Annotated in this window: 46 protein-coding genes (1 of these 46 cut by a window edge); 6 read left to right on the forward strand and 40 right to left on the reverse strand. The window is 38.1% G+C overall.

What is annotated here, in order from left to right:
- Together ACY3XC_RS12460 and ACY3XC_RS12465 are read right to left on the reverse strand one after the other, a co-directional pair.
- On the reverse strand, window positions 1-215 hold the beginning of the coding sequence (locus ACY3XC_RS12460) for an aldolase catalytic domain-containing protein (RefSeq protein WP_179157585.1). Its footprint begins 745 nt before the window's first position; 215 of the gene's 960 nt are visible here — the first part of the coding sequence; its start codon is at window positions 213-215; its stop codon lies off the left edge, out of view.
- Between the two features lie 195 nt (window positions 216-410).
- Entirely contained in the window at window positions 411-1,628 is a 1,218-nt protein-coding gene (locus ACY3XC_RS12465; RefSeq protein ID WP_464868817.1) for an MFS transporter, read from the reverse strand.
- 388 nt (window positions 1,629-2,016) lie between these two features.
- Here ACY3XC_RS12465 and ACY3XC_RS12470 point away from each other — a divergent pair, with 388 nt between their 5' ends.
- A complete protein-coding gene (locus ACY3XC_RS12470) occupies window positions 2,017-2,928 on the forward strand; it encodes an AEC family transporter (RefSeq protein ID WP_464868818.1) in 912 nt (303 codons plus the stop codon).
- Between the two features lie 101 nt (window positions 2,929-3,029).
- On the opposite strand, the gene ACY3XC_RS12475 is transcribed toward ACY3XC_RS12470, so the two are convergent.
- The 6 genes from ACY3XC_RS12475 to ACY3XC_RS12500 all read right to left on the reverse strand — a co-directional run bounded on the left by ACY3XC_RS12475 (window position 3,030) and on the right by ACY3XC_RS12500 (window position 9,290).
- Window positions 3,030-3,539, reverse strand: a complete 510-nt coding sequence (locus ACY3XC_RS12475) for a hemerythrin domain-containing protein (RefSeq protein ID WP_464868819.1) — start codon at window positions 3,537-3,539, stop codon at window positions 3,030-3,032.
- A 123-nt stretch (window positions 3,540-3,662) separates the two neighbouring features.
- Window positions 3,663-4,298: a DNA-3-methyladenine glycosylase gene (locus ACY3XC_RS12480; protein ID WP_464868820.1), complete on the reverse strand. Its 636-nt coding sequence runs from the start codon at window positions 4,296-4,298 to the stop codon at window positions 3,663-3,665.
- A gap of 149 nt (window positions 4,299-4,447) precedes the next feature.
- Entirely contained in the window at window positions 4,448-6,070 is a 1,623-nt protein-coding gene (locus ACY3XC_RS12485) for a M20/M25/M40 family metallo-hydrolase (RefSeq protein WP_464868875.1), read from the reverse strand.
- Between the two features lie 130 nt (window positions 6,071-6,200).
- Complete coding sequence (locus ACY3XC_RS12490; RefSeq protein ID WP_464868821.1) at window positions 6,201-7,610, reverse strand: amino acid permease; 1,410 nt, start codon at window positions 7,608-7,610, stop codon at window positions 6,201-6,203.
- A 46-nt stretch (window positions 7,611-7,656) separates the two neighbouring features.
- Window positions 7,657-8,418 (reverse strand): dimethylarginine dimethylaminohydrolase family protein, encoded by a 762-nt coding sequence (locus ACY3XC_RS12495; RefSeq protein ID WP_464868822.1) that lies wholly within the window; start codon window positions 8,416-8,418, stop codon window positions 7,657-7,659.
- A gap of 17 nt (window positions 8,419-8,435) precedes the next feature.
- The gene (locus tag ACY3XC_RS12500; RefSeq protein ID WP_464868876.1) at window positions 8,436-9,290 is read right to left on the reverse strand and encodes a dimethylarginine dimethylaminohydrolase family protein; all 855 of its coding nucleotides are present in this window, start codon (window positions 9,288-9,290) and stop codon (window positions 8,436-8,438) included.
- A 183-nt stretch (window positions 9,291-9,473) separates the two neighbouring features.
- Between ACY3XC_RS12500 and ACY3XC_RS12505 the strand changes: the two genes are divergently transcribed.
- Window positions 9,474-10,235: an IclR family transcriptional regulator gene (locus ACY3XC_RS12505; protein WP_464868823.1), complete on the forward strand. Its 762-nt coding sequence runs from the start codon at window positions 9,474-9,476 to the stop codon at window positions 10,233-10,235.
- A 115-nt stretch (window positions 10,236-10,350) separates the two neighbouring features.
- Here the strand turns inward: ACY3XC_RS12505 and ACY3XC_RS12510 are convergent, their stop codons facing one another.
- From ACY3XC_RS12510 to ACY3XC_RS12520, 3 genes are read right to left on the reverse strand one after another with little or no spacing between them, the layout of a single operon-like run.
- The gene (locus ACY3XC_RS12510) at window positions 10,351-10,533 is read right to left on the reverse strand and encodes a 4-oxalocrotonate tautomerase (protein WP_307196077.1); all 183 of its coding nucleotides are present in this window, start codon (window positions 10,531-10,533) and stop codon (window positions 10,351-10,353) included.
- Between the two features lie 24 nt (window positions 10,534-10,557).
- Window positions 10,558-11,340: a 2-keto-4-pentenoate hydratase gene (locus ACY3XC_RS12515; protein ID WP_464868824.1), complete on the reverse strand. Its 783-nt coding sequence runs from the start codon at window positions 11,338-11,340 to the stop codon at window positions 10,558-10,560.
- A gap of 18 nt (window positions 11,341-11,358) precedes the next feature.
- Complete coding sequence (locus tag ACY3XC_RS12520; protein ID WP_464868825.1) at window positions 11,359-12,135, reverse strand: 2-keto-4-pentenoate hydratase; 777 nt, start codon at window positions 12,133-12,135, stop codon at window positions 11,359-11,361.
- A 555-nt stretch (window positions 12,136-12,690) separates the two neighbouring features.
- On the opposite strand from ACY3XC_RS12520, the gene ACY3XC_RS12525 reads away from it, so the two are divergent.
- The gene (locus ACY3XC_RS12525) at window positions 12,691-14,040 is read left to right on the forward strand and encodes an MFS transporter (RefSeq protein WP_464868826.1); all 1,350 of its coding nucleotides are present in this window, start codon (window positions 12,691-12,693) and stop codon (window positions 14,038-14,040) included.
- An 83-nt stretch (window positions 14,041-14,123) separates the two neighbouring features.
- On the opposite strand, the gene ACY3XC_RS12530 is transcribed toward ACY3XC_RS12525, so the two are convergent.
- From ACY3XC_RS12530 to ACY3XC_RS12620, 19 genes are all read right to left on the reverse strand, one after another.
- The gene (locus ACY3XC_RS12530) at window positions 14,124-15,047 is read right to left on the reverse strand and encodes an AEC family transporter (protein ID WP_464868827.1); all 924 of its coding nucleotides are present in this window, start codon (window positions 15,045-15,047) and stop codon (window positions 14,124-14,126) included.
- 75 nt (window positions 15,048-15,122) lie between these two features.
- A complete protein-coding gene (locus tag ACY3XC_RS12535) occupies window positions 15,123-15,269 on the reverse strand; it encodes a hypothetical protein (RefSeq protein WP_192652592.1) in 147 nt (48 codons plus the stop codon).
- Window positions 15,270-15,291: 22 nt separating this feature from the next.
- The gene (locus ACY3XC_RS12540; RefSeq protein ID WP_464868828.1) at window positions 15,292-16,692 is read right to left on the reverse strand and encodes a CitMHS family transporter; all 1,401 of its coding nucleotides are present in this window, start codon (window positions 16,690-16,692) and stop codon (window positions 15,292-15,294) included.
- Window positions 16,693-17,064: 372 nt separating this feature from the next.
- Complete coding sequence (locus ACY3XC_RS12545) at window positions 17,065-17,757, reverse strand: response regulator (protein WP_464868829.1); 693 nt, start codon at window positions 17,755-17,757, stop codon at window positions 17,065-17,067.
- Entirely contained in the window at window positions 17,741-19,249 is a 1,509-nt protein-coding gene (locus ACY3XC_RS12550) for an ATP-binding protein (protein WP_464868830.1), read from the reverse strand. The genes ACY3XC_RS12545 and ACY3XC_RS12550 overlap by 17 nt, the downstream gene beginning before the upstream one ends.
- Window positions 19,250-19,364: 115 nt before the next feature.
- A complete protein-coding gene (locus tag ACY3XC_RS12555) occupies window positions 19,365-20,093 on the reverse strand; it encodes a response regulator (RefSeq protein WP_464868831.1) in 729 nt (242 codons plus the stop codon).
- Window positions 20,071-21,681: an ATP-binding protein gene (locus ACY3XC_RS12560; RefSeq protein ID WP_464868832.1), complete on the reverse strand. Its 1,611-nt coding sequence runs from the start codon at window positions 21,679-21,681 to the stop codon at window positions 20,071-20,073. Before ACY3XC_RS12560 ends, ACY3XC_RS12555 begins: the two co-directional genes overlap by 23 nt.
- 70 nt (window positions 21,682-21,751) lie before the next feature.
- The gene (locus tag ACY3XC_RS12565) at window positions 21,752-23,278 is read right to left on the reverse strand and encodes a tripartite tricarboxylate transporter permease (protein WP_464868833.1); all 1,527 of its coding nucleotides are present in this window, start codon (window positions 23,276-23,278) and stop codon (window positions 21,752-21,754) included.
- 24 nt (window positions 23,279-23,302) lie between these two features.
- Window positions 23,303-23,755: a tripartite tricarboxylate transporter TctB family protein gene (locus ACY3XC_RS12570; protein WP_464868834.1), complete on the reverse strand. Its 453-nt coding sequence runs from the start codon at window positions 23,753-23,755 to the stop codon at window positions 23,303-23,305.
- Window positions 23,756-23,841: 86 nt separating this feature from the next.
- Complete coding sequence (locus tag ACY3XC_RS12575) at window positions 23,842-24,873, reverse strand: Bug family tripartite tricarboxylate transporter substrate binding protein (RefSeq protein WP_464868835.1); 1,032 nt, start codon at window positions 24,871-24,873, stop codon at window positions 23,842-23,844.
- A 399-nt stretch (window positions 24,874-25,272) separates the two neighbouring features.
- Window positions 25,273-26,841, reverse strand: a complete 1,569-nt coding sequence (locus tag ACY3XC_RS12580) for a glycoside hydrolase family 43 protein (RefSeq protein WP_464868836.1) — start codon at window positions 26,839-26,841, stop codon at window positions 25,273-25,275.
- Window positions 26,798-27,259, reverse strand: a complete 462-nt coding sequence (locus ACY3XC_RS12585) for a hypothetical protein (RefSeq protein WP_464868837.1) — start codon at window positions 27,257-27,259, stop codon at window positions 26,798-26,800. The genes ACY3XC_RS12580 and ACY3XC_RS12585 overlap by 44 nt, the downstream gene beginning before the upstream one ends.
- 16 nt (window positions 27,260-27,275) lie before the next feature.
- A complete protein-coding gene (locus ACY3XC_RS12590; protein ID WP_464868838.1) occupies window positions 27,276-28,217 on the reverse strand; it encodes a pectinesterase family protein in 942 nt (313 codons plus the stop codon).
- On the reverse strand, window positions 28,187-29,083 hold the full coding sequence (locus ACY3XC_RS12595; protein WP_464868877.1) for a dienelactone hydrolase family protein: 897 nt from the start codon (window positions 29,081-29,083) through the stop codon (window positions 28,187-28,189). The genes ACY3XC_RS12590 and ACY3XC_RS12595 overlap by 31 nt, the downstream gene beginning before the upstream one ends.
- The gene (locus tag ACY3XC_RS12600) at window positions 29,083-30,417 is read right to left on the reverse strand and encodes a glycoside hydrolase family 28 protein (RefSeq protein WP_464868839.1); all 1,335 of its coding nucleotides are present in this window, start codon (window positions 30,415-30,417) and stop codon (window positions 29,083-29,085) included. The genes ACY3XC_RS12595 and ACY3XC_RS12600 overlap by 1 nt, the downstream gene beginning before the upstream one ends.
- 4 nt (window positions 30,418-30,421) lie before the next feature.
- The gene (locus tag ACY3XC_RS12605) at window positions 30,422-31,546 is read right to left on the reverse strand and encodes a glycoside hydrolase family 88/105 protein (protein ID WP_464868878.1); all 1,125 of its coding nucleotides are present in this window, start codon (window positions 31,544-31,546) and stop codon (window positions 30,422-30,424) included.
- A 95-nt stretch (window positions 31,547-31,641) separates the two neighbouring features.
- Window positions 31,642-33,171 carry an extracellular solute-binding protein gene (locus ACY3XC_RS12610; RefSeq protein WP_464868840.1) on the reverse strand — a complete coding sequence of 510 codons (1,530 nt, stop codon included), beginning with the start codon at window positions 33,169-33,171 and terminating at the stop codon, window positions 31,642-31,644.
- The gene (locus tag ACY3XC_RS12615; RefSeq protein WP_464868841.1) at window positions 33,116-33,802 is read right to left on the reverse strand and encodes a YesL family protein; all 687 of its coding nucleotides are present in this window, start codon (window positions 33,800-33,802) and stop codon (window positions 33,116-33,118) included. The genes ACY3XC_RS12610 and ACY3XC_RS12615 overlap by 56 nt, the downstream gene beginning before the upstream one ends.
- A 21-nt stretch (window positions 33,803-33,823) precedes the next feature.
- Window positions 33,824-34,681: an ABC transporter permease gene (locus tag ACY3XC_RS12620; RefSeq protein ID WP_464868879.1), complete on the reverse strand. Its 858-nt coding sequence runs from the start codon at window positions 34,679-34,681 to the stop codon at window positions 33,824-33,826.
- A gap of 445 nt (window positions 34,682-35,126) precedes the next feature.
- On the opposite strand from ACY3XC_RS12620, the gene ACY3XC_RS12625 reads away from it, so the two are divergent.
- Complete coding sequence (locus ACY3XC_RS12625) at window positions 35,127-36,011, forward strand: carbohydrate ABC transporter permease (RefSeq protein WP_464868842.1); 885 nt, start codon at window positions 35,127-35,129, stop codon at window positions 36,009-36,011.
- A 60-nt stretch (window positions 36,012-36,071) separates the two neighbouring features.
- On the opposite strand, the gene ACY3XC_RS12630 is transcribed toward ACY3XC_RS12625, so the two are convergent.
- Complete coding sequence (locus tag ACY3XC_RS12630) at window positions 36,072-38,297, reverse strand: helix-turn-helix transcriptional regulator (protein ID WP_464868843.1); 2,226 nt, start codon at window positions 38,295-38,297, stop codon at window positions 36,072-36,074.
- Window positions 38,298-38,625: 328 nt separating this feature from the next.
- Between ACY3XC_RS12630 and ACY3XC_RS12635 the strand changes: the two genes are divergently transcribed.
- Complete coding sequence (locus tag ACY3XC_RS12635) at window positions 38,626-39,309, forward strand: rhamnogalacturonan acetylesterase (protein WP_464868844.1); 684 nt, start codon at window positions 38,626-38,628, stop codon at window positions 39,307-39,309.
- Window positions 39,310-39,352: 43 nt separating this feature from the next.
- Window positions 39,353-41,116, forward strand: a complete 1,764-nt coding sequence (locus tag ACY3XC_RS12640; protein WP_464868845.1) for an ABC transporter ATP-binding protein — start codon at window positions 39,353-39,355, stop codon at window positions 41,114-41,116.
- Between the two features lie 156 nt (window positions 41,117-41,272).
- Here the strand turns inward: ACY3XC_RS12640 and ACY3XC_RS12645 are convergent, their stop codons facing one another.
- The 9 genes from ACY3XC_RS12645 to ACY3XC_RS12685 form a co-directional block, all read right to left on the reverse strand.
- Window positions 41,273-42,766, reverse strand: a complete 1,494-nt coding sequence (locus ACY3XC_RS12645; protein WP_464868846.1) for a UxaA family hydrolase — start codon at window positions 42,764-42,766, stop codon at window positions 41,273-41,275.
- 13 nt (window positions 42,767-42,779) lie between these two features.
- On the reverse strand, window positions 42,780-44,243 hold the full coding sequence (locus ACY3XC_RS12650) for a tagaturonate reductase (RefSeq protein ID WP_464868847.1): 1,464 nt from the start codon (window positions 44,241-44,243) through the stop codon (window positions 42,780-42,782).
- Between the two features lie 62 nt (window positions 44,244-44,305).
- Entirely contained in the window at window positions 44,306-45,304 is a 999-nt protein-coding gene (locus ACY3XC_RS12655) for a LacI family DNA-binding transcriptional regulator (RefSeq protein ID WP_179157549.1), read from the reverse strand.
- A 91-nt stretch (window positions 45,305-45,395) separates the two neighbouring features.
- On the reverse strand, window positions 45,396-46,826 hold the full coding sequence (gene uxaC, locus ACY3XC_RS12660; RefSeq protein ID WP_464868848.1) for a glucuronate isomerase: 1,431 nt from the start codon (window positions 46,824-46,826) through the stop codon (window positions 45,396-45,398).
- A 261-nt stretch (window positions 46,827-47,087) separates the two neighbouring features.
- Window positions 47,088-48,833 carry an alkaline phosphatase D family protein gene (locus ACY3XC_RS12665; protein WP_464868849.1) on the reverse strand — a complete coding sequence of 582 codons (1,746 nt, stop codon included), beginning with the start codon at window positions 48,831-48,833 and terminating at the stop codon, window positions 47,088-47,090.
- A gap of 381 nt (window positions 48,834-49,214) precedes the next feature.
- Window positions 49,215-53,678 (reverse strand): hypothetical protein, encoded by a 4,464-nt coding sequence (locus tag ACY3XC_RS12670; RefSeq protein WP_464868850.1) that lies wholly within the window; start codon window positions 53,676-53,678, stop codon window positions 49,215-49,217.
- On the reverse strand, window positions 53,656-54,405 hold the full coding sequence (locus ACY3XC_RS12675; protein WP_464868851.1) for a DUF6063 family protein: 750 nt from the start codon (window positions 54,403-54,405) through the stop codon (window positions 53,656-53,658). The genes ACY3XC_RS12670 and ACY3XC_RS12675 overlap by 23 nt, the downstream gene beginning before the upstream one ends.
- Window positions 54,402-55,913 (reverse strand): hypothetical protein, encoded by a 1,512-nt coding sequence (locus tag ACY3XC_RS12680; protein ID WP_256988930.1) that lies wholly within the window; start codon window positions 55,911-55,913, stop codon window positions 54,402-54,404. Before ACY3XC_RS12680 ends, ACY3XC_RS12675 begins: the two co-directional genes overlap by 4 nt.
- Window positions 55,904-56,977: a Wadjet anti-phage system protein JetD domain-containing protein gene (locus tag ACY3XC_RS12685; RefSeq protein WP_464868852.1), complete on the reverse strand. Its 1,074-nt coding sequence runs from the start codon at window positions 56,975-56,977 to the stop codon at window positions 55,904-55,906. The genes ACY3XC_RS12680 and ACY3XC_RS12685 overlap by 10 nt, the downstream gene beginning before the upstream one ends.
- Window positions 56,978-57,200: the final 223 nt, after the last annotated feature.

Here is a 57,200-nt window from a genome sequence, read left to right on the forward strand (position 1 = left end):
TCTTTCAAGAAGTTATCATCTAGAAATCTCCATGGATTTGGCTCAGTCGCATTGAGTAGTTTCGGGGAGTTTTTGTAACCAATCTCCATGTATTCAACACCAGCTGCACTTAAACCATTATATAAGTCTTGAACAAATTCGACACTGAAATCCCAATTGTTAACTAAGCCTCCATCTCGAATGGTGCAGTCTATTATCTTGTTACGATGTCCCATGATAGTAATTCCTCCTGTAATTCCTTTTTTGTCATTATTTGTAATTCATATGCTTTAAAGTACTAAAATTCTTACTGTGTTTATATCATGTTTCATTCGAACGAGTCAATGCTATTTTCCAAAAATTCATTTATTTTACAATAAAAAGCCATCCCCTCCTACATGAATGTTTGAGAGAATGACTTTTTATTTACCTTACACTGCTTCAGATAAAGGATTAATTCCTTCTTGTTCACCTTTTACTTTTCGCAAACTAACCATGGCTATAAAGGAGATACAATAGAGCAGTGCTAGGTACGTCATTGCTACCGTTACATTTGAGTGCTGCAGAATATACCCTACTAAAATAGGAGATAAGCCCCCTAAGGCCCTGCCAAAGTTAAAAATCGTATTGGTTGCTGTACTGCGAATTTCTACTGAATAATACTTACTAATTAATGCTCCATACCCTGCAAACATTCCATTCGAGAAGAATCCTACAATTGCACCGCCAATTAGTAGTCCTGTGCTGCCTGAAGCAAAGGAATATAAGAAGACAGCAACAGCGGAAGCAGCTAAGAAGATTCCATATGAGCGTTTCATCCCAAAGCGATCCATAAATTGTCCGAATGTTAACATACCGGCTATCATTCCTGCAGCGGTACTAATCGTCCAAAGCGCTGAGCTTGAAACGGATAGTCCTTGGGATTGTTGAAGCATAGATGGCAGCCAAATCATTAAACCATTATAACCAGCGATTTGTACGGTTGCCATTATTGCTAATGCGACAGTCGTTACGGCAATTCTAGGAGTAGCAAACAATTGCTTCAGTTTTCCTTGCTTCTGAACGAGTTGCTTTTTCTTTTGTGATTCCACCCATACCGGTGATTCGTCTAGTTTCTTTCGAACGATAAAGGCAAAAATGACCGGTGCCAATCCAACGAAGAACAACCCTCTCCATCCCCATGAAGGAAGGATCATCGCACTAAGAAGAGCGGCAAGGATAACACCATATTGAGCGCCGACACTGACGTAGGAGGAAGCACGCCCTTGTTTATTCTTTGGCCATGCCTCAGCGACAAGGGCCATACCAATACCGTATTCTCCACCAGCACCTAAACCTGCAATAAACCTAAATAAATATACTTGTTCAATATTTTGTGCGAGCCCGGTTAACGCAGTTCCGACGGCAAATAATAGAATTGTATAGGTGAAAATTCTAACTCTCCCAAATTTATCTGCTAAAATACCGAAAATGACTCCCCCAGCAAGCATTCCTAAATTAGTAATGGAAGAAATAAGTCCACCTGCTGCCATATCGATATGAAACTCCGCAATGATCATCGACATCGCAAAGGAGATAAACATAATATCCATGCCCTCTAATGTTAAACCTGCTACTGAAGCGACTACTGTTTTTTTACGATAATCCATTCTTGTTGTTCTCCTTTCAAGCCTCACAGGACTCAGATTAAAAGATAATAGTCAAAAATAAAATGCCCTTCCATCCAAAGGACAAAAAGGCATTCATAGACATAATAAATTATGTATGAAGTTTGATTCGCCTTTTTGGACTCTCTGGACCAGATTAAAGGGATTTAATTTCACCTTATAGTATCATGTTAATAAGAATGTGACAATATTTTAAAATAATAAAACATTAAATACCTTATTAAAAACACGCACAGGTGCAAATTACTTTGCGGGTAAATAAGCATAAATTGCATTATAATGTTTGAAAATATGGTTTAATTAGAATTAAACTTTTATATTCAATTTTTTTATACAGATTAGAAACATCTTAGAGGAGCGTAATTTAAATATGAATCAGGAATTTCTTTATATTATTATCATCATTGCATTGGGCTATCTATTAAAACGAATAAATATACTACAAGAAAAAGATGGAGAAGTGATTTCAAAAATTATTTTTAAAATTACCCTTCCTGCCTTAGTTCTTGTAACTTTCGATTCTGTAAAGATAGAAACTTCTTTAATGTTGTTACCAGTAATTGTCCTCGTGTACGGAATCATCACAGCTTTACTAGGCTTATTCGTTTTTAAAAATGAAGAAAGAGAACTTAAAGGTTCACTTATGATGCTATCATCCGGATTTAATGTCGGCCTATTTGCATTTCCATTAGTCTATGCAATTTGGGGTATGGATGGATTAACCTATTTTAGTATGTTCGATGTTGGTGCATCCTTCGTTGTCTTTGGAATTGCGTATATTTTAGGAAGTTATTTCTCTGAAGAAGGTCTTCGTCTTAACCCACTAGAAATTCTAAAAAAGCTGGGCAGGTCCATTCCTTTAATGACTTATATAATTGCAAGTGTTTTAAATTTTAGCCATATCCAATTACCTGATATGTTTATTAATGTTGCAAGTAAAATCTCAGGAGCAAATATACCGTTATCATTATTACTACTAGGACTCTTTTTAAATTTTAAGTTTGACAAACAGTTTATTAAGCCAATGGTGAAATTCTTAGCTTTCCGGTATGGTTTGGGTCTTACCGTTGGATTAGTCTTATACTTTATCCTTCCATACGATATCATGCTTCGATCTACTATTCTAATTGGACTATTATTGCCTGTTGCTGCATCTGCCTTAACATTTGCGGTAGAATTCAAATATAGCACCAACAGCACCCGTTTCATTGCCACTATGTCAAATATAACGATTATAATAAGTATTGTTATTTTATATATTTTTGCAAACTTTATTTTATAAAATTTGGAATTAAAAACAAACCACCTAAGTGTACTTTTAAAAAGAATATTTAGGTGGTTTGTTTCTTTCCAATAAACATATACTTTTGGCCAGGATTCTCTCTAGCATCCCTGAAAGAGTCTTTTAAGTTCCTCTTTTTCGTCAGCCGATAGTAACTTCTCTGCTACTGGAAACAACACTTTTTCTTCCTTTGCAAAGTGTTGTGTTAAGGTAGCATAAGCTTGGACGGCGTATACTGAAATCCATTGAGCTGCATTTTCATCAATGGATGATCCTGCCTGATCAGCCTCAGTTAGAAAATCCTGCAGATGCCCTTCTGCCTTCTCATGTTCTTGTTCCATTACCTTAATTGTTCTGTCATTCTCTCCTAGGCGGCGAGCCATCATAGGGAACAACCCTTCATCCTCTCGTTTTGAATGCGCCTTCAGCTCTTTAGCAAAAGCTGATACCAATTCATGCAATTTCGCAAACAATTGAACCACAGCAAGACCAGAATCAGATTCTATCTCTTCCGTGATCTCATAGAAATGATTCATATCTTGCCTGAGCGACACATGCTCATCCATTAATTGCTGCAATGGAGCACTTAATACAACGTTCGAATTTCCCACCGTTTAGCACCCTCTTCCAACCATACCATTCATCTAAAAATTCCTATTTTTAATGGTTACGGTCGTATCTATTCACTCTTATTAAATAATAGCGCAACAGTGTCGATAATTTTGTGATGATCATCACGGTTTCAAATTGATTTGGTATTCGAACTTTTGATGCCTCGAAACGAATTGATTATTCGTAACCCAGAATCGCCAAGGGTAATCCCTTGCTTCACCAGTTTTCTCAATTCCAATCCTTTTTCCGACTGATATGCTTTCAGGATAAAAACCTTTAGCTAAATATAAGGGTGGATGTGTGAGTGAGCAGCCATAGTCCTCCATTGTTATGCCTAATGCCTTTGTCAGTTTTCCAGGGCCGTTTGTCAGATTTTTTAATTCTTCAATCCCTCTCCTGGTTTTCATAAAATCGATACCGTACCGAGGTTCCAGTGCTCGGACCAAAATAGCTTCAGGTTTTTCTTCACCACCGCTGACCACGTTGAAAAGGCAGTGTGTATGCATGAGATATGTATAGGCGAGGCCGGAATGATGAAACATGATTTCTGTTCTTGCTGTCCTTCTGTTGTTATAGCTATGCGCTGCCTTATCACCAGGACCTATGTATGCCTCTGTTTCTACAATATACCCGGCAGCGATGCCCTGGTGTGTCTCTTTAACAAGGAGGCATCCGAGCAGCGCCTTTGCCAGTTCTAAGGTAGGCTTTTCATAAAATTGACGGGGTAATGGAACGATTTCATTAGGCAATTCTTCCATAATAGATGCCTCCATAATAATTACTTTCTTCTTGTTTTACCCATATTACTGAAAATTAAAAATGCGTATCGTGGGAAATTCTCACGAAGAAAAATAACTAGAAATTGTTTAAAGGCACCATCCTATATGGAAGGTGCCTCTTTTTTATATCAATTATGGGATTGACACATGCTTAAGGTCATCATTTTAATCATGCCCTCGACTAAGGTCGGCACTTCCTCGAATGCGCTTTTAATGTGCAGTCGCTCTGTCCGTTTATGGGCATCTTTACCAAACGGACCAACATTTAAGACAGGAGCACGAAGGTTGGACATTTCATCAAAAGGGATACTGTAACTGCTTCCCCAGACAGGCGTGTTTGCTTTAAAGGCAGTCCAACCTTCCCCTTCATCCTGGTAATTAACATAGCTTAAATCACTGATTCCATTGAAATAATGAACCTGTTTTACCGGTAAATTAAACTCTTCCTGCCCTTTTCCCCTAATATATTGGATACATTTCTTAACAAGCTCATCATCTGAAGAATTAACCGCTGGATAATAGGGAGGTGCATATAGTAAGACAATGGCCGGTGCAAGCTCCTGACATTCTATCATCAGACTGTCAGCAATCCGCAACGATTTTTCACGGTCATCCCAGTTTGTATTTGCCTGAACCTCAGCCTTTATCTCCTCTACAAAATTGGCTCCGAATTTACGGATTGCATGAGTTTGTAAATCCTCATATCGCAAAACACGGACTTCGCCAACCGGCTTCACAGACTGCTTCCTACAAACCTCTTTATACGCCTGATTGCATGCCGCAGCTGCCTCTATGGCAACTTTTTCAAATATCTCCATGATTTCTTCAGCATTCCGTTTCATTAAAAACACGTTGTACATTGCTGCAGAACGATAGGGCGTTTGAGTTGAATATTCAAGCCGTAAATCTTTTTGCTGCAGAGTAACAGGCAGGGGTGTGGTTTCTCCCTTCACTTCCTCCTGAAGACTTACATTCCATTCCATCCGCTGGGTCAGAAATGATGCAATATATGGAGCAGTAATGCCGCTAAGCGGTTCGCCCACATGTGTTTCTTTTCCATAAAAAAGCGCGGATGGCATAATTTTTCCTATCGATCCGGAATAAACATAAAAACTTCTGTCACCAGGTTCCTGAGTAAAAACCGGCTCTCCGTTAAGAAACAGTTTATAGCTGAGATCATGATGTTCTTTTAATTCCAGCAGTTTCGTAACAGCAGCCCGCATTCCAGATGAATTTACCTCTTCATCAGGAACGGTCAGCAGGAGAAGATTAATCGGCCATTTCTCAACCGTTGCTTTTTCCAATAATTTCATATGCATCGCGAGCCCCATCTTCATGTCCATAGTGCCCCGTCCAAACAAATATTCACCAGATTTGAGATCACTTTGTGCATCGCCATGCAGCTCGTCAATTCTATTAAAAAGTAATTTGGTCAATTCTTCCGGCTGATAAGCAAATTCCTCCAGGTCCCCATATTCTTCAGTGTTAACTGTGTCAAAATGACTAATTAAAACAATCGTTTCCTCTGAATCTCCCTTATATAAGCCTGTTAAGAACCGGCGCCCCAAATCAGCATCATGCAGACCCAAATGACTGGGATTCTCCTGAAAATATCGCAATTCCTGAAGTTTCGCTTGAACCTTACGGGGAAACTCCCGCTCCCCCTCCGTTAACGTCATACTTCTCCAACTCACCAGTTCACACAATAAACCCCGCAGCCTATCCGGTGTACCCCACCTAAGATGCTCCATCATTCCATTACCCCTTTACATTCCAGAGTGTCCGCCTGAGATGGACACTGTCCACGAGCGGTGCCTGTCACCATATTATTGCCTCCATATTATTACCACCAAATTATTGCCACCATTTTCTTCATTGTCTTTATCCTTTTATTTCAGTTTCTGCGTTTGCTTTGGTTTGTTTGTTTTTGATGTAGTAGAATATATAGCATGTTGCTAGGAATCCTAGTCCGATGAGGAGCCCTATTAGCTGTGTAGGGTCAAATGCCAGGAATATTAGGATTGAGACGCAGAATACGATACAAACGATCGGGATTAATGGGTAAAAAGGTACTTTGTATTCCAGGTCCTCTAATTTTCCTCCCCTTCGAAGGTACTTACGTCGGAACATTAACTGCGACAGGGCAATACCAATCCAAGAAATGGTTACGGATATTCCGGCAACTGACATCAAGAGAACGAAAACTGTATCTGCGGCAATAAAACTTGTCAGAAGTGATAGCAGCGAGAAAACCATCGTAAAAACTAGAGCTGTAAATGGAACCTTCCGTTTTGAAAGTTTCCCGAACCTTTTTGGTGCCATTCCCTCATGAGCCATGGCCCACAAAAGACGGGTGGAAGCATAAATACATGAGTTCCCTACCGATAATATCGCTGTCAGGATAACAAAATTCATGATATCTGGTGCATATGGAATTCCAGCCAAGTCCATTAACGTTACGAATGGGCTTTCGAGTAAACCGAGTTCCTCGGCTGGAAAAATTGCTGATAAGATAATAATAGAGGCCAAATAAAAGACAATAATTCTAAATAACACATTACGAATTGCACGAGGGATATTTTTAGAAGGCTCTTCGCTCTCTCCGGCAGCAATCCCAATTAATTCAGAACCTTGATAAGAAAAAATAACATTCATCATCGTTACAAAGAGAATGGCGATTCCGGCTGGGAATAGACCAGAGGGAGCTAGATTGTCTAATAATGGTGCTGGTCTGTCTGCAAGAGGAATAACTCCAAAAATGGCTCCGGCACCTATAATGATAAAAAAGATAACAGCTACTACCTTAATACCGGCAAACCAGTATTCTGCTTCGGCAAAACCTTTTGTTGTTAAGGCATTAAGTCCGAATAACAACAGGATAAAGACTGCACACCATATCCAGATTGAAACATCTGGAAACCACCTTTGCATTAGGATTCCGGCGGCGGTAAACTCTACACCCGCCGTAGTGGCTGACCCGATAAAGTACATCCATCCCAATGAAAATCCGGCAGAAGGACTAATGAATTTACTTGCATATGTCTGAAAAGAACCAGTTACAGGCATATGGACGGCAAGTTCTCCAAGGCAGACCATGACAAGATACAAAATAATCCCGCCAAACAAATACCCGACTAGTGCACCGCCTGCCCCCGATTGATTTATCGTATAACCGGCATTTAAAAACAATCCCGTTCCAATTACTCCCCCTAATGAAAGCATAAATAAATGCCTGCGCTTCATGGAACGGTTTAATTGATTTTCCTGACTTACCTGATTAACGGTTTCCATTCCCTCTCCCACCCTTCTTAAAATAGCTTTACCCCTCTTTATTTAATTAAAATCGCAGTGACAAGCAGCTTAATCCACCGTCCTGTTTACGGAATTCTGACATATCGAGTTCAATGGTCTGATAGCCTGCTTCGTTAATTTTTTGTTTGGTCACAGGATACCCTGCAGGAATGATGACATAATCATTCACACGAATACAATTGGCTGCGTACTCCTCTTCTGAGGGAACAACGATTTTTTGATAGCGGTTAAAGTCTGGATGATTGATGAATTCGCCTGCGACCACAATCGTTTGGTTTCCTAAATAGGTAATCCCTGTTTTTAAATGAAAGAATTTATCCAGTTCAACAATGATGCCCTTGTAACCTTCTAATTCTAGAATTAGTTTTAATTGCATGGCACCATCATGGTTGGTTCTCGCAGAAATACCGATATAAAAATGATCCTCTATCTGGAGTACATCTCCCCCATCTAGTGTTCCTGGAGATTTAATATAGTAAATATTTTCATAGAAAGTCTTAATGATAGGTTCCATCTCATGAATTTCCCCATTTCTAGACAGTGCCCCAGGATTAGAGATGACGGCAAACTTTGGAGTCAATACCGCTGTGTCTTCCACAAAAGTTGAATCCGGAAACTCTTTATTACTAGGAAGAATGGTTACTTCTGTTCCACATTTATTTAACGCCTCGATATACGCCTGGTGCTGCTCCAATGCTTTTTCAAAAATAGGGCTTCCTAAATCCGATGTAGTTAAGCCATTGATATAGCTTTCACTTGGAATTTTAACAATCGTATTGTTGAACATAATCGTATCCCCCTTATTTATCCTCTCACTACTGGACATGTAAGACATGTCGGTCCCCCAGTTCCTAAATAAGAAATTTCATTTCCATCATACTCATAGACAGTTGCTCCAGCTTCAATCAGCTGAGCCTTTGTGGAGGGATTTCCCGAAACCATCACGCAGACTCTTGGTGCTAATGCCAGTACATTGCAGCCAAGCCGGTGATACTCTTCATCCGGTACCTCTATTAATTTATAACCGCGCATTATTAGCAGCTGACGCAGATAGACCGGCATAAGTCTTGAATAAACCACTGCCAAATTCTCATCTACGATACTAATGAATGACATAAGATGAAGGCATTCCTCTTCTCCCTGATCATGTGGTAATTGAACAACGATACATTCGTCCACCATATCCTTTGTTATTTCCTGAATTTGCCGGATGGCTTCATCATTTGTCCGATAACCGCGTCCAACCAATAATGTACGGTCATCCAGCCAGACGAGGTCTCCACCATCAGCTACCGCATCCCCTGTTAACTCTCCTACAATAGGAATGTTCTTTTCTAGTAAAAATTGTTTATACGCCATAGCCTCAGGCTGGCGCAGCTTTTTCCCAGATTTTAAAATAATCGCCCCATTTTTCGTGAATTTAACAGGGTCATGGGCATATAGAGAGTCTAATCCAACTGTCTCTGAAGCAGGCAAAAATTCAATTTCAGCTACATGTTCTTTAATAATTGCATGGAACTTTTCATATTCATTTTGTGCCTTTATGTAGTCCGGTTCATTGATGTAGTTGAACTTTTCCCAATCATTCCGTAGATGCTCCTGACTGATAAAGGCATCCTTTGGGTGTTTTAAAATAACCTTTTTAAGATTTTTGTGCATTGAATTTAACACGTTTTATCTCCTCCTTTTTCCGCATAGTGGAAAGCTTTTTCTTTGAATGGAAACGCTTAATATGATATTATAAAATGTAGAGAAGCATGTCAATATATTTCGAATTTGCTGATTAATTAAACATTCACTTATTAGCAGGTGATGATAATAAAATTTATAGGGGTTGAATAAATGCAAACCATTGACCGGGCTATGCAAGTAATAAAAGTCTTAGCGGAAAGTGGCAGTAAAAATTGGTTCTCCATTACAGACTTATCAAAGGAATGTGACTTGCCTGTCAGTACCATGCACCGTCTGTTACAATCTTTGATAAAGCACGGATTAATTCAGCAGGATCCGCACCTCAAACTTTATTCAATGGGGTATGCATGGCTTGAATATGGCTTACAGATGTATGATACCTTTGATTTTGTCGGGCTCATCCGCCCTGAAATGGAGAAATTAATGCATGAGGTAGAAGAAAGTGTTTATTTCAGTAAACCCATAGGATTAGAAGCTATCGTTGTGGAAAGAATCGATTGTCCGCATAACCCAATCCGGATTTATGATCAGCTGGGAATCAGAATCCCAATGAATATCGGAGCGGCAAATAAAGTCATGCTGGCACACATGCATAAGGACGAAGCTGAAAAAATCATCAATGGTATCGTTCCAAAAGATGAAAGGGAGTCCTTTCTGCAGGTTCTCAATACTATTCGCCAAAAAGGCTATGGAGAGAGCCACGGAGAAAGAACAAAAGGTACCTCCGCTGTCGCAGCTCCTATATTTAATCACACCAACGAATTAATCGGTGCATTAAGCATTGGTTACGTATCCTTTAACCAAACAGACGAAAAACAACCGTTATTTATCGAAAAAGTAATCCAATCCAGCTTACGCATATCCGCTAAACTAGGAAGCAAGCTTAATATTTATCAAAATCAAAAATATTAACATTGAATTAGTTACTAAAAAAACACTCTTCCGATGAATCGGAAAGAGTGTTTTTTGAATTTTCTCATTATCAACTTAGTATGGCGCAGACTACTACCATGTTAAGGTCAATTATTTATTTTTCAACCGGCTCGCCAGCTTTTCCCCAGTGTGTCTTAGGGATCTCGGTTACTAGAACTCTTATATTCTCTTTCGGAGCATCCAAGGTTTCAGAAACGGTATTCGTTACATTGCGAATTAATTCTGCTACTTTTTCTTTTGGTCTTCCTTCCATCATTTGCACTTGAATAATAGGCATAAAAATCCCCTCTATTTACAAATTTTAATCCGTTACAGTAAATGATACTTCGCCAAAACCATCAAATTTTCCAGTTACGATATCTCCGTAATTCAATTTGACCGCAGCAGTAATACCGCCCGTTAAAATGACGTCACCCTTGCGAACCTTTTCGCCTTTTCTTGAAAGCATATTGGCAAGCATCGCCACAGAGTGGGCTGGATGGCCAAGGACAGCAGCCCCTGCACCCAATTCTTTGATCTCACCATTAATCGACAGAGTTGCGCCGACAAGGTCCAGTTCAAATTGTTCCGGTTTTTTTAAAGATGTTCCAAACAGAACCCGTGATGTTGAGGCATTGTCAGCAATCACATCCGGCAAGGTAAATTGAAAATTTTCATAACGGCTGTCGATAATTTCCAATGCGGGAAGAACATATTCCGTTTTTGCGAGAACTTGCGCCCCGGTTATACCAGGTCCTTCTATATCTTCTCCTATCACAAATGCAACCTCTGCTTCCACTTTCGGATGTATCAAATCACTTAAACGGACTTTTCCGCCATTTTCAATCAACATATAATCAAACACATATCCATAAATAGGCTCTTCAATACCCATTTGCTTCATTTTGGCAAAGCTCGTTAAACCCATCTTAGGACCAACGATTCTTCTTCCTTCACTTAATTTTCGTTTTACGATTTCTTGTTGGACAAGATATGCTTCCTCTACCGATAAATCCGGCTTCAGGCTCAACGTTACCTTTGGAACTTCCTGCCTTTCTTCCTCCGCTGAAACGAGGTAATTGGCAATATCCTTGTATTGACTCATTTTACTTTCTCCTCCGTTCTAAAAGTGGACACTTACCTGCCCAATGTGTGCGAATCTTGCCGTAAATGAATCTCCTGCCCGTGCTTCTATAGCTGCCGATAAAGCACCTGAGAGAATTACTTCACCTGCATGCAATGGAATATCAAATTCTGACAGCTTATTAGCCAGCCAAGCAACACAATTGGCTGGATTGCCTAAAGCTGCTGCACCAACCCCAGTATTGACTAACTCACCATTTTTATAAAATGCCATTCCGAGTAATTCAAGATCGATATCTTCGATCTTGACTGGCTTACCGCCAAGTACATAAAATCCGGATGAAGCATTATCTGCAACTGTATCTGCCAGCTTGATCTTCCAATCTTTTACTCTGCTATCAACGATTTCAAGCGCAGGAACGATATATTCGGTTGCCTGAAGAACATCAAGAGCAGTTAAATTAGGGCCACGTAATTCCTTTTTTAAAATAAAAGCAATCTCCGCCTCTACCTTTGGCTGTAACACTTTCTCGGTGGAAATAAAACCTCCGTTTTCAACCACCATACTTTCTAATAGGTGTCCATAATCCGGCTCATCAACACCTAATAGATTCTGCATGGCCAGGGAAGTTAAGCCAATCTTTTTTCCTACTACTTTTTGTCCTTGTTCTATCTTTTTCTTTATATTTTCTAGTTGGACGTAATAGGCTTCCTTCACTGTCAACTCAGAATCAATTGAAGTAAGCGGTACAATTCCAACTCGAGTGGACTCTGCTTCTTCCAATATTTTCGCAAACTCTACTATTTTATTTGTCACCTGTATAACACCCTTTCTAAAGGTTATTCGTAATATTGGATAAATCTGAGTAAAAATCAATGCTGTGCATGCCGTCATTGGTCAAATAGTGGTTTAATAACGGCTGTGTTCCACCTCGTAAGACCATGTAGTGTAAGCAATTTATCGCTTTTTACCTTTGTTTCTATTTAACATGTACGTATTCCTCCTAATAGGAAAAATTATTTTTCATAGTTTGATGGTAACGCTCTTAAGTTTCACATACAACTTTTGTGTTGCTTTATTTGCAACAAGCACAATGAATTTAAAAAAATAGCTCTCACACCAAACCAAAAGAAGTGGATAATCCCCCTTTTTTATGTGTTTAACGGTTCAATAGACCCAATTTAGTAATAATATTCCGAAAAGTATAAATATTTTATTGAAAATAAAACCACTAATGTTTATAATCTCTAATTAGAGAACATTATTTACTATAAGTAAAGTGCAATTAGTGTTAACCGATAACAAATACGAATTCTCTCATATTATCGTAAGCGTTATCATTTAATTTTATTTTTTAATGGGGGAAAAAACATGACAACGATTAATTCTACCGAAGTTATTGCTAACAGCAAATTTAACCGCTTTCATCTAGGTTTACTATTATGGAGTTTTTTCATTATCTTGTTTGATGGTTATGATCTGGTCGTCTATGGAACGGTTTTACCAACCTTGATAGAAAAATGGAATCTTTCCTCGGTGGAAGCAGGAGCAATCGGGACCTATGGATTATTTGGGATGATGTTTGGGGCAATCTTTTTCGGTACTTTGGCTGACCGGATTGGTAGAAAAAACGTGATTGCGATAACATTAGTACTGTTTAGTTTATTTACATTCCTTTGTGGCTTTGCCGAAACACCAACTACTTTCTCAACCTTTCGTTTCCTAGCTGGCTTAGGTTTGGGAGGAATCATGCCAAATGTTATCGCACTATTAACAGATTATGCCCCTAAGACGATGAGAAGTATGATTGTAAGTATCGTATTATGTGGTTATTCTGTTGGGGGGATTCTTGCTCCCTTAATAGGGATTTTCTTAATGCCAACATTCGGATGGGAATCAATCTTCTGGTTTGCGGGTCTTCCTCTCCTATTTTTGCCTATCATGTACAAACAGCTGCCCGAAACAGCCAGCTATCTTATCCGTACAGGTAAAAAGGAAAAATTGATTGCAACCCTTGCTAAAGTAAGTCCAGAATCGCATTTTAGTCAAAAAGATGAGGTTATCGACTTAAAAATACATGATTCAAAGGTTCCTATAATAGGATTATTTAAGGAGAACCGCGCCTTCAGTACGGTTATGTTTTGGACAGCGTTTTTCAGTTGTTTATTGATGGTTTATGGTTTAAATACCTGGCTTCCAAAATTGATGATGGAAGCAGGATATGGATTAAATTCAAGCTTAGGCTTTCTCATTGCCCTCCAAGGCGGAGCCATTATTGGGACACTCATCATCGGACGACTTTGTGATAAATACGGTTCAAAAAAAATGCTTGTTCCGATGTATGCCTCAGGCGCCGTGGCTCTGACACTCCTAGGATTTGGAGGAAATACGTTAGTAATCTATCTGTTAGTAGCTATTGCCGGAGCTGCAACCATAGGTGCACAAAATATTGTTCAGGCCTATGTTTCCCAGTACTATCCGCCATCTATTAGATCTACAGCATTAGGGATGGCTTCAGGAGTCGGCAGGATCGGCGGTATGCTAGGTCCCCTTTTAGGAGGATTCCTATTATCTGTTTCTTTACCCATTCACTTAAACTTTATCGCCTTTGCCATTCCTGGCTTGATTGCGGCTGCCGCCCTCTCATTGGTGCCTTTAAAAAATGCCTATTATAATAAAAACGATGCTAAAGATAAATCTATTAAAGTTCATGTAAGTTAATGGATTAAAAAAGTCTCCCTTCTAAAAGGGAGACTCATTGCGTTAAATGGAACTCTTTTCTATCTTCAATGACAACTGTCGTACTAAAAAAGTATTTTAGATAGATAAACGACCACCGCAACTGTAATACTGCTTATAACGGTAGTCAAAAGGACCGCTTGCGAAGCATATTCTGGATAATTATCATACTCAAGTGCCAGCAAAGCACTATTTCTTGAAGAAGGAAATGAACTAGCGATAAATAATGCTTGAGCTGTAATACCAGTTAGTCCAAGAGTAAAGATTACTAGTAACCCAACTATAGGAGAAATAATCAGCCGGCCTATTACAATCCAAACAATTGGTCTTGAAATTCTTGTAATCTTTAAAAATGCTACTTGTGCTCCTAGTGTGACCAGTGCAACTGCCAAAAACGCATTTGAAGAATTTTCAATTGGCCTCCACAAAAATTCAGGTATATCAATATGTAGCCATTTCAACAATATTGCCAGTAATAAAGCGTAAATAACCGGAAGACGGATAATTTTACGTAAGATATCCAGCCCGCTGCTCTCTGCAGAGACACTGTTGAAAAAACCATATGTAAAAGTAAGTAGATTTTGAAAAATAGAAATAATAATCTGTATCGACATCCCTGCAGGATTAGCGGCAAAAACTAGTTCACTTACAGGCAGACCGTAATTACCTGAATTACTCAAAACCATACTGTTTTTAAAAGTTGCTGTCAGCTTACGGTCAAACCTGTTCGCTTTTGCAATAAACATGCTGGTTAAGATAAGTAGAATATTAAAAAGTAGTAAAAATACTAACGTTTGGCTAATTAACTCGCCTGACATTTTGCTCTCATATATATTTACAAAGCAAACAGCAGGCAATAAGAAATACACCGTCAAGGTTGACAGTGTAGATAAATCAAGCCTAATTACACGCTGCAGTACAGCCCCTGCCCCTATTAACAAGAATATTGGAAAAATGATATCTAGTAATATATGATACAAAATACTCATCCAAATTACCTTCTCTCTCTGATGAAAAAAAGAAAAATGCATTTTATTAATTAATAAAATGCATTTTCCTGCTTCTTACACTACTTGATCGTTAAAATAAATAACCTCTGAAAGAATCTTACAACCTGAGACATTTTTAAAAGCTTCCTTGGCTTCTTTTTCAGAATTAAATTCAAACATTGAAATATTGTTACCCTTTGAATAGACAGTGATTATCCACATTAACATTCATCTCCATTCAATTTTAAAAAGGAATTATTGATAAACCAATAGCAACAACAATCATAACTAAAGTCGATCCACAAGCCCATTTGAGGAATGTGCGCTGTAATTCCCCAAAATCTTCTCCAACCAAACCGACTAATAAGTACGTCGATGGAACAAGCGGGCTTAATAAATGGACAGGCTGTCCCAATAGTGACGCTCGTCCGATAAACTCAGGGTCAATTCCATAGACACTTGCTGCTTTGGCAAGCAAAGGTAAAACACCATAGTAAAAGGCATCATTTGACATAAAAAACGTTAAAGGTGCACTAATAATCGCGGTAATAAGTGCAAAATGAGAACCAAGTACATCTGGAATATATGAAATCATGGTGTTTGCCATGGCATCGACCATTTTCGTTCCTGAAAGAATTCCAGTAAAAATACCTGCAGCAAATACCATTGAAACTACCGATAACGCATTATCAGCATATTTTGCAATTCGTTCTTTTTGGTCACTTAATTTTGGATAATTTATAGTAATCGCCAAAGCAAATCCAAGCATAAACAATACGGTTGTTGGAAGTACCTCTTTAATTAACGCAACTAAAAGAAGGATCGTAAGGAAATAGTTTATGAGTATTAGCTTTGGGCGTTTTAGATAAGCGTCCTCAGATGTTGCTGCTACTTCCATATTCATTTTGTCGTAATCGACTTGAAGTATTCCAACTCGTTTCCGTTCTTTTCTCCCTAGACAGTAGGCCATAAACAGTACAAACAATATCCCCCCCGCCATACTAGGTATTACCGGAGTAAAAACATCTGACATCTCAAGATTTAATGCTGTCATTGCTCTGGCAGTAGGACCGCCCCATGGAAGCAGGTTCATAACACCTGAAGCCGATATAGCAATTCCAGCAAGTACCAATGGTTTCATACCAATCCGTTTATACAAAGGCAGCATGGCAGAAATGGTAATGATATATGTAGTTGTTCCATCCCCGTCAAGGGATATTACAAGTGCAAGGACTGCAGTTCCAATAGCTATTTTTACTGGATCTCCCTTTACCACTTTTAAGATAGTCGAAATAATCGGATCAAATACCCCTGCATCAATCATGATGCCGAAAAAGAGAATAGCGAACAGGATCATAATTCCCGTTGGGGCAACACTTTTTATGCCCTCAAGCGCCATTGGCCCCATTTCCTTACCAAATCCGCCAAGCAAGGCAAAAATGACAGGAATCACTATAAGGGCGATCATAGCGGGAAGGCGTTTCGTCATAATTAAAATCATAAAAGTTATAATCATCAAGAACCCTAATATTGCAAGCATCGTCTCCACTCCTTTTGTTTGTATATTAAATATAATCAAAATATTCAGGCGTGAAAACGTTACCAAAATAAAGTTATTAACGTAAATAAAATTGATTTTGTACATTTTGTTCACGAGAGGGGGATTTTTCCAAATAGGAATAATTCATTGGGGGTATCAAGTTTCGAAAAAATTCGGAGTGAACCAAGTACTTTCGTTTTTCGTCTCCTGCGGATATCATTCCCTTCGAATGATACCGCCAACCCCCTTTTTCCTCTTCCACGGGCACCATTCTCGCCACTTCTTATGATGACCGCTGATACCATTTTTCCATCTTCTTAGGTATCGGTATCAATTCCTATTTTCGGTAAAAAATGCATAAAAATGTTATGTATAAATAAAAAATGACCATCAAATAAACATTTTGATAGTCATTTTCCTTTACATTATTAATGTTTGCGATAAATAACGGAACCCGTTAATAAATCGACCCACTCTCTAAACTGGATAATACTTCCTTTCTGGTCTTCCCACAATTCCATAAACCACTTCTGCTCTTACTTCCTTTTTGGAGGAGAGATATTCCAAGTACCTGCGGGCAGTTATCCGAGATGCACCAATTTCCTTCCCAACATCTTCTGCCGAAATCCCCTCTCTTTTTACGTGGAAAACAGCCTTAACTTTTCCTAAGGTAATTTCATCAATTCCTTTAGGCAATCCCGCGCTCTTTGTCGGCACTTCATTTTTACCTTTACGAAATAAAAGATCTACATAATTCTGATTTATTTCTTGAGTGGTTGAAAGAAGCGCGTGTTTTTTAATATAATCCTGAATGACTTCCTCAAATCTTTCCCTGCTTACTGGTTTGATTAAGTAATTCTCAACGCCGTAACTTAAAGCTTTTTCAAGGAACTCTTTATCTGTTGCTGCTGTTATCATAATAATGCTAACTCTTGGGAATGTCTTCCGTATAATGGGGAGTAATTCAGATCCTAGCATATCTGGCATATATACATCTAGAAGCAGCAAATCTGGGGTTTTCTGCTCTAATAATTGTAAAGTCTGCTCCCCATTCAATGATTTGCCTACCACATCTATTTCCTTAAAGTTATCTAAAAATTTCGCATGTATATCAGCTATTCGAAAATCATCTTCCGCTATAGCCACTTTTATCTTATCCAAAATTCTCATCCCCTTGCACATTCTTTGGAAGATAAACGGTAAAAACAGATCCATTCTCGTGGTGGCTTTGCACCTCGATAATCCCATTCAGCTCCAATACCGCCTCTTCAGCATTTGATAAGCCAAATCCCCTTGGCTCAGCGCCATTTTTAGAGGTATACCCTTTTTCAAACAGAAGAGGAAATTCTACTTCACTAATTCCATTCCCATTGTCCGAAATCTCAAAAATGATATCACTTCCAATATCTGTAGCGAAAAACCTAACCGTCGGCGTCTCGCATTCATAGACAGCTTCAAAGGCATTATCTATTAAGTTTCCAAGGATTACGATCAAGTTAGAGAGTTTAATATGGGAAGGTAATATTTCCATATAGCTATCTGAAATAATCTCAAACTTAATTTTCTTTTCAGAAGCTTTTCCTAATTTCCCCAATAGGATTGCCTGCACTTTTGTATCTTTGATCTGATTAAAAACGACTGAATTCTGAAATTGCTGTGTTTGTGTCTCACTTTGTATCATTTCGATTGCCTGGTTATATTCACCAAGTTGAAGCAGTCCCAATAAAACGTATAATTTATTGGTAAATTCATGCGTTTGGGCACGGAGATCTTCTGAATAACTTTTCACTTCAGATATCGTATTTAACATTTGCTTAATTTCAGTTTTATCACGAAAAGAAGCAACAACTCCCTGAATACCTGTCTCATCGACGATTGGAGTACAATTAACAATAACGGTTTTATCTTTCCAGACCATCTCTTTATCTGTTTGTGCGTTTCCTGATCGTAATACTTCATACAAATAATTTGAAGGAAACAGCCCATCCACTTTCCTATTTTTGACTGTCCCATGGAGCTGAAGAAGCCTCTTTGCCTTTTGATTCATCAAAGTAATATAGCCTTTATTATCTATCGCTAAGATCCCTTCTTTTACCGCATGCAGGATAGCGTTTTTCTCTTTATAAAGAGAGGCAATTTCATACGGCTCAAGCCCCATTGTATCCCTGCGGATATTACGTCCTAATAACATACTGCCTAGAAGGGAAATCAAAAGCGCAAAGAAAGAAACAATGAGCACTCTCCTAATGTTATTTATAATTTGCTGCTGCACATCTTCAAGGAGAAATCCGACAGAAACGATTCCAATGATCTCCCCCTGATGATTAAAAATAGGAGATTTACCTCTAATAGAAGGTCCAAGTGAGCCCTCTGCCTTGGAGATATAGTATTCTCCTTGGGTTAGCGCCCTATCATTATCTCCGCCTTTCATCTTCTGCCCAATTTTAGTGATCAGAGGATGCGCATATCTGGTGCCATCTTTATTTCCTATTACCACAAATTCGGCACCTGTTTCTTTTCGAATTTTCTCTGCAATAGGCTGTATTGTTTTAGAAGGGTCGGTCGTTTGAAAAGCATCAATGATAGTCGGGATAAAGGAGACCGTTTTCGATAATTCCAATGCCAGCCTGCCCTTGTTTTCCTCAATTTGTTTACTTTCCATATAGCTATAAAACCCTGTCATTAGCAGGATTAACAATAAGCCTAGTGAGAGAACCAGCCCGAATATTTTTGTTTGTAGGGAAATTTTTATTGACTTCAGGCAGAAAACCTCCTATTTAAAGTAAATTCTTAGTTGCTTTTCTTGAAACGATATAAACTCGTTCTGGCCGACCGACTGTTCCGTAAGATAAGTCGGCTTCAATTTTATCATTGGATACTAAATGTTCAAGGTACCGTCTTGCCGTTGTTCTGCTTACCCCAATTTCTTTTGCAACAAATTCTGCTGTAAGTCCATCATCTACCTTTCCGAGGACATCCATCACTTTCTCGAGTGTAAGTGGATCAATTCCTTTCGGAAGGTAGGACTTTTCATTTCCATCTCTATCAAGGTCTTTTCGTAACAACTTGTCTACCTGATGTTGAGTCACATGGGTATTTTCTTTTCCTAATTGTAATAGCTGTCCATGATAATCCTTATACCTCAGTAACGATTGTTTAAAGCGGTCAAAAACCACTGGTTTTATAATATAATCGAATACTCCTATACTAATAGCCTCTTGTACTCTATGGATTTCTTTTGTAGCAGTGATCATTATAACATCCATTTGTTTCAATTGTTGCTTTGTTTCTTTTAGTAAATCTATTCCATTCATATCAGGAAAATAAACATCTAACAAAAGTAAATCCGGCTGTAATATATCAATTAAGGTTTTTGCCTCTATATAGCTGGCAGCAATCCCCACCGCTTGAAAGCCTTCAATCTGTTCAAGAAACCGCCTTTGTATTTCTGCTATCCTTAAATCATCCTCGACAATTAATACTTCAATATCTCGGTTCCCCTTCATTCATATTCCCCCTGCTTTTTGGTATTGCCACAGTAAAAATCGTACCTTCCCCCACATTTGATGAAAACGTGACATATCCACCTAAACTATTAATGGCATTTTGAACTAGACTCAGACCAATTCCGGCATTACTGCTCTTGTCCTTTGTGGTAAAGCCTTGTTTAAATATCTTGTCGTTATTATTACCTTCAATTCCTTTTCCGTTATCTTCTACTTCAATAATTAATTCTTTACCAAGGTCGGTCAAAAATAGTGTTACTCTTTTTTCTCCATCTCCATTTTCTCTAACAGCTTCAAAGGCATTATTGACAAGGTTTCCAATAATGGTTACTAATGAATCTCTACTGATTTCATGTGGTAGATCCTTAAAGCTGCTCTCTCTATCTATTGAAAAGTTCACTTTCAATTCGCTTGCTAGACTTACCTTGCCTAATATAAATCCAGCAATAATGGGATCCGGTATTTCCTTCATTAAAAATTGAATGAATCCTTGGGTGACATCCACTTCTTTAGAGATAAAATCAATGGCTTCTTTATAAGACCCCAGCTGAATCAAGCCTAGCAGGGTATAAAGACGATTGGAATATTCGTGGGTTTGAGCGCGCAACCCTTCTGCATAGGCTTTTACATGGGATAATTCCTTTAGTAACTGGGCCAGCTCTGACTTATTACGGAAACTCGCGACAGCCCCAATCACATTACCTTTCATATTAAAAATCGGAACCCGATTTGCCAAAAATACATCCCCAAATATAATAATTTCCTTATCATATTCTGCTTGCCCATTTCGTACCACCTTAAGAAGATTTGTATTTTCTAGAACCTCTTCAATTCTTTTTCCTCGGAGAAGAATCTCATTTGGAACTCCCAAAATTTTATGAGCCGTCTCATTCACCACGGTGATTCGCCCGTCGGTATCGATTGCAATAATCCCTTCATGAATAGACTCTAAAATGGCATGTTTCTCTTGGTACATCCAAGCGATTTCTTTTGGCTCTAGTCCAAACATCGCTTTTTTGATATTTAAAGAGATTAGTAATGCCGCTAGTAATCCTCCAATCAAAATAAGAAGTGTGGCAAAAAAGATTTTTTTCTGTATTTTTGAAACTTCTTTTTCAATATCTGTCTGAAGATAACCAACTGAAACAACGCCAATAACTTCTCCCTGGCTAAAGATAGGCGCTTTTCCCCGTAGAGATGGACCTAGTGTTCCAGTAGATTCAGAGATAACAGATTCTCCTTTAAAAACAAGCCCATTATCTCCCCCAACCATTTTTTGTCCTAAACGCTTCGGATTGGGATGCGAATATCGGATTTCATTCGTATTCCCGATCACAATAAATTCTGCCCCAACCTGGTTACGAATGCTTTCTGCGATCGGCTGGATAGCAGCTGCAGGATTTTCAGTATAAAATGCATCCTGGATATCTGGCATATTTGCAATCGATTGGGCAACGGATAAGGCTTTAGACCCTATTTCTTTTTTAAGATTATTCTCCATTATATTTTTAAAAGTAATCCCAAAAATTCCTCCGATTGAGATAATAAGAAGAAGAATGACTAGCATTAATTTCGAATGTAAACGCACTCAATCACCTCATTCATATTATAGTAAAAAAACTCCTTAAATAAAGGAGTTTTCGAATTATTATAAAAATTTATCCTTCAATATTAATAATTACATCTTTTCCTCTTCTTTTCATAATGAATGGAATTAGCAGCCAAAGGAGCGTAATGATAAGAAAAATGAGAGAAATTGGTCGTGTAAAGAATACACTGAAATCTCCATTAGATATCGTTAAAGCTCTTCGTAAATTATTCTCTACCATGGGTCCTAATACCAATCCGAGCACTAAAGGGGCAATTGGATAATCGTTTTTGCTTAAGAAATAGCCAAGAAGTCCACATCCCAATAATAGTAAAAGATCGTTCGTTGATACTTGGACCGCATAGACACCAAAGATCGAGATGGCAATAATCATAGGAATCAAGAATTGCTTTGGTGTTTGAATAATTTTCGCAAACACTTTGACAAGTGGGAGATTTAAAATTAAAAGCATGATGTTCCCAATAAACATGCTGGCAATCAATCCCCATGCTACTTGTGGATGGTCTTCAAATAATAACGGACCCGGCTGGACGTTATACATCATCAATGCTCCCATTAATATAGCCGTCGTACCTGAACCTGGAATACCTAGTGTTAATAATGGGATCATCGCACCGCCCGAGGCTGCATTGTTCGCCGATTCTGGCGCCGCAACCCCTGCAATCGTTCCTGTTCCAAACTTTGAAGGCGTTTTTGAAATCTTTTTTTCTAGAATATAAGAAAAGAAGGAAGCAAGCGTCGCCCCAGCGCCCGGTAAAATTCCTACAAAGAAACCCAAAATCGAACCGCGGGCAATGGGTCCTGCGGATTCTTTTAGCTCAGCTTTAGATGGGAGTAAATTATTTATCTTTGCAATCTCAGAGTCTTCCTCTTCTTTTTCCAAAATGGTCTTAAATACCTCACCAACTGCAAACAATCCTACTGCTATTGTTAAAAACTCAATTCCCTGATACAGCCATGGAACATCAAAGGTAAATCTGGCAATACCAGATACGTTGTCGATTCCAATCGTACCAAGTAATAAACCGAAAATAGTCATCATTAATGCTTTTGTTACCGATTTCCCAGCTAATCCACTGACTGCCCCCAGCCCTAATAGCATCAAGGAAAAATATTCTGCCGGACCAAATTTGAGCGCTACAGCTGATAAAGGTTTTGCTAATGCAATCAGTGCCACAAGGGTAATAATCCCCGCAACAAAGGAACCGATTGCGGAAATGGATAAGGCACTTCCTGCTCTTCCTTTCTTGGCCATCTGGTAACCGTCCAAGGTCGTAACGACAGATGAAGATTCACCTGGCGTATTTAATAGAATGGAAGTGGTCGATCCGCCATACATAGCTCCATAATAGACTCCAGCGAGTAAAATGATCGCGCTCGTTGCTGCATTTTCTGGTGGAAGCCCCCCCGTTATGGAAGCCGTTACTGGAATAAGAAGGGCAACACCACTCATCGGTCCAATCCCAGGAAGCACACCAACAGCGGTCCCAATTAAAACCCCAACAAAAGCAAATAGGATATTATACCAAATAAGTGCCGTTCCAAATCCCTGAAATAAATAATCAAGTGTACTCATTTTCTGTCCTCCTTTCTTTCTTGCTTACAACCAAATTGGCCAGCCTGGCAGTGTACCTTTTAAAACCCCTACATATAAAAAATAAACAAGTCCTGAAAAAAAGGCAGATACGATAAGGGATAGAATCACTTTTGAACGTTCCATCGTTTGAAAGCAAACGAATAAAAATAGAAAGGTAGTGATGACATACCCAATCGTTTCCAACGTTAAAATATAAACCAACGTAGCCGCAAAGATAATTATGAAAGGCTTGTACTGCAATTTCTCCTTCGTTCCCTGTTGATTCTTCGTGATGAATGTTTCATACAATAAACGGATACTTAATAAAATAAGTGCGCCACCAAGAATAAGTGGAAAGATATCAGGGCCAACTGCACTCCCATAGGACGAGCTTTCAAGCTGCCTGCTCCCGATAATAAAAAGAACACCTACAACAAGGAAAAATACAGATGCAATGTAATCAAATTTTAATACCATTCGTAATCCCCCTTCTTAAAAAAATAGAGGAAGGAGAGAGTTAACTCCTTCCCGAGGAAGGAGTGAGTTACTCCTTCCCTTCTGTTTTACTTCTGCATTCCTAATGCTGTTAATAATTGCTGGACTTGGCTTTCTTGTTCCTCTAAAAACTTTTTGAAATCAGAACTGTTTTTATATTCCAATTCCCAGCCTTGCGTCTCTACTTCTGTTTTCCACTCAGGAGAGCTAACGAGCTTTTCAATTGCTTGTTCCCAATAAGTTTTTGCCTCAGTAGACATTTTTTCCGGACCAAAAATCCCGCGCCAAATCGTAAACTCTGCATCGACACCCTGTTCTTTTGCAGTTGGTACATCCTTAAAATCACCCGATAAACGTTCATTTGAGGTAATCGCCAACACGCGCACCTTACCCGCCTTTAAAAATTCTTTTACACTAGAGGCATCGGTACCAATTACATCTGCGTTACCGCCAAGAAGTGCGGTAATCGCTTCACCGCCGCCATCATAGGAAACGTATTTAACCTTTGTTGGATCCACTCCATATTTATAAGCAGGTAGAATGGAAATTAAATGGTCCATGGAACCTGGTGCAGATCCACCTGCAAATGTTAGTTTACTAGGATCCTTCTTTACCTCTTCCAATACTGATTTTAAGTCTGTGAATTTAGAATCCGCTTTTACAACAATTGCACCGAAATCTTTTGTCAGCTGCGCCAATGGTGTTGTATTTTTGTAGCCATATGGACTGTTTCCTTCTTTTTTCAGATTGTTAATTACAATTGGTGGTGAATTGACAAAGAGCATATCATTATTTTCAACTTGCTGGGTAGCGTATTCCGCCATAAAGACAGCACCGCCGCCACCAGGCTTGTTCTCGACCGTCAAAGGCTGTTCAACCACCTTCGTTTCACCCAGCACTTTTGTAAACGCACGTGCAGTTAAATCCCATCCGCCACCTGCCCCTGAAGGTGCAACTACTGTAATCGCTTTCGTAGGATAGCCAGTACTTTCTTCCTTTTTACCTGAGCTTGCTGTTTCATTACTGCTGCTGCAAGCACCTAGGCTTAGCGCCAATGCCCCTGCACACATTACTGCTGAAATTCTTTTAATAGAAAACATTTCAATTCCCCCTTGTAAACGTTTTCTTAATTTTACAAAATTTTCGAATATTTAATAGATTATAAATTTAAACAGCATTAAAAACTTATTAACCATTTTGTTCATTTTGTTCATGAGGGGTAAATCCTATTTAAAAAAGCTTGTAGACTTATCTAGTAACTAGATTTTGTCTACAAGCTAAAATAAGCTTCTTATAAAAATTGTTTTATAATCCTTATTTCATTGTATTTACATTTTTTATACCTACTAAATATTAGTTTATTTTGTTGCGGATGAAACTTTAAATTGGTTATTGGCAAAGTTTAATTGTAAATGAGAAAAGGTAGCCGTATTTAATGACGGTTTTTTCAAGATTTAATCATCTCCTAGGAAAATATTTTCGGTGGCCTTTTATGCTTGTTACAGTGAATCTAGTCCACGATATTCAAAGAAATCAAAGTCAGCATACGATCCAGCTTTTCGGTCCATATCATGAACAGCAATTCCTACAAAGTTACCGGTAAATCCTCCAGCCAAGAATAATAAATCTTGAGGTTCTCCAATTTCGTGCCAAAGAGGATTCTCACCCATCCGATAAAAAAATCTTCCAGCAGGTCCGTCTACTTCAATCTTTAACTCTACTTCGCCCTTTTCTGTTGGAATAACGACTGGAAATAAAGTGAATTCCCCATCTCTACATTCCATCAATCGAATAACACGGCCTCTTACTTCATCATAGGTTAGGTAGGCATAGAGGTAATTATTATCATTTAAATACAATAGTAATCCAGCCATTTGATTATAGGTTTCTGGGGTATAGTCTATTTTTGTAGAGGCATCAAATCGGAAATCCTTTTGGCGAATAGCTAGAATATGATGTTCAAATAAGGATTGAATGGAATCACCTGATAATATTCGTAAATATCCTTTACGACTCTTTAAATCACACCATGAATCATCCGCTAATATGCGTAACGTGTTCCACTCTTTGTCAAGAACACCAGTAAAATCATCTCTGAAGTTAGTACTTTTTCTTTGTACAACTGGCTCTGCTGTAACAATTTCTATTTCTGCCAATGGTCCATTGCCGCCAGCCACTAATCGCAGCCAGCCTTCTTCTGTCCAATAAACTTCTTGAATAGCTGTTTCACGGCCTAAAATCGCTGCTTTTCCCATTAAGGGACGAGTACATAAATAGACCATATACCAGTTGCCCATTGGAGTTTGTACAATACTGCCGTGACCCGAACATTGTAATGGTGAATCGGGTTTATCACTAGCTGTCAACATGGGATAGTGTGGATCCAATTCATATGGTCCGGTAAGTTCTTTTGCACGACAAACCGTAACGGAATGACCTGAACCTGTTCCACCTTCCGCGGTGATCAAATAGTAATAATCATTGTGTCGGTATATATGTGGGGCTTCTGTTTTTGCCAATTCTGTACCATCAAAAATTTTATAGACAGATCCTACCAACCTTTGTTTATCTACATCATATTCTTGAATGACAACTCCAACTGATTTATTGCCTGTTTCGATACGATAATCCCAAATTTCATTTAGCAGCCACTTGCGTCCATCTTTATCATGGAATAAAGAAGGATCAAATCCGCTGCTATTTAAATACACGGGTGTTGACCATGGTCCATTGATACTTGGTGCTGAAATTAAATAATTATGGCTATCTTTAAATGGCCGTTTCGTACTTTTTACATCGGTGTAGACAAGATAAAATAAACCGTCTGCGTAACTAATTTGTGGTGCCCAAATACTTCCGTTTTGTGGGTTACCACGCAGATTTACTTGATTCGTTAATATATCGGTTTCGTGATTCCAATTCACCAAATCTTTTGATTGATAAATGCGAACGCCTGGCAGCCATTCAAAGGAGGAAACGGCAATATAATACCTATCTTCCACTTTCAAAATATACGGATCTGGATTAAATCCTGACAAAATCGGATTTACTATTTTTGTTCGATACATTTCCTACTCCTTCTTTTTCCTTTATTTTTCTAAATAGGCATAAGGCTGCGGCAATAAAAAAGAAAATAGCTAAGGGAAAGGCAATAAATTGGGTACCAATTAAAGTGGCTAAGCCGGCAAATATAAAGAACACAGCTCCCCTTTTAGGAGATTTATTTCGCCAAATTGATAGAGTAGCCAGAGCAACTAGAATAAATACAATTAGTAGTGTAATACCAAACCATATAGCTAACGCTTTCACTGCTTCAAAGCTCTCTGAAACGTATTCTTCAGAAACACCCGCCTGCAGGATAGGAAAAACGGTTGTCTCGTAAATACTTTCCTCCATCGAAGTCATCGTCAATGAAAACCCGCCTAAGAAAATGACACAAAGTATGACACCTGCTATCCCAATCATCACTTCCCATTTTCGCTTCATTCTCCATGTTCCTTTCCTATAAATCTACTTGTATGAAATCGATAAAATCTACTGTTTTCATCTCATTATGAAAGATATTTCGATTATTAATTTCTTTATATGTTACTGTTTTTCTATTTGCTATGTTTCCCCAATCATTCCACCGATCATGATGAATATGAGAACCTACCACACAGTTTGCAAAAGTAGTTTTCGCATAGGGGCGCCAAGGCCTTCCTAAAAAGACATTTGTAACATCTGCGTCCGCTGTTAAATAACATTGATCGAAATAAAACCCTTTTTTATTTTTAGAAGTGGAAGCAGCAGTAATGTACCCTTCTTTGTTAAGCGGTCTTTTCAAGGACTTAATTTCACAGCCTTGAAACGCTGCTTCTCCACCACCAAAAATAAAATCGACTGTTCCTTCTATATAGCAACTAATAAAATGACTCATGTTTTCTTCATAGATGGTTCTTATTTCAGGAGTAGAAAAAGGCTGGCCATTTTTTTGCAATTCTGGCAGTGGCCCCAGACAAATGGTGTCCTGATACCCTTTGAAGGAGCAGTTTTTAAATGTTATGTTGTTTCCTTCGCTGTATAAGGCAAGCGCCTGACCTACCTTTTCTCCTGGTCCTGCATTATTAATAATCTCAAGATTTTCTAAGCGAATATTTTCACCATTGATAAAAAGAGTTGCACTCTGAAAAGTACCTATTTCTCGTAGATGTTCATCTTTTTGTAAAGCATACCGATTTCCAATCACCTTAACAGAGCCGATACCTATCAAAGAAATGTTAGATTGATATAAGGTAATATTTTCATAATACTCTCCGCTTAAGACGGTGATTTTTAAAGGTCCATCTTCATTTCGACAACTTTCCAAAGCCTCTTGTATACTAGAAAAATCACATATTTCATTTTTTCCAACCACTAGACTCTTAACAAAACTCATAGATGGTTCTTTAAGAAAGTTTTCCATAATGATCTCATTTCCTTTGTTTCCTGGTGTCCGCCTGTAAGGATGCATCCTTCCCAATTCCCCGAAACACCGTGTTCTTCATACGTACTTATCAATCGCTCGTTTAAAAATTCTGCTCCTTCAATCGGACACATTCGATCATCCTTACCGATCATACTAAGGCGTGGTCTTGGAGCAATCATCTCTTGAACAGCTAGTGTAGAAAAATGTTTTAGAAATCCAGGAACATAATAATAGAAGCCATGATGATCTAAACCACGTTTCTGTTTTAGTGTCTCGAGATCCACTTGGGCTGCGATGTCCACTGTGACCTTTATTCGCTCATCTAATGCAGCTAACCACCAACTCATTAAACCACCCATAGACATTCCAATTGTTGCCATTCTGGCAGGATCTACATCTAATCGCGTTTCTAGATAATCCAACAAGGACATGTTATCGAATATCCGCATCCCCCACAGTGTTTGACCATCTAACAGCATTTCCTTTACCAATTCACTTTCCTGTTTCCCTTTTCGTTGATTAAAGCCCCACATATCAATACAACAAACAGCAAACCCAAGTTCAATGATCGTTTCAATGAAGGATGGGGTTTGTAAATAAGAGCTGCTGGTTAAAAGTTCTTCTTTCCCTTGATCAAAATTGCCGCCATGAGAATGATTAAAAATAACGGTTGGCAAAGGTTCAACAGCATTTAATGGTTTAGCAAAATAGGCAGGGACAGTTTCAATGTCATTTAAATGCAACATTAAACTTTCTAATACATACCCCTGCCTTTTCTCTACATTTATTAAATGTGCAGATATCTTTTCCGATTTCGAACGTTCTCCTAACAAATCGATTAGATGTTTTCGCCTTTTCTCAATCACATTGCCCCTACTTCCTTAAGAAGTACTTCTTCAGCTTTTGTATTTTTTGACTTGCAGTGGCTAATCTCTACATCCTCACTATATTCGATATGGAAGGCTGGACCTTCATGATTCTCAATGGTTACACGGTTAAATAGGATGTCTTTAGCAAAACCTACATAAAAACCTCGATTATTCATATCTTCTATTCCTGCCATCATGGCTGGTTTCCCAGGAATCGCATTTTTTGCCATAGAAATTTCAATGTTATTAAATGTAATTTCAGACACGTATTGCTCAGCTAATCCATAAATAAACCCAGCTGATGCATGGGTATTTCGAGCCGTAATATTAGAAAAGTGTATTCGTCTAAATGTTGGAGTCTCTTTTGTTATAGGGTATGGGTTTTTGTCCCAAACATATTTATCTTTACCTTTAGGTCCGCAGAAGTAGTACAAGTTCAAAATAAATGGACACATTACCCGTTCCATGACAATATTGTCAATTCGAATATCCTCAACGACCCCTCCGCGTCCTCGTCGTGATTTAAAACGAATTCCCCTATCGGTATCCTGGAAGGTACAGTTACTAATCGTCACATTTCGGATGTCACCACTCATTTCACTGCCAAATACCACTGCCCCATGGCCGTGAACCATTGTACAGTTGGTAATAGTAATGTTTTCACAAGATACCCTTTCAGATGTATCTTCCGTACCAGCTTTAATCGCGATACAGTCATCTCCTACATCAATGTGGCAATTGCTGATTCTTACATTTTTACACGATTCCGGATCAATTCCATCCGTATTAGGTGAGTCGGCTGGATTGATAATAGAAACATTGTCTATGGTTACATCATGACAACGGATCGGATTCAGTGTCCAGCTTGGTGAGTTGATTAAGGTCACATCTCGTATGGTGATCCGCTCACATCCGTCGAAACTAATCAATTTTGGCCGAGGGTAAGCTAAAGCTTCTCGTTCATTTCGAAAAATATGCCACCAATTCATCCCATTACCATCAATCATGCCAAAACCGGTAATAGAAATATTTTTTGAGTCTTCTGCAAATATGCAAGACGCATATACCTCTCGTTCAACACCTTCCCAACGAGAAACTACCACTGGATAGTCTTTTTGTTGATCCGAAAATTTTAAAGTAGCCCCTGCAGACAAATGCAATTCAATATTATCTTTTAAAAATAAAGCACCTGATAAAAATACACCTGACGGGATCACGATTTGGCCGCCACCATTTATATAGGCTTCATCAATAGCTTTCTGGATAAATTGGGTACAAAAACTCCCATCTGCTAATGCACCAAAATCGGTAATATAATAAGTTGTCATATCTTTACTCCTCATTCATGACTTCTTCAAATTCAGCTAAAGCTTGTAAAAACGCACCTACCCCTTTTTGGTCATTACAAATAATCGGTTCACTAATGTAATACGTATAGGTTCCGTCCCGTTGATCATCGCCGCCCAGTCCAGCAACCTGACAATTCTTATTTAAATTCACCCAGCCTTCTTTCGTTAGCAGGACAAATTCATCCAATAATCCTTGGTGCGACTTTCTTAACTGCGCTTCCCATTCTTGTCGATCAAGAGCCCCCAAGCGAATCCCTTTTGCTATTGCACACACAAACATACTGCTGCACGAAGCTTCTAAGTAATTCCCTTTTACATGTCCCTTATCTGTTACTTGATACCAGACACCACTTGCTTCATCCTGGTAGTTTACTAGTGTTTTTAATGTTTTCTCTAGTATCTGTACAAGAAAGTCTCGATCGGGTGTATCTTTAGGAAGGATTTCTAATGTATCTACTAAAGCTAATAAATACCAGCCCATAGAACGTCCCCAGAAGTTCTCTGACAAACCCGTTTCTTTATTGGCCCATGGCTGAACTTTTCTCTCATCCCATGCATGATATAAAAGCCCTGTCTTTTCGTCTATTAAATGCTGATAACTAAGTCTAAACTGACGAATGATATCCTCTAAACCTTCTCCATTAGCAAAGGTTGTTTGATACTCTGCATAAAAGGGGGAACCCATGTATAAACCGTCCAGCCAAATTTGATAAGGATAAATTTGTTTATGCCAAAACGCACCTTCAGATGTTCTAGGGTGTGTTTGGAGCTGACTGCGTAATAATTCAGCAGCCTTTTGATACTTTTCCTCTCCGGTTTCTTTGTAAAGGACAAATAACATTTTTCCATTATTAATATGATCGATATTATATTCATCCAGATGATACCCTTTTATTGACCCATCTTCTTGGATAAAATAATCCATGTTTTCTTTTATATAGTTAAAATATTTCGGTTCTCCCGTTTGCTTCCAGACCCTTTCAAACCCTTTAAATACCACACCATAATCATAGGACCACTTTCCTTTATATCCTTTGTCCTCATATATACGAGGTAGTCTTTCGATAATTGAGTTTGCTGTTTTAACGGACCAATTCATATCTATCATTCTCCTATCTCGGTTTATATTACTTAACATGCCAGCATATAGAATGGAGGTTCTTTCAATTGAACAAACCTTCAATAGAAAAACCTCCATAGTTATTATTCTGCTGCTTTGTACGCTGCTTTATATTCCTCTTTTATCGTTTTGCCGCCTTGTTCATTCCAATTTTTAATTGCTTCCTTATAATCATCGAGAGAGATTTCTCCTAAAATGTATTGATACGTAGCATCCGTAATAATCTTTTGTAATTCCGAACCTTGTGTAGTGAAAGTTGGTGATTCTAAAGGAACTGCAGGGTTAAAGACAGCATATTTTGCGTTTTCAGCAATCATATCATCTGCTAATGATTTAATTGGGTTAGGGTCTTTTAAACCATAACCAGCCTCTTTTGGACGTGAAGAGGCAAAAGGCTGGACTTCCTGCTGCCATAAATCCTGGTTAATAATTTCATATGCACCATCATCATTAACCTTATAGTGTGTACCATCAATACCGTAGGTCATTAACGTATAGTTTTCTGGTTCTAATAAATCATTAACGAATTTCAAAATCCGTTTTAATTCCGCTTCATCCTTAACCTCTGAACGTGGGAAGGCTAGTAACCCGCCAATACCATTACCTGCAGACCAGATGGCTCGTTCAGGATTCGAATCAGATGTCATATCATTGACTAAGGCAATTTCCATATTATCTTGGATACCCGCGGCCATTGTTTGTAGGTTTTTGGCATCGAATAGAGCTCCTACATAAATACCTGCCTTACCTTGAGCAAAGTTTTGCTGTTGATCTGTTTTGGCTGTTACAGCAAAGTCTTTGTTAATCCAGCCGTTTTCATATAACTCTTTCATGTAGTCCATTGTTTCAATATAGCCATCTGTTTCAAACTCAGCAGTAAAGTTGCCCTTACTGTCCACCTGCCAATTATTTGGTGTACCATGGTATGAACCTAATGTTTTGAAAGCACCATAGATTAAATCACTACGATCCATAAATCCAGTCGTATCATTTTTACCATTACCATCCGGATCTTTTTCCGTAAACGCTTTCGCCACTTCCATTAATTCTTCTGTTGTTTTAGGAACAGCCAAACCTACTTTATCTAACCAATCTTTACGAAGAACGACACCATTTCGAGCTAAATCTTTTTGGAACGGAATGCCATAAAGCTTACCTTCAATAGAGGCAGAAACACGAATGTCTTTTGAAATATCTTTTAAGTTAGGAAACTCATCTAAATAATCCTCAACATTCCAGAACATCCCTGATTTCAAAGCATTACGGACAGAGGAATTTTCCAAAATGGTTAAAGTAACAATATCTGCTAACGAATCCGAAGCTAATGCTGTATTGAGACGTTCCTCTTTTGATGCATCAGGGATCCAAGAAAATTTAATTTCTGTATTTGTTTTTTTCTCGATTTGGTCTAACACTGTATCGGTCGGCGGAGAAGCCGTATGCAGAATGTTTAACCAAGAAATTTCTGTTGTACTGTTTTTGTCGTCTGCCTTTGATGAATTTTTGTCGGTAGAAGCTGTACTGTTGCACCCTGCTAATAGAAGCGCACCTGCTAAACTAACACTGGCTAACTTTGATACCTTTTGTTTTTTCATTCCAATTCTCCTTTGCATTGTGGTAAATACTTTTATCTTCTAGCTCTTTGGCATCCATCGTTTCCATTCTTGTAAACACTTGATTAGCTGTCCAGGTAATCAAATAGAATAAGAAACTAACACCTAAAAAGGTTAAAACCCCTGGAAAAAAAGTAGTTACTGCCCAATAAATTACACCGGTAACTAAAAATAATACTAGTGTATATTGTAGACAGGAAAAACCGAATAGTAGAGACATCTTCATTTTAAAGAAAATTCCCTTCCAGTTATAATGAGCCATAATTGGAAAGATATAAACGAGTGATAATAAATAGATAAAACTGATTACAAATAATGCGACCCTAACATACCAATTGGCTACATGCATTAAATCAACGATTAAAACAATTCCGCCTATGAGATATATCCAACTGATAATGACAGATTCTTTGAAACTCTCTTTGTAATATTTCCAGAAGGTTTTAAATACCGGCAGGCTATGGCTGCCACGAACCCATTGCCTGCAAATACTAACCAATGCATAAGTGGAGGGGCCAATACCGAATATGCCTAATCCAAAAATGGTAAAGAGTATCCATAAAAAATTCACGTATGCCAAGTTAAGGATGATCGTTAAAACGTGATTCAACCTTTCCACTGATTTCAGCATGATATCCCCTCCTACCTTTCTCTAATACACGCCGTCTTCTCCAAATTTCTTCGCTAATTTATTTGCAAGAATAACTAATACCAATCCAACAAGACCTTTAAATAATCCAACTGCAGTACTGAAACTTAACTGACCATTCTTTAAACCAGCTGTATATATATAGGTGTCAAAAATTTCTGCAACACTACGGTTTAATGAGTTAAGTAAAAGATACATATGCTCAAAACCTAGATCAAGGGTGCTTCCAATTTTCAAGATTAATAGTGTGATAATAATTGGACGAATAGCAGGCAATGTCACATGCCAAGTTTTTCGAAGACGACCAGCACCATCCATTTCAGCTGCTTCATATAATTGAGTATCTACTGCGGTAATCGCAGCTAGATAAATGATCGTTGACCAGCCTAATTCTTTCCAGATGATTTGTGCGATGTACACGGTCCTTGTCCAATCAGGTGCAGTTAGGAAGCTGATTTTCTCCAATCCTATTAATGCTAAAAATTCATTAATAATACCGCCATCCACATTCAGAAAGATAAATGAGATGGAAACAATAATTACCCAAGACATAAAGTGAGGGATATAAATTAGGGTTTGAATTCCTGCTTTAAAATATCTATTCTTCACTTCATTAAGCATGAGAGCTACGATGATCGGTAATGGAAAAAAGATTATTAGATTTAAAGCAAACAAGATCAATGTATTCTTTAATAACATAAAGAAAGTAGGTTCCGTAAATAAACGAATAAAATGTTTGAGACCGACCCATGGACTTCCTAATATCCCTAAGAATGGCTGATAGTCTTGAAAAGCAATAATGAGACCCGCCATCGGTAAGTACTTAAATATAAGGAAATAAAGTACACCAGGGAAAATCATAAGATATAAGATTTTATTCGTTTTTAATCCCGCTAAGATTTTTTGTCTTTTTTTGATTTTTTGCTGCCTTGCAGTCAAAATGGGCAAGGGTTGATTATTTTGATTCACAGCACCTTCCATTTCCTTCCTCCTCTTATCATTTTGCTTTCCTTTCTTGTTCTAAGCATACTGAAAATGAAAAATTACGTACATAATCATTTTATGATTACGCTTACAAAACCCTTTGGTATCAGTGTTCTTGAACATGGTATCCACCATAATGATAGTTTTTAACTAGTTGTGATTATCCCTTTTTAGCGCAATTTTTTTACCATGAAACCGCTATCCTTATTGCTATTTCAATAGTGGGATATTGATTATATACGGAATTTGGGTGTGATGATAAGGTTGGTTTATCTTACTAAAAGATAAATAGATTACTATTGTGGAAGCGAGGAGGATTTATATGAAGAAAACGAAACAGAATAAAAAAACCAAAGGAGGTCTAATCTTTCCCATTATAAATGGTACCATCCTAATCCTGATTGCCCTTGTTTGTTTTCTTCCATTTGTCAATGTGATCGCAAGTTCATTTGCATCCACTCAGGAAGTGGTCGCAAGGAAATTCATCTTATTTCCACGAACTTTTTCTCTGGATGCCTATCGCTATATTTTATCAACGCCTACCCCCTTTAAGTCATTAGCGGTTTCCATTGGAGTAACCGGTATAGGTACTTTAGTAAGTATGGTACTCACAGCATTAATGGCATACGGCTTATCTCGAAAATATCTAATAGGGAGAAATTCCATTAATTTTATTGTTGTTTTCTCCATGCTTTTCAGCGGTGGAATGATTCCTACCTTCTTAGTTGTTAAATCCGTTGGTTTAATTGATTCTTATTGGTCACTAATATTGCCAGTAGCAATAAACGCTTTCAACTTAATTATTATGAGAAACTTTTTCCAAGCCTTACCTGATAGTTTAGAAGAATCGGCAAAAATGGATGGCTGCACAGATTTTGGTGTCTTCGTTAAAATCATGCTGCCGCTGGCATTACCATCAATCGCTACTATTTCTTTGTTCTATGCAGTCACCTATTGGAATACGTATATGACAGCTATTCTTTACATTAATGATTCTATCAAGTGGCCGATACAAGTATTATTACGTCAAATTGTCATCGTATCTAGTGGTATGCAAGCTGAAGGGTCCTCAGTAGATGTTGTACCGCCCGCTCAAACGATTAAGATGGCTGTTATCGTAATCGCCACTGTTCCAATGTTAATTGCCTACCCATTTGTTCAAAAATACTTCGTCAAAGGTGCATTGGTTGGATCTGTAAAAGGATAAAATATAAATCAATCAAAAAAAGCTTCTATAGCAGAAGCTTTTTTTTGGTGAAAAACCATTCTAATGCATATATTCCTTACGATAATCTCCAGGGGTCATTCCCAATTTCTTCTTGAAGAATCGAATAAAGTTTTGAGAATTCCGATACTGTAAACGTTCAGCAATTTCTTTAATAGCCAAATCGGTATCTTTTAACAAACTTTGTGCCATTTGTAAGCGATAATTCATTAGATAGTCTACAAAATTCTCACCATACTCTTTTTTAAATACATTGCTTAAATAGTTAGGATTATAATGCAATCGATCTGCAATAATATCCAGGGAAATTTCCTGATCATATTCCGTTTGTACAATGTATACGATTTTATCAGATAAGGATTTAAATCCTCTTTCTGTTTTATCATGAGTGCTTATAATGACGGGTTTAATTAAATCGTTAATCAACATTTCCTTAATCTTTTCTGGATAATAGGCGTTCATGGCAGCTTGATACAATTTCTTTATATTTTCAAAGATTTTTGATTCAGCACCTAATAGTTGTCCTAATTGCACGAGTTCATTAATAACTCGAATTAAGGTAACGCCTAAGCTAATGGGATTTTTATTTAAACGAAAAATTTCTTCAACCAGCAAATCGACCATGTTCATGACATCTTCCTCATGACCAGAACGAATCGTATTCAATAACTCATTGAGTAACTCGACAGGGAATTTTGAAATAGACGCATCATTTAACATCGAAGAGATATCATTATAGAAAATAATCGACTCCGGTCCAACATTTACTCGGTAATGTAGCGATTCTTTTGCTAAATCTACCGCTTTTTTACTATCGATTAACGATTCATAAATCGGGCTAATCCCAACACTAATGATAATATTCATCGATTTTTTCACCGCTGCTTGGATTTCTTCATAGTACTTCATGATCCGGCGCTCAGGTTCTTCGTCGCTTTTATCTAAGATAAAGATCGTTGCTTGCATTTCATCATTTAAAACGATTGGATTAAGACGTTCATCCTTAAGAACAATCTCTCCTACTATATTATTAATAGCCAATAATAATAGATTTTTATCGCCAACTTGTTGATCATCAAAGTTGTCGATTTGAATCAAACCTGTATAAAACACCTTATCCCCTTCAAAATGGTAGCCAAATTGCTCTAACCGATTCATCACATCATCTTCAGAAATTCGTTTTCTAAAAAGGCTTAAAACAAATAATGTCTCCAATTGAGGTTTCTGAATAGACAGACTAGCGGTTAACAGTTCATTTTGTCCGACTATCTTATCAATTGAATCAGCCAAAAAGGAAAGTTCATTTTGTTTTTTATGGACTCCCTGAATGTCCAGTTTTTCCTGTATCTTCTTTATCGGTCGTGTGAATGATAAGGCCAGCAAATATGAAATAATACCCACCAAAAAAATTAATAGGGCTGAGACAATAAAAAGGCCTACTCTTGTATTATGAATAATGCTGCCAATCTCATTTTCATCGATTTCCACTAAATAAAGCCAACGATTATAATCAGACTGCATATAGACATATTTTTTTCCATCATCTGTTGCTAACACGTTGGCATTTTGCCCGCCTTCCTTAGAGACAGCTTCAAAATCTTGAAAACTACCTTTTTTCACCTCTTTATTCTTCATCAAGCTCGAATAAAGTAATTGATTTTTTTTATTATAAATTTCTACTATATTATTTTGGTCACCTATAATCTGATCAATACTTCTTCTAGGAATATAGGAAATTCCTAAAGCGAACTTTTCCCTCTTATACATCGGTAAAGTCATAACCATTTCGATTCCAGATTTTATAGGTTTCCAAAATAGGCTATTGATATCATTGTTAATATATGTATTTTTGTATTCAGTAATTTCTTCCGTTGTTAGCGTTCTCAAAGAACCGTTAATGATTCCCCAGTTCTGTTCCAAGCTTACTAAACTATTATTACTGCCTTCGATCCCCATCATTTCTATGTAACTCATCTCTTTTTTGATATCCCGGTATATATCAAAATCTTTGCCTGACAACGGATTTTTAAAGATTTCTTCAAAATTTGATGTCGCGCTGTAAGCCGTATATCCATACTCGATTGTTCTTACCTTTTGTTCAACATTGTGAAGAATTTGTTTAGTATAGTTTTTCTTATCCTTCAAGAAGCTTTCCTCAACGGAATGATACGTTGAATTATAGATAAATATGCTAAATCCAATGACAAGTCCTATACCCAATAAGAAAAACGGGATAAATAGTTTGTAAAACACTCTTGCTTTTTTCAAAAAATCACCCCTTCGGTAAACTGTTTTTCAATATATTTAAAAAATGCAATTTTCAAAAATTTGATAACGCTTACGTTATATTAAACTACAATTACCACATTTACAAGACTATGTAACCTAGCATTTTATCATTGTATGGTATATGCATTGACACTAAAACATTTTGATTATACAATGTTAACGTTAACATTTCTCCGCGCAATATAACCATATCCTCTATAAAGAAACCAAAATTAGTTCTACTTTTGTTTTAACATAAAAATGTTAACGTGTACATATGCTTTTATCATCGAGTAATAAGAAATTTAAAAAACGGGAGCAAATACGGATGGAAAATCAAATAACCATTTATATAGCAGGAGATTCTACGGCTGCTATAAAACTACCAGAAAAACGTCCAGAAACAGGCTGGGGAGAAGCATTTCAATCGTACTTTAAAGAGAATGTAAAGATTGAAAATCGTGCCATTAACGGCCGAAGCACAAAATCATTTATAAACGAGGGTCATTTAGCTGCTATTGAACAAAGCATTCACCCCGGAGATTACCTCATCATCCAATTTGGCCACAATGATCAAAAAATAGAAGACCCTGAACGTGGAACGCACCCTTATGGAGATTATCAAGATAATCTTTTTCAATTCATTCAAGCGGCGTATCAAAAAAATGCCTATCCACTATTATTAACTTCCGTCACTCGCCGAAAGTTTGAAAATGACAGTATTGATGTCATGTCAATTGGAGATTTCCCTCAAGCCATGATTCAATTTGCTACAAAAAACCATGTACCCATTTTAGACATACATAATATCACCACCGAGTTTATGGGGAAAATCGGTAATGAGAAGTCAAAAAAATACTACTTGCATTTACCTCCGGGTCAATCCGAAAACTATCCTGAGGGGATTATAGACAACACCCACTTCAATGAAGAAGGTGCGAAAACAGTGGCTCAATTAATTATTGAAGCAATCCAACAAAGTGATTTACCTCTAAGGAAGCTACTAAAATAGTGAAAATACCATCTTTCTCAGCCATTTATAGGGAGTTGAATCAATGGAGGATTCATTTGTACAGCAAATCTATAACAAAAATCAGAAAAATTCCTTTAAGGTGCTAGTAGGATTATATAAAGGAAACTACTTAAGAATATTTTATTCTGCTGTATTCTTTATCATCAAACATATCCCTGCTTGGGTAATGCCGATCGTAATTGCGAATGTGATCAATGCCGCTACTATCCAGGAAGGTGGTGGAATTCAAACCATATATCTTAATGCGATCATTATGTTAATATTAGTACTTCAAAACATCATAACCAATTATTATCATACTAAATTGCATAGTTATGCGATTCGCAGTGTGGAATCGGGTTTGCGTGCCTCGCTTATTAAAAAGCTGCAAGAACTTTCAATTCCCTATCAAAAAGAGATGCAGTCTGGAAGGCTTCAATCTAAAATTATGCGAGATGTAGAAGCTGTCCAGACACTTTCCTCACAAGTGTTTGTCAGTAGTTTAAATATTATTGTCAATCTACTAGTGGCTTTAGCCATTACGTTATATAACAGCCCTACTGTATTTCTATTTTTTATATTAACTGTACCGATATCTGCACTTATTATTGTTGTCTTCCGTAAAAAAATCAGAACCTCAAATTCTGAATTTCGTCAAGAAATGGAAGAAACCTCTGCGCGTGTAATTGAAATGATAGAATTAGTACCCATTGCCCGTGCGCATGCGTTAGAGAAACAAGAGGTACGCCGTTTAAATCATCGATTCCAACAAATATTAACAAAAGGGTTTCAATTAGATATCATTCAATCTGTATTTGGTTCTGTTAGTTGGGCCAGTTTTCAACTTTTTCAAATTATTTGTTTAGTTTTCACTGGTATTTTGGCATTACGCGGTTCCATTACTCCAGGGGAAGTGGTGATGTATCAAACATACTTTACAACAGTAGTAAACTCTGTTTCTAGTATGATAACATTAATACCCACTATCGCTAAGGGCTTGGAATCAGTAAACTCCATTGGCGAAATATTAACGGCTGGTGAAGTAGAAAATCATGAGAATAAACCAAAAATTAAACAAGTAGATGGAAATTTTTCCTTACAACAGATTTGTTACAGGTATCCTAATAGCGATCAAACGATCCTCCAAGATATTAACTTAGAGGTCAAACAAGGAGAAACGGTCGCTTTTGTCGGAGAATCCGGTTCGGGCAAATCAACGATCCTGAATTTACTCATTGGATTTATTCAACCTACTGATGGAAAAATTCTTTTAGATGGCCATGATATGTCCTTCATTGATTTAAGATCTTTTCGACAGCATTTAGCAGTAGTCCCTCAATCAACTATTCTGTTCTCTGGAACCATTCTTCAAAATATCACGTATGGAATGCCATCTGTGACAGAAGAAGAACTACAAAGGGTCCTCCTTGCTGCAAACCTCTGGGATGTTATACAGAAGCTTCCTGAAGGATTGAACACGAGGATTGGAGAACATGGGGATAAGCTTTCAGGTGGTCAAAGGCAACGGGTATCAATCGCAAGAGCCTTAATTCGAAACCCGAAGGTCATTATTTTAGATGAAGCCACTTCTGCATTGGATAGCCATTCTGAGAAAAAAATTCAAGAAGCTTTGAATAGTTTATGTCACGGCCGGACTACATTTATCGTGGCCCACCGTCTTTCAACAATTCGTAATGCAGATAAAATAGCAATGATCGAAAATGGTCGATGTGTAGAATTTGGTACCTACGAGGAATTGATGTCTAATAAAGGGAAGTTTTATGAATTAAAGCAATTACAAATTTAGTGGTCTAGCAAAGGGATTAATAGTCGTAATTAGATGCTAAGGGAATCAAGCCTGGCATCTTTTTTTGCCTGTTAATTTGCGCTATATAAACAAAAAAATATCCCTTTTGAAAGACTGTATGACTGTCTACTCAAAAGGGATCTGTTAAGTCTCTGATTATAACGTAACTCCACTCTTAAAAATCGAAATCTCTCTAAAGTCATTTTTCTCATTATTGACAAATTCGCCGCTGGCAACTTGAATAATATACTCCACAAAGTCATTTAACACTTGTTTTGGCAGTACTCCCTCATCCAATAAGGTTCCTGCATTAAAGTCAATCCAGTGTGGTTTTGTTTCGTAGATTTGTGTATTAGTTGAAATTTTCATTGTTGGAACAAAGGTTCCGAACGGGGTCCCCCGCCCTGTCGTAAATAAAACCAGCTGGCAGCCGGCAGCTGCAAGCGCCGTGGAAGCAATGAGGTCATTACCTGGGGCACTTAAGAGATTTAACCCTTTTGTTTTAAGTGTATCAGCATATTTTAAGACATCGACAATGGTGCTCGTGCCCGCTTTCTGTGTGCACCCAAGGGATTTGTCTTCTAGTGTCGTAATACCGCCAGACTTGTTCCCTGGTGAAGGGTTTTCATAAACAGGTTGATTATGACGCAAAAAATATTCCTTGAAGTCATTGATTAGATCAACAATCTTTTCAAAAATCTTTTCATCTGCAGCACGTTCCATTAATTTCGTTTCGGCTCCAAACATTTCCGGGACTTCAGTAAGGACGGTTGTTCCTCCTTGTGCAATTAAATAATCAGAGAATCTCCCGAGAAGCGGATTGGCGGTAATGCCAGAAAATCCATCGGATCCACCGCATTTTAAGCCAATTTTTAATTCTGAAAGTGGAACGGACTCCCTTTTGTCATTTTTAGCATTTTCATATATTTCCATGACCAGTTTAAAACCTTCCTCGATTTCATCGGTAACATTTTGGGAGATCAGAAATTTCACTCTCTCCTCATTCACTTCACCCAACGCCTTTTTAAACTCAGGCAGCTCATTATTCTCACAGCCAAGACCTAAAACAAGAACACCTCCAGCATTGGGATGCTTTACTGCATTGATTAGTATTTGTTTTGTGTTTTCATGGTCATCTCCTAACTGCGAACATCCATAGTTATGCTTTAAGACAAGGACATTGTCAAATGGGCTAACATCACCAACATGACGCTCAAACCGCTTGATAATTTTCTCGGCAATTCCGTTCACACAGCCTACAGTAGGTACAATCCATAATTCATTCCGAATTCCAACATTCCCATCTTCCCGGCGATATCCCTGGAATGTCCGATTTTCATTTTGAAATAGATTCTGAGATTCCTTAAACACGTATTGGTATTCCTGTGTTCCTGATAAATTCGTTTTTGTGTTATGGGTATGAACATGTTCACCAGCTGCAATCACACCGAGCGCATGCCCGATTGGATAGCCGTATTTAATAATATCCTCATTTTCATATATATCTTTTACCGCTATTTTATGGCCGCGGGTGACGTCTTCTTTTATTTGTATATTCTTGCCATTAAGATGAATGGTTTCATTTTTCCTAAAGTTCCTTAGTGCTAGAATAATATTATCAGTTTCAGTTATTTGAAGAAAATCCTTCATATTGCGCCCCCTTCTAAATGGATGTTTCAAACAATTCTTTCAGAGCTTCCTTCACTCCCATTTCATAGATAGTAAGGAGGTTTGCACAGACGGTACGATCTAGATTTGGAATCGAGGTCAAATCCATCCCCCATAACCTTTTCTCTGCCAGGATTTCGTTCACGAGTTCTTTCATAGTAAGTTCATGCTGCTCAAATTTTTCCCAGTAAGTTTTAAAGAATTGCACATTTGCCGGATCATCCTGAAGTTCGATTATGTCATTTCCTCTTTTTCCTTGATAAAAATAAAGCAGGCAGCTTAATGAAAAAACCATTCGTTTTGGCAAGCTGTGATATTTTTCAACATAATCCAATAAGGCGGGCAGATTTCTTGTCTGAAATTTAGAAATGGAGTTTAATGCGATACTCATTAAATAATGCTTGATATATGGATTAGCAAAACGGTTAATCACATCATCTGCATAACTGCATAGCTCTGTTTTTTCCCCCTCTAATGTTGGGATTATTTCCTCTTCGATCATTTCTCTTATAAACAGGCCGATTTCTTCATGATTAACACTTTCTTCCACCGTGCTTAAACCGTAAAGATAAGCAACCGGAGTCATCGCTGTATGTGCACCATTTAAAATCCTGACTTTCCGTATCCTATAGGGAGTTAAATCGTCGACAATCAGTGTGTTTAGCCCTGTTCCCTCAACCTTCAGCTCATTTTTTATCCATTCCGGTCCCTCAATGACCCAAAGGTGATACTGCTCCCCTACCACCATCAATTCATCTTCATATCCAAGTTGTTCGGTTTTTTCTTTATAGGAATCGGTTGGAAATCCAGGTACTATCCGGTCTACAAGGCTTGAACAAAAAGTATTAGCGTTCACTACCCATTTAATAAATTCATCCCCAAGGTTCCAGTGGCTTGCATATTGCAATACGATTTTCCTCAACTTTTCCCCGTTTCTTTCAATTAGTTCACATGGAATGATAATGCAGCCTCGCCTTGTATCACCTGCAAACGCTATAAAACGGTGATAGAGGAACGCTGTCAGCTTCCCTGGAAAACTCTTCTGCGGCCGATCCTCCAACTGGTCGGCTGGGTCAAACACAATCCCAGCTTCTGTCGTATTAGAAACGATAAAACGGAGATCTTCTGTCCCTGCAAGCTTGATATATTCTGGGTAATCCGCAAATAGATTAATACCCCTGCTGATTGACTCAATCACTTGATGCTGATTTACCAATTGACCTTCTTTTATGCCCTGTAGGTAAAGGGTGAACAGTCCATCCTGTTTATTTAGCCTTTCAATCTTGTTATTGCCTCGCGGCTGAACAACCACGACACTACCATTGAAATCTGTCTTCTCATTAAGAACGTGGATTTGCCAGTCAATAAATCCTCTTAAAAAATTACCTTCCCCAAACTGAAGTACCTTCTCGGGATAGGAGGTATATTCATGATAAATTTTATTATTAAGTCTTTGCACTATTCTTTTCCCCTTTCCATTATGCACACGTTAACATTTTTGTTCATAAAGAAAGGTAAAAACTAACCTCTCTTCTTAACAGAATCTCTTATGATTAATTCTGTATTGGCAAAAACCTTTTCGGCTTTTTCTTCTTGGCCTGTTACGAGTGAAAGGATTTTTTCCGCACCAAGTACACTGATTTTTTCTAACGGCCGCTTTACCGTTGTTAGCTTTGGTGTTGTATATTGGGCGAAACCAATATCATCAAATCCAACAATGGAAATGTCATTGGGGACATTCAACCCACTAGCAAACACAGCATTCATTGCACCAATGGCCATGTCGTCATTGGAACAAAAAACGGCTGTTGGAGGCTTTTTCAAGGATAGTAATTTTTCCATTCCCTGATATCCGCTTTCCATATCATAATTTCCACTCACGGAATAATCCGGCTGAATCGTAATGCCATTATCAATCAGCGCAGTAAGATAACCGTCCTTACGCATTTGCGTTGATTTAAAGGTTGGAATTCCTTCAATGACTGCGATATCTGTATGACCGCAATCTATTAAATACTGCACAGCTTGTCTCGATCCCTCTGTATCGTTAGAGAGAATGTTGATGATGTAATCTTCTTCAATTTCTCTGTTAAGCACGACGAGGGGAATTTTCTTTTGGAGTACATGATAAATAAAAGAATGATCCCGTACACTTTGGCTCATTAAAATGATCCCGTCAAATCTTTGCAGATTAATACCCGAATAATCCTGATAATCATCGATACCCCTAATAAAAAGGTTATATTCTTGGCTAATGGTACTGTTTACTCCCTTAATTGTGTCTGCTAGGAAGCTTGGCGATGTGCCATTGCTAATACTTGTTAAAAATAAACCAATCGTATGCGACTTTTGCATGACCAGACTTTTTGCATTGTAATTAGGCGTATAATTTAGCTGGGAGGCAATATCAAGGATTTTCCTCCTCGTTGGCTCTTTAATAAAAGGGCTGTTATTTAGCGCCCTTGATACAGTTGTATGAGATACATTGGCCAATTTTGCAATATCTTTTATAGTAACCATTGTCTTGACCTGCCTTTTGCAAAGAATAATTAAGTTCATTATACCTTATCCTTGCTGCCTCTCCAGCTATAAAACTTTTTAGCTACTGCTTTTAAGAGCTGTACTCAACGGTTTCTGCTTCCTGAAACTCAAAATAGTTTTTGGCGTTGTAATAGGAGATCCCCTGAACAATTTGCCCTAGTAACTCTAAATCATTAGGTGCCTCGCCGTTTTCCACCCATTCGCCGATTAAATTGCAAACCAATCTTCGGAAATATTCATGTCTTGTATAAGATAGAAAACTTCTTGAGTCAGTAAGCATACCGATAAATCGGCTGAAAAGACCAACTGTGGACAATGCCTTCATCTGTTCAAGCATGCCCTCTTTTGTATCGTTGAACCACCATGCTGTACCGAATTGAATTTTCCCAGGCGTCTTACCGTCTTGGAAACTATTTATGATGCTTGCGATTACATAGTTATCTCCAGGATTCAATGAATAAATAATCGTCTTAGGAAGCTGGTTATCCTTCTCCAGTGCGTTCAGAATATGGACTAACGGCTTTGCTATTTGGTCGTCATTCATAGAATCATAGCCTGTGTCAGGACCTAGAATCTTGAACATCCTCGTATTATTGTTACGGTGGGCATTAATATGGAACTGCATGGCCCAGTCTAGTTTGGAATACAGCTTACCAAGATAGATTAACGTGAACGTTTTGAACTTCTTTTCCTCTTGAAGAGAAATACTGCTGCCCGATAATCTCTTTGAAAAAATCTCATTCACTTCTTCGAAGGTTGTTTCTTCAAATACCATAGAATCTAAAGCATGATCCGATACCCTGCCTCCAGCAGAATGGAAAAATTGCACTCGAGCTTCAAGCGCAGCAAGGAAATCTTCATAAGTCTCAATATCTATTTCTGCAGATTTCTCAAGCTTAGCGACCCATTCCATAAATCCTTCACGGTTTATTTCTAATCCTTTATCAGGTCTGAAACCTGGTACAACACTGACTGAATATGAATTTTCTTCTCTTAACTTTAGATGGTATTCAAGGCTGTCTACAGGGTCATCTGTAGTACAAACAACCTTGACTTTTGACTTTTCAATCAAATTCCTTACACTAAATCCCTCTTCGTTAAGTTTGGTATTTACTTTTTCCCAAATTACTGGTGCACTTTGTTCATTTAACAAATCATAGATACCGAAGAACCGCTGTAATTCTAAATGAGTCCAATTGTATAATGGATTTCCTATTGTCATAGGTACGGTTCTAGCCCATGCAAGGAACTTTTCATAGTCACTGGAATTCCCTGTTATATATTCTTCGGATATTCCGTTGGCTCTCATTGCTCTCCATTTATAATGATCACCATACAACCAGGCTTCCGTAATATTTTTAAATTTCTTATTTTCATAGATTTCCTTAGGACTTAAATGGCAATGGTAATCAATAATTGGCATGTCTTTTGCGTAATCATGGAATAAAGAGATAGCGGTTTTATTTTTTAATAAAAAGTTTTCATCCATAAATTTTTCCACTTTGCACCATCCTAATATAAAATGTTAACGTTAACAAAATTCTTTATTTTCAGTCTAACAAATCTGAAAAACATTGTAAATAAATTGTTAACGTTAACATCTTGTTTTGTCTTATATCCGCCTTCACTTTTTACTAGTCGTACTTCCACATCAGGCTGCAAGCGAAAAGACCATTATTAGTGAATTCTTGAATAATTTTTAATAACTATACAAAAAAGAGAGCTGGGTAATTCCACCAGCACTCTTTCTACTCTAACAAAATTAATTCGTAACGGCTTCGCGTTTGCGCTTTTTCTCCATTTGCTTTTCGTGCGCCCGAGCGTGGGCACGGTGGCGGTCTTCTTCAACTTCAGCAGACATTTGTATACCCATAGGGACTGTGGTAGCCGCTATTTCTTTGAGCCCGTTCTGGTCTTTCTCAAAAACAAATGATGCTCTTGTTGAAATATCAGCTCCTTGCTCAGTCACAAAAGGAACGACACGGTAATCTGCACGCCATTGTTCTGGAGTGACCTGGCAGCGAACATAACCGCGGTAATTATTAAAGAATTTAATGTGCGGGTTATCCGCCAAAGATTTGGCCGTGTCTGCACGCCAATCAGATCCGTTTCCTCCTGAAGTAATCGATGTTCCAACAAACTCTGCTCCAAAAATCGGAGCCTCTGGATTGTTAAAATCAGTGGTAAGGTTTGAAGCCCAGCTTGCATGCACATCTCCAGTAAGAACGATAACATTGTTGATGTTACTGCCAGCAGCAAAATCAGTGATTCGCTGACGTGCCGCCGGATATCCATCCCATGAATCCATACTGAATTTTGGTGCTGTGATGCTTCCCGATTTGCGCTGCGCAAAGAAAATCTGTTGGGCAAGGACGTTCCAATGAGATTTTGAGTTTCCTAGATTGCCAATGAGCCATTGTTCTTGTTCTGTTCCAAGAAGAGTGCGCTTTGGATCCAAGGATTCCGGTGTATGAGCTTTCGACCCATCACCATTCGCCTGGTCATCTCGGTACTGACGTGTATCGAGAACATAGAAGTTCGCTAAATCACCATAGGTAAAATCCCGGTATAATTGCATGCCGCCATCGTGGGGCAATGACGACCTGCGGAGTGGCATATGCTCATAATAAGCCTGGTACGCAGCAGCACGACGCTTTATAAACGCCTCAATAGACTGGCCTTTTTCTGGAATGATATTTGCGTAATTGTTTTCAACTTCATGATCATCCCAAGTAACAACCCACGGGAATGCAGCGTGTGCAGCCTTGAGGTGTTCATCAGAACGATATTGGGCATGACGAGTACGGTAATCTTCAATTGTGATAATTTCATCACCTTTGTGGGCACGGACATTGCCCGTTGATGAAAGATACTCGTTCGTACCGTATTCATATATGTAATCGCCAAGGTGGAATACAAGATCCAGATCCTCTTTCGCCAAATGCTTGTATGCAGTAAAATAGCCGTGTTCATACTGCTGACAAGAAGCGAATGCGAACGTCATGCTTGCTACGTTGGCACCTGCTGCCGGTAAGGTTTTTGTTTTTCCGACAGGACTTATTTCATTTCCGGTCTTGAAACGGTAAAAATAAACACTATTCGCTTGCAGGCCGCTCACTTCTACATGAACTGAATGTGCGAGATCAGGGGAAGCATGTTCCGTGCCTCTTTTGATTATGTTTCGGAAGTTTTCATCAGTGGAAAGCTCCCAATTAACGGGAACGATATGTGCTGGCATTCCGCCGCCATTTAATGGATCCGGAGCTAGCCTTGTCCATAATACAACACTGTCAGACAGAGGATCGCCGGAAGCAACACCAAGAGTAAAAGGATATTCGCTGAAGTTCGGAGCTGCATCTACTTTAAATCCTCCCAATGATTGAGCAATGGTCAGCCCAAGTGAGAGCCCAGCGATCTTGCCGGCTCCATGAAGAAAACTGCGGCGATCTATATTCTTTTTCAAATTTTGCTCGTTAAACTTCCTAATCATTTCGTCCAAATTAGTCATGATTTATCCCCTCTCAAATTAGCATATTTTCACCACGTTTTTGATTATAACTAGGATTTATTAAAAAAATATGAAGTTTGTAAATAGAAAAATAGTATAGTTTGCATTAAATGGTTCATTTATAATAGGCCATTCCATTTAGTTGAAGAAAAAATTCACAACAATAATTCGGATTTCTTCCAATCAACGGCAATTTCTATCGACATTACATAGCCTTTTTTTCCTGTTTTTCTTAATATTATTTTCATAAAAATCTTACAAACTATCTTTTCAATATAATGTGCACGTTACCTTCCTTGACCATCAAGGGTGCCTTCTAAAACAAAAAATCTCACCTTCTATATAGAAAGTGAGATTTTTATGTTGAAATCCTTTATAACCTTATTGAGTGACTTCCTCGCCTTGATATATCCGAAATGCGGGAACAATCGTGTCGGAAACAATTTCTTTTCCTTTTTCACGAATGAAATCCAATTTATAATAGGAATCAAATCTTTGGCTAATTTCCGTTTTCACCAGTTCGGGCGGAGTAACGACGATGAATTGGAACTTCAGTTTTTCAGCAACGGCAAATATTGGATCAAGGACATGTGCTGAGGCTGCTTGTCCGAACGGATTATCACAGACTAATGGAACCCAGCTTTGGTCGGTTTCACTTTTAACAGATAGTAACATCATCATCATCACCATTCGGGCTGATAACTTTTGCCCTCCGCTTCCATCTGATTTCGTCTTAGAACCTTGATTAATCGTCTGCCAGGTTGAATAATGTTCTCTTTGCGGTTTTCCGTACATAAAGGCATTATCCGTCCGCATGTTATAGACAAGCAGTTCAGGATACCTATTTCTAAGTGAAACAAACAAAATTTGTTCATCACTAATCAATTGTTTGACTTCTTCATCTAATGCTCGATTATGATCATCGATTAGATCAAATTGTTTGGTTATTTTATTAATTGCAGCTACGAAATGCTGCTTCAGCAATGGTTCGATATCTTCAGGCTTTTTAGGTAAGATGTCTTCTTTAAGCTGGACGAGCGGAAAGGACCCTCGTTCATTTTTCAACTTCATTTTTGAAACCATTGAACGAATTGCCTCTGAAATGCTCATCACTTTCATGCTGGCACGGCTAGCCCAGAAGTTTTGCGCCTTTTCTGCTCTTTCCTTATCGCGTTCCAATTGCTCCAATCCACTTTGTGAAAAACGCTTCATATTTTTAACAACGCTTTGGATATGCGTATAATGCCTTGTATCCATATGGTCAAGTGTTGTTAATACTTCATTTTTAAAGCGAATCTCCCAATCCTTGCCTTCAATTGTCAGCTTTAAATTTCGTAATGATTGATCGATTTTCGCATGCTTCTCTTGGCCTTCTTCTTGTATAGCTTGATGTTTTTCACACCAGGATAAGATACATGCTTTTCCTTGACTCTTAATTTGTTCTACATCCTCATTCGTAAATACTCCCGCTTCTTCCTTTAGGATGACGGATAGTGTTAGGAGATCTCCTTCATAACCAGTAATATGATTTTCAGTTTCTTTTTTGCGTTTCTCCGCCTGCTTTACTTCCTCTTTCGTTAACTTTGTTTGGTCTTTTATTTCTACTTCTTTAACCACTAAGTCAAGATCTGCCCATTCTTCTGGCTGTTTTTCATGCTTCTCAACTTTCTTCCCTGACTTTCCACGTTGTTCCGCTGCATGCTTTAAGGACGTTTCGGCGACGGTTACAGCCGTTCCTTGATCCCGTTCTTCTTTTTCCGCTGCCTTTGCTTCCTTCTGTGCAGTTTGCAGCATATTTTCTAAAATACTGATTGGTTCAGATGGTTCCGGAGCATCCTTCCAATCTTCATTATGAGTTGTGAGTTTCTTTTCTAATTTCTTTTGCTGCTTCTGTTCGGTTTCTTTTCTTGCTTGTAGAACGAGTAATTCTCTAGCCTGTTCTTCTTTAGATTTTTGCAGCTGCTTTAGCTCTTCGATACTACCGTTTATCTTCTGTAGTAAATGCAGCGATAGATGAGGAACCTCTTCGCTTTGGTCCGCTTTTTGGTCAGGAGGAAAAACGGCTTCTTCAATAAAGAAGGATATCTCCTTGATATTTTGTTCAGTTGTAAGCTTCCATTCAACATACGTTTGATTCCACTGGTTTTGCAAATCAACGATAGTTTGATATTCTTTTCCTATTTCTTGCTGCTGAATAGTCAAGGCTTCCTTTTGTTTTTCCTTCTCAAGTTTGACCCGTTTATTTTCTTGTTGAAGCGTTTTTTCTTGATCAAAAGCCTCTAATGTTTCTACATCTTTTGTCAGCTTTTCTATCTTGCCGTTTGCCTTTTCCAGCTGTTCTTTTATCCCAAGCTGTAATTCTTTTTCTTTATCAACTTGTGTTTTGATTTCCTGTAATTTCATTTTCTTGGAAGATAGAGCGTTTAGCTCATGGTTCCAAGCTTTTTCAAGATCATTAGCAAGCTCACCAGATAAAAAACGATCAATTTCTTTTAAAATTCGACGTAATGAGGTTTCTGTTTTTTCAATTTCAAGGAGAGCATCTTTCTTTTCTTCTATTTGTTTAGCAATCTTTATTTTCCAGTCCGTGAATTGGTTTTTATTCGATAAAAGTTCTTTCTCCGTTCCATTAATGATCACAAAAGATGGTTGTGGATGTTCACTATTCATTTCCTCGCGCAAGAAAATCGGAACAGGACTTTTAAACATCCTGCCTGAAAGAACCTGATGATTTATTTTTTTCCATTGCTGCCCACTTACGACCAAACCGTATGGAAGAAGCGGATTTGACATCAGGCAGCTCGCCATATCCTCTGTCCCTAAGGATTGAAGAAATTGAGTTCCATAAAACACATCAATCCCAGTCTTTTCATCAATCCATTCCTTTAATTCTTTCACGTCCTTATTTGCGACCCAGAAAGGCTCATCGTTTAAGGTGTGGTCGAGTTGTGTTTCCCAAAGTTCTTTTTTCATTTGTTCAGCTTGCTGACGGTTATGGTTCAGTGTTTCTTCAATCTGTAAGCTATACTTTGATAAAAGAGAAGGAGTAAACGGTGCAGTGACGTCATCTAATATACCAAGAAGCCTATCTAGTAGTTTTGCTTCTTTTTGCTTTTGCACTTCATTTGCTGCGCTTAGTTCTTCACATTTTTCTTCTGAATACTGAATCGATTGGACGAGCGTACCATGTGAAGCAGCAAGCTGATTTTGCAGTTCACTAGATTGTTTATCTTTTGCAAGCAACTCTACTACTCTAGCTTTTTTATCTTCAATTTGTTTAAGAATTCCCTCGTTCAAGCCCTTAAAGTCATAGCTTAAGCGGTCGCCAAATGTTTGGATGAGTGCCGCTTCCATAGACTCAAAGTTATGCATTTGTTTATAAAGAAAATCAATTTCAGTACTAAGCTGGGCAATGTCTTTTGTCTTTTGTTTATCTTGCTGCGCGAGCTCTGTTGCTTTTTTCTTTAAATATTTTTGATACCCCAAGTACTGTTTAACACCATCTTGGATGGATTGATAGGACTCGTCCCACTCTTTTCTAGCTTCTACTTTGATTTCAGCCATTCTTTGATTCACTTGCTCTAAGCCGCTATTTTGTTCCAATGTCGCAATCTGTTGTGACAGCGAGGTGATACTTTGTTCATTTTCACTCCACTCTTTTAATAAAGCTAGAAAGACCAATTGTTCTTTTCTTTCCTGCTTCACTTTAACAATCTCTTGTAAAGAAGTATGTTTAGCTCTTTCCTCTACTAATTTCTTTTCCCAATCCATGACCTCTCGGTGAGCTTTTGCAAACTCTAAATTATCTTTTTGAAAGCGAAGTTCTCCTTGCCTTATGATTAATTTTTCCATTTCTTTCTCGATAGCTAGTAAACTTTCCTCTTCCGATTGCTTCAAATGCTTCAGCGCACCAAGGAGTTGTCTTCCTGTCTGTGTACTTGCATGAACGATTTCTTTATGTTCCACTCCTTTAGCTAAGTGCTCTTCGAATGGAACAATATCTTCTAAAAACTCTTTATGGGCTTGCTCTCTTTTTAATAGAACAGGCAAGTCCTTAGCGATACTTGCCTGACTTTTGAAAATCTCCACCAGATCGTCCTTTTGATGTTCGGTTCGATGTAAGACTTGACTCACAGTAGGAATGATTCGTTTTTGGAACAGGGAATGGTCATCCTCAGCGCCCTCGAAGTATTTCCCAACACCGCCTTCATCCTTGTTAATATCCTTCATAATATCCCAGTCTTTACGGTTAATTCCGTATGTATCAAGGATGCGATAGTGCTTCTTCGTATCTCGGTAAACGTCAAACCCATTCCATTTTAGATAGTCCTTCAAGCTTTCACTATCAGCAGCCTCATCATTTTCATAAAGTGGAATATGCTCAAGTGCTGCCTCTTCTTTACGCTCAAATTCTCTTGTGTAAAAGGTAATATTTGGGAGGATCTTTGCTTCCTGTTCTAAGGTTTTATTTTCATTTCCACTTTCTTCACTCATTGAAATCCGCTGTTCAGCTGAAAACATACCTCCTGTAATCAGATGGCGACGGTCTGCACCGTCCAATTCCCATTGAATAAGAACATGAAAGGTATAGGGAATAAATTGCTCTTTATTATTAAAAAAGAACTGCTGATAATAGCGATTGTTCTGCTTTCCCCACGAGGTTCCAGGTTTAAGGATTTGGAAAATCGTTTGTAGGAACACACCTTTTCCGCCACCATTCATCATCGCAATGAGCCCATTTGTTGAGGTCTCCTCATTATGGAAATTAAACGTGGTATCTTTATATTGCTTTTGCATGCCATCATACTTCAGATTGACAATTCTAATTCGATTGATTTTCGGCATGCTCATTCTCCTCCGCAGTCATTAACTTTTTGAATAGTTCATAGCGATCATAATCGTGATACAAGTATTCAATTCGCTCAAAAAGCTCACTCTTAGGAATCACCTTAGCGATATCGTCCCGATCAAGAATCACGATCAGCCCCTCAGTTTCTAATAAACGCATAGCCCCAGCAATTAAACCGATGCGGGTTCGCCGATTTCCTTTTTTTAGTCCAAAATCATCACTATCGACCTCCATGTATTTCCATGTGGTTACAACTTCCTTCATATCAATTCGTTCTTCTTCCCCGAAGGTGGGTTGAGTTTTAAGAATACTCTCCCATTTCATGATAAGATCATTGACTTGCCGTTCTAGTGCATAGTAGCTAATGCCCTCCCGCTTCGTGCGGATTTTCGCAGCCTGATTGCGATCGATGGCTGCTAAAAAAGACATAATAACAATGCTAATAAGATGAAAGTGTTTTTTCGTTTCCACTTGCCTATGCTTATCTTTCAAATGGGTAAAATTCGTTGCAAAGACGGAGCCGGTTGGCTGAACAACTAAATGGATGCGTTTAGGTGCTTCAATGATATATGTACCGGATTCGTCTGCTAATAAAAGAACCGTCTGTCTCACATCCGGATCAAAATATGTCTGGAAGTGTTCACTATTTTCGTCGATTACTTTATCTTTTAATAGAGTGAAATAGACAGCGGATGCCTTTTTAATACTTTCTGCATTCATCATTTTCCCTCCTGTACACAGATCTTAAATGGGGTGATTTTCATTTGATACCAATGATGCGGCTCCGCTCGATGGTCAAACTTGGTAAAAATCTTTGAGCCTTCAAACACTTGAAATTGCGGGTATTCTTTCATTAGTTTAGAAAGAAGAATTTCCCTCTCATCGCTTAAGGTTTCTTCCTTTCGATGCAGTACTTGAACCTTCAACGGCTTTTTATCGAACATCATCCACAAATCTATTGTTTCAGATTCCTCAAACCATAAATCCTGTACTTCTAATGGCAGCTCTTTTAAATCCTTTAATGAAAATTCACCGTTCGTTTGTAAAAATTGAAATACATAACTCCATGCCTTAATAACAGAATCCCAGTTGGTCACTCGCAGTCGGGTAATACTTTCTTCTGCCTCCTCTTCGACTACCGTCTCGGTTATCTGTTTTTCATCGAATTCTTGTTCACCCCAGATCCAATCGAGTGGCAAAATAAATTCATTCTTCGGTGAAAATAACGGAGAAAGAACTCTTTCTATTTCCGTAAAACTTTGAACTCCCTCCTTCATAAACAAATTTTCATAAAAATGTTCGCGAAATGAAACGAGACTGGTTTCCCAAAATAGTGAAGGATTTTCCGCTTTTAATTTCATCTCATAGGAAATATTTTGAATGACTAGCTTCGCAAAACGATCATGCAATTGCCTTGTATGTCCAATTTTCTCTTGGAGAAGAATTAATTCTTTCTGAATGGAATCATCTTCTTCATTTCTGCGTTTTGTTTTATCGATCATACTGGTAATCGTACGAAAGTGATTTTTTTCTTCTTCAAATTGCTTTTCAATTTCACCACGATTGTCTGCCCTTTGCCATTCTTCATCAATCAATAAGATTTTGGGATTGTTGATCATTTCCTTTTGAAAAGAGAATTCATTTGCCATTAAGCGGTTCACGCGTGAAATGAGGTGATCGAGGTTTCGGGTAGCTTTTCGAAAATTACCATTCTTAATCAGCTGCATACTATAAAGTTGTTCAATGGTGATGGAGAATTCCTCAGCCATTTCCCTGCTCATAAAAATCATTTCCTGTGAGACATCAGTGAGTTTATAAACAATCGAACCACCCATCTCTAAATTCGTATATAATTCATCCATCGTGACATAGCGAAAGACCTGAGTTTCCCAGGATTGTCTGATTTCATCGTAATATAATGCCTCAAATGGTTTGCTGTACTCTTCCTTTCCCTGATACAACAGACCGCTTGTAATCCGTTCAATTTGCTTGTCGTCTGCTAGAAGCTTCATTTGTTTGATAGAGTCTTCAACCATATATTTGATATCTGATTTCCGCCTGTGATCATCATCATTTAATTCTCTATAAAAAATGGTGAGGAGTACCTGCATGAGAATGGATTGGATATGAGGTTTCAGTTCTCCTACTTCCATTCCCCGGCCAAGCTCAAACAGTGGATTTAATCGTTGCATTCTCTGGGCGAAGCCTTCCCATGATTCGTTCACTGCCATCTCCTCCATGTTTCAATTGTTAAGACTTCTTGCGGGATCCGTTTATTTTCCTGCCATAATTGTTGTAATAGTGCTTGCTCTTCTTCCGTAAACCATTGAAAGAATGCATCACGGTATTTAATGTTTTGTGTTTGACCTTGTTTTTGATCATTTCTTTGAGCTATGCACTCTAGCATTTTACGATAGATTTTCAAGGCAGGCTGAATACAGCAATCCGGGTATTTTTCTACCAGCCTGCTAATAATCCCATATCCCGCTGCATCTAGGTCTCCCGCGTAATAGAAAAGATAGTTGTTGTGTGGAAACATTCTGAAGAAAAAAGAAAAGCTTCTTTCAATTTTCGTTCCTTCCCCATAAATAATCAGTTCAGGTTCATAATCGAGTTGATTGGATTCTAATAATTTAATGGAAGTATGGAAGAAAGATAGGTTCTCGACAATCAGGACCCGCTGAATATCTTTTATCTCTTTCCCTTGTTTCATCCAAAATACAAACGGCTCCCCGTAGTTCACCATTTTAAGCTGCTCTTCTGATACTCCAATTCTAGCTAAAAATCCTTTCCCCTCAGGAAAGCTATCACCATCATATAAGAATTTTTCATGACCAAAGAGCTCTAGACTTCTTTCCTCAAATGACACGATTTCTCGTTCCTGGCTAGTTTGTAAAAATGTATATACATTCTGGATGCGATCCCATTCGTCTTGTGTCTGCCATTCAGGATGCCGTTCATAATAGGAAAAATCAAACTGATCACTTAATTTCATCATCGCAAGACGATCCCATTTGTTTTCCTGAACCTTTATATTAACCCAATAAAATAGCTTAAGCGCTGGAGTTCTTCCATTATATTGATTATTTAGAATAGGGATGAGCTGTCCCTCAGCCTCCAATGTTTGAATGGCATGGTAAAACAAAGAATACCCGTCCATCTCAAAATAATCCTCCAATAGCTTACGCAGCTGAAGTTCCAAATCGTTAATATTTATCTTCTTCTTCTGTTTAGGGTGTTGAATATCCTCAATAAAACCTCTCACCCGTGTTTCAATGATGTCGATTGTACTCACCTACTTAAATCTTCCTAATTTCATAGAGATCTATTCCTATTGTCCAATTTGGACATCCTTTTATTATAAACTAGTTACGGTATGGTTGGTAAATGAAATTTCAAAACCAAGGGGACGGTTCTTCTGGCCTTATTGGGCCAGGAGAATGTACTGCACCCCGAAAGTTAGAGTGAAAATCTGACTTTTGGGGTGTTTATTTATGGGAAAATATGGTGAAAAACTT

The organism is Bacillus sp. CZDM1, assembly GCF_055502545.1.

Coding starts and splice junctions, on each gene's coding strand:
- ACY3XC_RS12485 (WP_464868875.1), bottom strand. CDS start 6,070: ATGGAGCATCTTAGGTGGGGTACACCGGATAGGCTGCGGGGTTTATTG.
- ACY3XC_RS12465 (WP_464868817.1), bottom strand. CDS start 1,628: ATGGATTATCGTAAAAAAACAGTAGTCGCTTCAGTAGCAGGTTTAACA.
- ACY3XC_RS12535 (WP_192652592.1), bottom strand. CDS start 15,269: ATGTGGATAATCACTGTCTATTCAAAGGGTAACAATATTTCAATGTTT.
- ACY3XC_RS12640 (WP_464868845.1), top strand. CDS start 39,353: ATGGAGGATTCATTTGTACAGCAAATCTATAACAAAAATCAGAAAAAT.
- ACY3XC_RS12470 (WP_464868818.1), top strand. CDS start 2,017: ATGAATCAGGAATTTCTTTATATTATTATCATCATTGCATTGGGCTAT.
- ACY3XC_RS12580 (WP_464868836.1), bottom strand. CDS start 26,841: ATGTATCGAACAAAAATAGTAAATCCGATTTTGTCAGGATTTAATCCA.
- ACY3XC_RS12585 (WP_464868837.1), bottom strand. CDS start 27,259: ATGAAGCGAAAATGGGAAGTGATGATTGGGATAGCAGGTGTCATACTT.
- ACY3XC_RS12530 (WP_464868827.1), bottom strand. CDS start 15,047: ATGAGTATTTTGTATCATATATTACTAGATATCATTTTTCCAATATTC.
- ACY3XC_RS12635 (WP_464868844.1), top strand. CDS start 38,626: ATGGAAAATCAAATAACCATTTATATAGCAGGAGATTCTACGGCTGCT.
- ACY3XC_RS12670 (WP_464868850.1), bottom strand. CDS start 53,678: ATGCCGAAAATCAATCGAATTAGAATTGTCAATCTGAAGTATGATGGC.
- ACY3XC_RS12625 (WP_464868842.1), top strand. CDS start 35,127: ATGAAGAAAACGAAACAGAATAAAAAAACCAAAGGAGGTCTAATCTTT.
- ACY3XC_RS12490 (WP_464868821.1), bottom strand. CDS start 7,610: ATGGAAACCGTTAATCAGGTAAGTCAGGAAAATCAATTAAACCGTTCC.
- ACY3XC_RS12645 (WP_464868846.1), bottom strand. CDS start 42,766: ATGAAGGATTTTCTTCAAATAACTGAAACTGATAATATTATTCTAGCA.
- ACY3XC_RS12545 (WP_464868829.1), bottom strand. CDS start 17,757: ATGAGAATTTTGGATAAGATAAAAGTGGCTATAGCGGAAGATGATTTT.
- ACY3XC_RS12500 (WP_464868876.1), bottom strand. CDS start 9,290: ATGCACAAAAATCTTAAAAAGGTTATTTTAAAACACCCAAAGGATGCC.
- ACY3XC_RS12480 (WP_464868820.1), bottom strand. CDS start 4,298: ATGGAAGAATTGCCTAATGAAATCGTTCCATTACCCCGTCAATTTTAT.
- ACY3XC_RS12510 (WP_307196077.1), bottom strand. CDS start 10,533: ATGCCTATTATTCAAGTGCAAATGATGGAAGGAAGACCAAAAGAAAAA.
- ACY3XC_RS12675 (WP_464868851.1), bottom strand. CDS start 54,405: ATGATGAATGCAGAAAGTATTAAAAAGGCATCCGCTGTCTATTTCACT.
- ACY3XC_RS12495 (WP_464868822.1), bottom strand. CDS start 8,418: ATGTTCAACAATACGATTGTTAAAATTCCAAGTGAAAGCTATATCAAT.
- ACY3XC_RS12665 (WP_464868849.1), bottom strand. CDS start 48,833: ATGACTAATTTGGACGAAATGATTAGGAAGTTTAACGAGCAAAATTTG.
- ACY3XC_RS12610 (WP_464868840.1), bottom strand. CDS start 33,171: ATGCAAAGGAGAATTGGAATGAAAAAACAAAAGGTATCAAAGTTAGCC.
- ACY3XC_RS12525 (WP_464868826.1), top strand. CDS start 12,691: ATGACAACGATTAATTCTACCGAAGTTATTGCTAACAGCAAATTTAAC.
- ACY3XC_RS12565 (WP_464868833.1), bottom strand. CDS start 23,278: ATGAGTACACTTGATTATTTATTTCAGGGATTTGGAACGGCACTTATT.
- ACY3XC_RS12590 (WP_464868838.1), bottom strand. CDS start 28,217: ATGGAAAACTTTCTTAAAGAACCATCTATGAGTTTTGTTAAGAGTCTA.
- ACY3XC_RS12515 (WP_464868824.1), bottom strand. CDS start 11,340: ATGAGTCAATACAAGGATATTGCCAATTACCTCGTTTCAGCGGAGGAA.
- ACY3XC_RS12620 (WP_464868879.1), bottom strand. CDS start 34,681: ATGATTTTCCCTGGTGTACTTTATTTCCTTATATTTAAGTACTTACCG.
- ACY3XC_RS12540 (WP_464868828.1), bottom strand. CDS start 16,692: ATGTACAAAATCAATTTTATTTACGTTAATAACTTTATTTTGGTAACG.
- ACY3XC_RS12605 (WP_464868878.1), bottom strand. CDS start 31,546: ATGATAGATATGAATTGGTCCGTTAAAACAGCAAACTCAATTATCGAA.
- ACY3XC_RS12680 (WP_256988930.1), bottom strand. CDS start 55,913: ATGGCAGTGAACGAATCATGGGAAGGCTTCGCCCAGAGAATGCAACGA.
- ACY3XC_RS12600 (WP_464868839.1), bottom strand. CDS start 30,417: ATGACAACTTATTATATTACCGATTTTGGTGCATTAGCAGATGGGAGT.
- ACY3XC_RS12570 (WP_464868834.1), bottom strand. CDS start 23,755: ATGGTATTAAAATTTGATTACATTGCATCTGTATTTTTCCTTGTTGTA.
- ACY3XC_RS12575 (WP_464868835.1), bottom strand. CDS start 24,873: ATGTTTTCTATTAAAAGAATTTCAGCAGTAATGTGTGCAGGGGCATTG.
- ACY3XC_RS12550 (WP_464868830.1), bottom strand. CDS start 19,249: ATGGAAAGTAAACAAATTGAGGAAAACAAGGGCAGGCTGGCATTGGAA.
- ACY3XC_RS12655 (WP_179157549.1), bottom strand. CDS start 45,304: ATGGTTACTATAAAAGATATTGCAAAATTGGCCAATGTATCTCATACA.
- ACY3XC_RS12555 (WP_464868831.1), bottom strand. CDS start 20,093: ATGAAGGGGAACCGAGATATTGAAGTATTAATTGTCGAGGATGATTTA.
- ACY3XC_RS12505 (WP_464868823.1), top strand. CDS start 9,474: ATGCAAACCATTGACCGGGCTATGCAAGTAATAAAAGTCTTAGCGGAA.
- ACY3XC_RS12615 (WP_464868841.1), bottom strand. CDS start 33,802: ATGCTGAAATCAGTGGAAAGGTTGAATCACGTTTTAACGATCATCCTT.